The 57671-nt window shown below is 72.1% G+C and carries 51 protein-coding genes and 1 pseudogene (2 of these 52 running past the window's edge); 25 read left to right on the top strand and 27 right to left on the bottom strand.

The features are described from left to right. Together OG702_RS03840 and OG702_RS03835 are read right to left on the bottom strand one after the other, a co-directional pair. Positions 1-610 carry the 5' portion of an MFS transporter gene (locus tag OG702_RS03840; protein ID WP_327287457.1) on the bottom strand. It extends 902 nt beyond the left edge of the window, so 610 of the gene's 1512 nt are visible here — the first part of the coding sequence; the start codon lies at positions 608-610; its stop codon lies beyond the left edge, outside the window. Between the two features lie 152 nt (positions 611-762). Beyond that, the gene (locus OG702_RS03835) at positions 763-2253 is read right to left on the bottom strand and encodes an arabinofuranosidase catalytic domain-containing protein (protein WP_327287456.1); all 1491 of its coding nucleotides are present in this window, start codon (positions 2251-2253) and stop codon (positions 763-765) included. 466 nt (positions 2254-2719) lie between these two features. Here OG702_RS03835 and OG702_RS03830 point away from each other — a divergent pair, with 466 nt between their 5' ends. The 3 genes from OG702_RS03830 (at position 2720) to OG702_RS03820 (ending at position 6463) form a co-directional block, all read left to right on the top strand. Further along, a complete protein-coding gene (locus tag OG702_RS03830) occupies positions 2720-4018 on the top strand; it encodes a serine hydrolase domain-containing protein (RefSeq protein WP_327287455.1) in 1299 nt (432 codons plus the stop codon). 114 nt (positions 4019-4132) lie between these two features. Continuing rightward, complete coding sequence (locus OG702_RS03825) at positions 4133-5026, top strand: helix-turn-helix domain-containing GNAT family N-acetyltransferase (RefSeq protein WP_327287454.1); 894 nt, start codon at positions 4133-4135, stop codon at positions 5024-5026. 147 nt (positions 5027-5173) lie between these two features. Beyond that, complete coding sequence (locus OG702_RS03820) at positions 5174-6463, top strand: APC family permease (RefSeq protein WP_442814687.1); 1290 nt, start codon at positions 5174-5176, stop codon at positions 6461-6463. 8 nt (positions 6464-6471) lie between these two features. Here OG702_RS03820 and OG702_RS03815 read toward each other — a convergent pair whose 3' ends face one another. From OG702_RS03815 to OG702_RS03800, 4 genes are all read right to left on the bottom strand, one after another. Next, the gene (locus tag OG702_RS03815; RefSeq protein WP_327287452.1) at positions 6472-6786 is read right to left on the bottom strand and encodes a PadR family transcriptional regulator; all 315 of its coding nucleotides are present in this window, start codon (positions 6784-6786) and stop codon (positions 6472-6474) included. A 271-nt stretch (positions 6787-7057) separates the two neighbouring features. Then, positions 7058-7435 (bottom strand): hypothetical protein, encoded by a 378-nt coding sequence (locus tag OG702_RS03810; protein WP_327287451.1) that lies wholly within the window; start codon positions 7433-7435, stop codon positions 7058-7060. Between the two features lie 93 nt (positions 7436-7528). Beyond that, positions 7529-8359, bottom strand: a complete 831-nt coding sequence (locus OG702_RS03805) for a serine/threonine-protein kinase (protein WP_327287450.1) — start codon at positions 8357-8359, stop codon at positions 7529-7531. Positions 8360-8575: 216 nt separating this feature from the next. Continuing rightward, positions 8576-9415: a YhjD/YihY/BrkB family envelope integrity protein gene (locus tag OG702_RS03800; protein ID WP_327287449.1), complete on the bottom strand. Its 840-nt coding sequence runs from the start codon at positions 9413-9415 to the stop codon at positions 8576-8578. Between the two features lie 202 nt (positions 9416-9617). Between OG702_RS03800 and OG702_RS03795 the strand changes: the two genes are divergently transcribed. Continuing rightward, on the top strand, positions 9618-10259 hold the full coding sequence (locus tag OG702_RS03795; RefSeq protein ID WP_327287448.1) for a cysteine hydrolase: 642 nt from the start codon (positions 9618-9620) through the stop codon (positions 10257-10259). Positions 10260-10301: 42 nt separating this feature from the next. On the opposite strand, the gene OG702_RS03790 is transcribed toward OG702_RS03795, so the two are convergent. Continuing rightward, positions 10302-11342 (bottom strand): MBL fold metallo-hydrolase, encoded by a 1041-nt coding sequence (locus tag OG702_RS03790; RefSeq protein WP_327287447.1) that lies wholly within the window; start codon positions 11340-11342, stop codon positions 10302-10304. Between the two features lie 464 nt (positions 11343-11806). Between OG702_RS03790 and OG702_RS03785 the strand changes: the two genes are divergently transcribed. Continuing rightward, a complete protein-coding gene (locus OG702_RS03785) occupies positions 11807-12025 on the top strand; it encodes a hypothetical protein (RefSeq protein WP_327287446.1) in 219 nt (72 codons plus the stop codon). Positions 12026-12131: 106 nt separating this feature from the next. On the opposite strand, the gene OG702_RS03780 is transcribed toward OG702_RS03785, so the two are convergent. The 3 genes from OG702_RS03780 to OG702_RS03770 form a co-directional block, all read right to left on the bottom strand. Next, positions 12132-12545 carry a hypothetical protein gene (locus tag OG702_RS03780; RefSeq protein ID WP_327287445.1) on the bottom strand — a complete coding sequence of 138 codons (414 nt, stop codon included), beginning with the start codon at positions 12543-12545 and terminating at the stop codon, positions 12132-12134. Positions 12546-12709: 164 nt separating this feature from the next. Beyond that, positions 12710-13516, bottom strand: coding sequence for an ABC transporter permease (locus OG702_RS03775; protein ID WP_327287444.1), 807 nt, complete (start codon positions 13514-13516; stop codon positions 12710-12712). After that, the gene (locus tag OG702_RS03770) at positions 13506-14432 is read right to left on the bottom strand and encodes an ABC transporter ATP-binding protein (RefSeq protein ID WP_327287443.1); all 927 of its coding nucleotides are present in this window, start codon (positions 14430-14432) and stop codon (positions 13506-13508) included. Before OG702_RS03770 ends, OG702_RS03775 begins: the two co-directional genes overlap by 11 nt. Before the next feature lie 87 nt (positions 14433-14519). Here OG702_RS03770 and OG702_RS03765 point away from each other — a divergent pair, with 87 nt between their 5' ends. Next, positions 14520-15155 carry a TetR/AcrR family transcriptional regulator gene (locus tag OG702_RS03765; protein ID WP_327287442.1) on the top strand — a complete coding sequence of 212 codons (636 nt, stop codon included), beginning with the start codon at positions 14520-14522 and terminating at the stop codon, positions 15153-15155. Positions 15156-15297: 142 nt separating this feature from the next. On the opposite strand, the gene OG702_RS03760 is transcribed toward OG702_RS03765, so the two are convergent. Beyond that, positions 15298-16491: an ROK family protein gene (locus tag OG702_RS03760; RefSeq protein ID WP_327287441.1), complete on the bottom strand. Its 1194-nt coding sequence runs from the start codon at positions 16489-16491 to the stop codon at positions 15298-15300. A gap of 133 nt (positions 16492-16624) precedes the next feature. Here OG702_RS03760 and OG702_RS03755 point away from each other — a divergent pair, with 133 nt between their 5' ends. Both OG702_RS03755 and OG702_RS03750 read left to right on the top strand, forming a co-directional pair. Continuing rightward, positions 16625-18163: an APC family permease gene (locus OG702_RS03755; protein WP_327287440.1), complete on the top strand. Its 1539-nt coding sequence runs from the start codon at positions 16625-16627 to the stop codon at positions 18161-18163. 5 nt (positions 18164-18168) lie between these two features. Further along, a pseudogene (locus OG702_RS03750) lies at positions 18169-18374 on the top strand (ABC transporter permease); the annotation flags it as partial. 77 nt (positions 18375-18451) lie between these two features. Here OG702_RS03750 and OG702_RS03745 read toward each other — a convergent pair. Then, complete coding sequence (locus tag OG702_RS03745; protein ID WP_327287439.1) at positions 18452-19048, bottom strand: hypothetical protein; 597 nt, start codon at positions 19046-19048, stop codon at positions 18452-18454. Between the two features lie 101 nt (positions 19049-19149). Then, positions 19150-23433, bottom strand: coding sequence for a golvesin C-terminal-like domain-containing protein (locus OG702_RS03740; RefSeq protein WP_327287438.1), 4284 nt, complete (start codon positions 23431-23433; stop codon positions 19150-19152). Between the two features lie 455 nt (positions 23434-23888). Here OG702_RS03740 and OG702_RS03735 point away from each other — a divergent pair, with 455 nt between their 5' ends. Next, the gene (locus tag OG702_RS03735) at positions 23889-24089 is read left to right on the top strand and encodes a hypothetical protein (RefSeq protein WP_327287437.1); all 201 of its coding nucleotides are present in this window, start codon (positions 23889-23891) and stop codon (positions 24087-24089) included. Here OG702_RS03735 and OG702_RS03730 read toward each other — a convergent pair. After that, positions 24083-24436: a VOC family protein gene (locus OG702_RS03730; RefSeq protein ID WP_327287436.1), complete on the bottom strand. Its 354-nt coding sequence runs from the start codon at positions 24434-24436 to the stop codon at positions 24083-24085. The genes OG702_RS03735 and OG702_RS03730 overlap by 7 nt on opposite strands. Continuing rightward, positions 24433-25986, bottom strand: coding sequence for a carboxylesterase/lipase family protein (locus OG702_RS03725; RefSeq protein ID WP_327287435.1), 1554 nt, complete (start codon positions 25984-25986; stop codon positions 24433-24435). Before OG702_RS03725 ends, OG702_RS03730 begins: the two co-directional genes overlap by 4 nt. Positions 25987-26250: 264 nt before the next feature. On the opposite strand from OG702_RS03725, the gene OG702_RS03720 reads away from it, so the two are divergent. The 8 genes from OG702_RS03720 (at position 26251) to OG702_RS03685 (ending at position 36507) form a co-directional block, all read left to right on the top strand. Further along, positions 26251-27192: an ABC transporter ATP-binding protein gene (locus OG702_RS03720; RefSeq protein ID WP_327287434.1), complete on the top strand. Its 942-nt coding sequence runs from the start codon at positions 26251-26253 to the stop codon at positions 27190-27192. Beyond that, the gene (locus tag OG702_RS03715; RefSeq protein ID WP_327287433.1) at positions 27189-28562 is read left to right on the top strand and encodes an ABC transporter permease; all 1374 of its coding nucleotides are present in this window, start codon (positions 27189-27191) and stop codon (positions 28560-28562) included. Before OG702_RS03720 ends, OG702_RS03715 begins: the two co-directional genes overlap by 4 nt. A gap of 4 nt (positions 28563-28566) precedes the next feature. After that, complete coding sequence (locus OG702_RS03710; RefSeq protein ID WP_327287432.1) at positions 28567-31320, top strand: bifunctional YncE family protein/alkaline phosphatase family protein; 2754 nt, start codon at positions 28567-28569, stop codon at positions 31318-31320. A gap of 168 nt (positions 31321-31488) precedes the next feature. Further along, positions 31489-32013 carry a PadR family transcriptional regulator gene (locus tag OG702_RS03705; protein ID WP_327287431.1) on the top strand — a complete coding sequence of 175 codons (525 nt, stop codon included), beginning with the start codon at positions 31489-31491 and terminating at the stop codon, positions 32011-32013. Next, positions 32010-32708 (top strand): ABC transporter ATP-binding protein, encoded by a 699-nt coding sequence (locus OG702_RS03700; protein WP_327287430.1) that lies wholly within the window; start codon positions 32010-32012, stop codon positions 32706-32708. Before OG702_RS03705 ends, OG702_RS03700 begins: the two co-directional genes overlap by 4 nt. Beyond that, complete coding sequence (locus OG702_RS03695; RefSeq protein ID WP_327287429.1) at positions 32705-35026, top strand: ABC transporter permease; 2322 nt, start codon at positions 32705-32707, stop codon at positions 35024-35026. Before OG702_RS03700 ends, OG702_RS03695 begins: the two co-directional genes overlap by 4 nt. Positions 35027-35185: 159 nt before the next feature. Beyond that, entirely contained in the window at positions 35186-35578 is a 393-nt protein-coding gene (locus OG702_RS03690; RefSeq protein ID WP_327287428.1) for a BlaI/MecI/CopY family transcriptional regulator, read from the top strand. Continuing rightward, entirely contained in the window at positions 35575-36507 is a 933-nt protein-coding gene (locus OG702_RS03685) for a M56 family metallopeptidase (RefSeq protein ID WP_327287427.1), read from the top strand. The genes OG702_RS03690 and OG702_RS03685 overlap by 4 nt, the downstream gene beginning before the upstream one ends. A 181-nt stretch (positions 36508-36688) precedes the next feature. On the opposite strand, the gene OG702_RS03680 is transcribed toward OG702_RS03685, so the two are convergent. Beyond that, positions 36689-38836, bottom strand: coding sequence for a SpoIIE family protein phosphatase (locus OG702_RS03680; RefSeq protein WP_327287426.1), 2148 nt, complete (start codon positions 38834-38836; stop codon positions 36689-36691). 368 nt (positions 38837-39204) lie between these two features. On the opposite strand from OG702_RS03680, the gene OG702_RS03675 reads away from it, so the two are divergent. The 3 genes from OG702_RS03675 to OG702_RS03665 all read left to right on the top strand — a co-directional run bounded on the left by OG702_RS03675 (position 39205) and on the right by OG702_RS03665 (position 42008). Next, the gene (locus OG702_RS03675) at positions 39205-40173 is read left to right on the top strand and encodes an SDR family NAD(P)-dependent oxidoreductase (RefSeq protein WP_327287425.1); all 969 of its coding nucleotides are present in this window, start codon (positions 39205-39207) and stop codon (positions 40171-40173) included. 23 nt (positions 40174-40196) lie between these two features. Then, the gene (locus tag OG702_RS03670) at positions 40197-41225 is read left to right on the top strand and encodes a terpene synthase family protein (protein WP_327287424.1); all 1029 of its coding nucleotides are present in this window, start codon (positions 40197-40199) and stop codon (positions 41223-41225) included. 87 nt (positions 41226-41312) lie between these two features. Beyond that, entirely contained in the window at positions 41313-42008 is a 696-nt protein-coding gene (locus tag OG702_RS03665; protein WP_327287423.1) for a type 1 glutamine amidotransferase domain-containing protein, read from the top strand. Positions 42009-42098: 90 nt separating this feature from the next. On the opposite strand, the gene OG702_RS03660 is transcribed toward OG702_RS03665, so the two are convergent. Both OG702_RS03660 and OG702_RS03655 read right to left on the bottom strand, forming a co-directional pair. After that, positions 42099-44114, bottom strand: a complete 2016-nt coding sequence (locus OG702_RS03660) for a SpoIIE family protein phosphatase (RefSeq protein WP_327287422.1) — start codon at positions 44112-44114, stop codon at positions 42099-42101. Positions 44115-44205: 91 nt separating this feature from the next. Then, the gene (locus OG702_RS03655) at positions 44206-45774 is read right to left on the bottom strand and encodes a flavin monoamine oxidase family protein (protein ID WP_327293071.1); all 1569 of its coding nucleotides are present in this window, start codon (positions 45772-45774) and stop codon (positions 44206-44208) included. Between the two features lie 266 nt (positions 45775-46040). Here OG702_RS03655 and OG702_RS03650 point away from each other — a divergent pair, with 266 nt between their 5' ends. Further along, positions 46041-47669 (top strand): MFS transporter, encoded by a 1629-nt coding sequence (locus tag OG702_RS03650; RefSeq protein ID WP_327287421.1) that lies wholly within the window; start codon positions 46041-46043, stop codon positions 47667-47669. Positions 47670-47774: 105 nt separating this feature from the next. On the opposite strand, the gene OG702_RS03645 is transcribed toward OG702_RS03650, so the two are convergent. Further along, positions 47775-48689 carry an NADP-dependent oxidoreductase gene (locus tag OG702_RS03645; RefSeq protein WP_327287420.1) on the bottom strand — a complete coding sequence of 305 codons (915 nt, stop codon included), beginning with the start codon at positions 48687-48689 and terminating at the stop codon, positions 47775-47777. Between the two features lie 172 nt (positions 48690-48861). On the opposite strand from OG702_RS03645, the gene OG702_RS03640 reads away from it, so the two are divergent. Then, on the top strand, positions 48862-50184 hold the full coding sequence (locus tag OG702_RS03640; protein ID WP_327287419.1) for a helix-turn-helix transcriptional regulator: 1323 nt from the start codon (positions 48862-48864) through the stop codon (positions 50182-50184). An 88-nt stretch (positions 50185-50272) separates the two neighbouring features. Here the strand turns inward: OG702_RS03640 and OG702_RS03635 are convergent, their stop codons facing one another. After that, positions 50273-50704, bottom strand: coding sequence for an SRPBCC domain-containing protein (locus OG702_RS03635; RefSeq protein WP_327287418.1), 432 nt, complete (start codon positions 50702-50704; stop codon positions 50273-50275). A gap of 172 nt (positions 50705-50876) precedes the next feature. On the opposite strand from OG702_RS03635, the gene OG702_RS03630 reads away from it, so the two are divergent. Continuing rightward, positions 50877-51236 carry an ArsR/SmtB family transcription factor gene (locus OG702_RS03630; protein ID WP_327287417.1) on the top strand — a complete coding sequence of 120 codons (360 nt, stop codon included), beginning with the start codon at positions 50877-50879 and terminating at the stop codon, positions 51234-51236. Positions 51237-51344: 108 nt separating this feature from the next. On the opposite strand, the gene OG702_RS03625 is transcribed toward OG702_RS03630, so the two are convergent. Next, positions 51345-51473, bottom strand: a complete 129-nt coding sequence (locus OG702_RS03625; RefSeq protein WP_327287416.1) for a hypothetical protein — start codon at positions 51471-51473, stop codon at positions 51345-51347. Positions 51474-51694: 221 nt separating this feature from the next. Here OG702_RS03625 and OG702_RS03620 point away from each other — a divergent pair, with 221 nt between their 5' ends. Further along, positions 51695-52249, top strand: coding sequence for an SMI1/KNR4 family protein (locus OG702_RS03620; RefSeq protein WP_327287415.1), 555 nt, complete (start codon positions 51695-51697; stop codon positions 52247-52249). Positions 52250-52306: 57 nt separating this feature from the next. Beyond that, positions 52307-52699: a hypothetical protein gene (locus OG702_RS03615; protein ID WP_327287414.1), complete on the top strand. Its 393-nt coding sequence runs from the start codon at positions 52307-52309 to the stop codon at positions 52697-52699. A gap of 47 nt (positions 52700-52746) precedes the next feature. Here the strand turns inward: OG702_RS03615 and OG702_RS03610 are convergent, their stop codons facing one another. The 6 genes from OG702_RS03610 to OG702_RS03585 form a co-directional block, all read right to left on the bottom strand. Continuing rightward, positions 52747-53172: a hypothetical protein gene (locus tag OG702_RS03610; RefSeq protein WP_327287413.1), complete on the bottom strand. Its 426-nt coding sequence runs from the start codon at positions 53170-53172 to the stop codon at positions 52747-52749. After that, positions 53156-54106 carry a LysR family transcriptional regulator gene (locus tag OG702_RS03605; protein ID WP_327287412.1) on the bottom strand — a complete coding sequence of 317 codons (951 nt, stop codon included), beginning with the start codon at positions 54104-54106 and terminating at the stop codon, positions 53156-53158. The genes OG702_RS03610 and OG702_RS03605 overlap by 17 nt, the downstream gene beginning before the upstream one ends. Positions 54107-54271: 165 nt before the next feature. Beyond that, a complete protein-coding gene (locus tag OG702_RS03600; RefSeq protein ID WP_327287411.1) occupies positions 54272-55105 on the bottom strand; it encodes an MBL fold metallo-hydrolase in 834 nt (277 codons plus the stop codon). Between the two features lie 179 nt (positions 55106-55284). Beyond that, the gene (locus tag OG702_RS03595) at positions 55285-56133 is read right to left on the bottom strand and encodes an HpcH/HpaI aldolase/citrate lyase family protein (protein ID WP_327287410.1); all 849 of its coding nucleotides are present in this window, start codon (positions 56131-56133) and stop codon (positions 55285-55287) included. After that, complete coding sequence (locus OG702_RS03590; protein WP_327287409.1) at positions 56130-56945, bottom strand: mesaconyl-C4 CoA hydratase; 816 nt, start codon at positions 56943-56945, stop codon at positions 56130-56132. The genes OG702_RS03595 and OG702_RS03590 overlap by 4 nt, the downstream gene beginning before the upstream one ends. Further along, on the bottom strand, positions 56942-57671 hold the 3' portion of the coding sequence (locus OG702_RS03585; RefSeq protein WP_327287408.1) for an aldehyde dehydrogenase. 785 nt of this gene lie beyond the right edge of the window; the window shows 730 of its 1515 coding nt (coding positions 786-1515); its start codon lies beyond the right edge, outside the window; the stop codon is at positions 56942-56944. Before OG702_RS03585 ends, OG702_RS03590 begins: the two co-directional genes overlap by 4 nt.

Genomic DNA, 57671 nt, shown 5'->3' with positions numbered 1-57671 from the left:
CCCCCGGGGCGTCCAGCGGCCGCTTCTCCCGTGCGCCGACCCCGGGGACGACCAGCGCGGCGGCCAGCAGGGCGAGGCCGCTGATGGTCGCTCCGAACCAGAAGCCCGCGTGGATGCCCAGCGACTCGGTGATCAGCCCGGTGAGCGGGTAGCCGAGGCCGACGCCGGCCACGGTGGTGATGGAGAGCAGCGCCACCGCCGGGCGTGACCGATCGGCCGGCAGCACGTCGCGTGCGGTGGCGATGGCCAGCGGGATGAGCCCGAGGCCCACCCCCTGGAGCCCGCGCCCGGCGACCAGGTAACCGAATCCGAGCGGCAGCGCCGCCAGCACGCTGCCGGCCAGCACCACCGCGATCGCCCCCAGCACCACCCTGCGCCGGTGCGGCCCGTCGCCCAGCCGTCCCAGCACGGGCGTGGCGACCGATCCGACCAGCAGCGTGATCGTGAGCGACCACTGCGCGTCGGCCAGCGAGACGTGGTCCACGTCGGCGATGGTCGGCACCAGCGGAGCCCCGAGGCTGCTGATCACGGCCACCACTGTGCCGAGGAACACCAGCACCGGAACCAACGCACGCTGCCGCAGGTCAGGCCCTACGCGTCCGGCGGTCATCCACACTCTCCCAGCTTGTCATCGCATGATGTCTTCACACGATGACATAGCTGCGCCGGCAGATGCAAAAAGGACGCCAGGGCTGCGAAAGGCGGCTGTCCCCGCCCGTCACCAGGGCAGGGACAGCCGCCGTGTCCGTCGCGGTGGAGGCCTCAGCCGGCCTGGAGGGCGACGTGGCCGAGGTCGAACTCCTCCCAGGGGCCGATCGCGGTGCGGTTGGCGATCAGCGCCGCGGCGCCCGCGTTCTCGGCCGTGACGATGTGCTGGTTGTTGTAGGCGCGGAAGCTGACGCTGCCGTCGGGGTTGTGGATGAGGTAGAACGTCTCCCACGGCCCGGGCGCACCGCGGTTGGCGACCAGCGGCGAGTTCCCGTTGCTCTCGGCGGTGATCCAGTTGTTGTTGGAGCGCGCCTTCAGGTTCACGGTGCCGTTGTTGTTGGCGACCATGGTGAAGGTCTCGTTCGTGCCGACCGAGGTGGCGTCGGCGATGAGCGAGGTGGTGCTGTTCGCCGCGTCCACGTACTTGCCGTTGGCGTGGGCCTTGAGGCTGATCACGGACACGGTGGGCGGCGGGAACGAGGTGGTGTTGTTGCTGTAGCCGGCCGCGGTGATGTTGGCCTGCACGGAGTTCTCGGTCGCGTCGCTCGGGAAGCCCTTCGTGACGGCGCCCTCGAAGAACTCACCCGTGCCCTCCGGGCTGTTGTCACCGCCGGTGCCCAGTTCGACCGAGGGCTGCACCTTCATCGGGTTGTAGCCGTTGGGCAGGGCGCCGGAGTACGCCTGCGTCAGCCCGCCGGACTGCCCGTTGCCGTATTTCAGCGTGAAGTTCGTCGTGCCGTTGTTCTTCTCCCACGCGGACAGGAAAGAACCGGTCTCGCTGGGGATGTTCGACGGGTTGGGGCCGGCCGCGCTGAAGTACATGCCGTTCTCGAGGTCGCCGCCGACCCACGGGCCCGATCCGGTGCAGCCGCCGGTCCAGCAGGCCGAGCCGTAGTAGATCGCGTTCATGGTCGCGTTGCCGTCGTCGGAGTCGTTGGTCTCGGCCGAGCCGAAGTCGAAGCAGCAGCTTCCGCTGGTGATGTTCGACGACGTGAGCATGTAGATGCCCTCGGGCTGCGAGCCGGTGGGCACGTTCTTGGCGGCGTTGTTGCGGTATCCGGTACCGATGTTGTCGACCAGCACGCCGTAGGCGTCGTGGCCGCCGACGGTGATCGGCAGGGCCATCGCGTCGGCGCCGACGTCCGAGCCGTTCGGGCCGGGACCGGACAGGCTGCCCGAGCAGCCGGAGCAGGAACTGCCCGGCGAGATCGGCAGGTTGTTGGCGTTTGACGTCTGGTCGTACAGCTGGGTGATGGTGCACGTCGTGCCGGAGCAGAAGGAGACCTGCGGCGCCGCGTTGGCCACCCCGCCCGCCGACGCGAGGCCGACGTTCAAGGTCTTGCTGTCCGAGACGCGCTGGACCTGGTAAAGCGGGCCGTTGTACGAGGTGAACATCGCCCGGGTGGTGCTGTACGCCGCCTCGCACGGCGTGCCACCGGACGCGTAGACGTCGCAGGGCCCCGACGAAGCCGCCCTGGCCGGCGTCGCCGTCGTGCCGAAGACCGGCACCGCGATCGCCACCGCGAGCAGGAACGCGAGGAGCAACCGCGTCCGGCGTCGGAGTGTGGGTATGACCAGCACAAATGCCTCCGGAAATGTGATGGTGCCATTCCGCCCGTGGCGTTGAGCCGGATCACGGCCCCGCTCATCGTCGGGCGCGGTCGGAGATCGCCGGTTGTGCTCGACTCGCTGCAAATGGCGGCGTCCCTGTGGCGCAGCACACATATTCAGCCGGTGCTAGGCGTAAGTCAAAACGCGGCCCCGCGACAATGGCTATTTTGAAAGGTCTTTGCGGTAAAGGCGGCCCTGTTCTGCGGGGCCTTATGTACAAAGTGAGCGAAACAGGCGGTGAGGCCGGTCGGCCGGGGAGCCGTCGCCGCGGCCGCCCGGACCGGCCCGGCCGCCACGGGGGCGTAACAAAGTCGCGTCCCCGGGACGTCTTTACCTGTAGTGATCATCGGCCGCCGGCGCGGCCGTCCCGATCGTCCCGGCAAAGAACTGGAGTTCCGTCTTGTCCACCCGATCCCTTGGTTCCACCCGCCCTTCCCGCAGCAGGCGCCGCCTTCGTGCCGCCTCGGCCGCCGTCGCGTCTGCGGCCGCCGCCTCGGTACTGCTCGCCGCGGGTCCGGCGGGCGCCGCACCCGCGGCCTCCGGTCCGGCGCCCGACTACCCCGGTCTACGACAGGCGTTGGCCGGTGTCGTCGCGGCAGGCTCGCCCGGCGCCTTCGCGCTCGTGAGCGACCGGGGCGGCGCCGGCGGGACGGTCAGCACGGGTACCGGCGACCTGGCCACCCAGGCGCCGGTGGATCCCCGGGGACGTTTCCGGGTCGGCAGCATCACCAAGAACTTCACCGCCGTGCTCACCCTGCAACTCGTCGCCCGCCACCAGGTCGACCTCGACGCGCCCGCCACCGCGTACCTGCCCGGGGGAGTGCTGCCGGCCGGGTCGCCGATCACCGTGCGGCAACTGCTCGACCACACCAGCGGCCTGTACGACTACAGCAACGACCTGCCCGGCATCCTGGTCGGCGACACCGTCACCGGCTACCAGCAGTTCCGCTACCGGACCTACGCCCCCGCCGATCTGGTCGCCGGAGCGCTGACGCACGGCTCGCAGTTCACGCCCGGCAGCCAGTACGAGTACTCCAACACGAATTTCGTGGTGCTCGGCCTGCTCGTCGAGCACCTCACCGGGGAGCCGTTCGCGAAGGTCCTCACCGACCGGATCCTGCGGCCCGCGGGTCTGACCGCCACCGGGTTCGTCGTGCCCCGCACCGACATCCCCGGCCCGCACGCCGTCGGCTACCTCACCGAGGACGACCGCTCCAAGCCGCTGTTCGACGCCACCGAGCAGACCGCCTCGTGGATCTGGACGGCCGGCGCGGCCATCTCCACCACCGCCGACCTCAACCGGTACTGGCGCGCCCTCACCTCCGGCGCGCTGCTGCCCGCCGCGCAGCTCGCGGAGATGGAGACCACGCAGCCGGCGGACACCACCGGCACCTCCTTCTACGGCCTCGGCATACGCCAGTACACCCTGTCCTGCGGCACCCAGGTGTACGGCCACGACGGGATCCTCCAGGGCTACCAGACGTACTCCTACACAACGAAGGACGGCTCCCGGCAGCTCACCGTCTCGGCCGACGCGTCCAACAACTCCGACGTCTTCGCCGCCGAACGCACCGCCCTCGACCCGGTCTTCTGCGGCGCCCCCGCGTCTCCCGCCGCCACCCGCAAGTCCGCCACGGCCGCCACCCACGTCGCCCAGGAGGAGACCACCGGCCTCGCCCCCGCTCCCCTGCGCCACTGACCCGACCGCCCACGACGCGGGCCCCCACCGTTCTCACGGTGGGGGCCCGCCGGCATCGCGGCGCAGGGGGTCCGCCGCTCGCCTCGCACGAGGTTATCTGACTAGAGTCAGAGAATGGATGCGACGGAGATCGAACAAGTACGGCGGTTCAACCGCACGGTCACCGAGCGCGCGGGCGTGCTGCACGATCACTACCTGGGCTGCGGCCGGCGGATCGGCGAGGCCCGGCTGCTCTGGGAGATCGGCGAGCGGGGCCAGGACGTGCGACGCCTGCGGGAGCGTCTCGGGCTCGATTCCGGCTACACCAGCCGGCTGCTGCGCTCCCTGGAGACCGAGGGCCTGCTGACGGTGGAGCCGCAGCCCGAGGACAGGCGCGTGCGGATCGCGCGGCTCACCGCCGAGGGCCGGGCGGCGCGCGCCGTGCTCGACGCCCGCAGCGACGAGCTCGCCGGTTCCCTCCTCAAGCCGCTCAACCCCGCACAGCGAGCGCGGCTGGTCGCGGCGATGGCCGAGGTCGAGCGGTTGCTGACCGCCGCCTCCGTCACGCTGGACGTCGTCGACCCCGACCATCCGCAGGCCCAGCACTGCCTGTCGTCCTACTTCGCCGAGATGCAGGAGCGTTTCGAGAGCGGGTTCGACCCTGCCCGCAGCCTGCTGCCCGACGCCGGTGAACTCCGGCCGCCACGCGGCCTGTTCCTGGTCGCCCGGCTGCACGGCGAGCCCGTCGGCTGTGCCGGTCTGAAGCTGCCGCCCGGGGCGCCGGCGGAGATCAAGCGCATGTGGGTCGCCCCCCGTGCCCGCAGGCTCGGACTCGGCCGCCGCTTCCTGGCCGAGCTGGAGGAGCGGGCGGCCCGGCACGGCTGTGACACCTTGCGCCTGGACACCAACAAGGCGCTCGACGCGGCGATCAGCCTCTACCACTCCTTCGGCTTCCAGGAGGTCGCCGCCTTCAACGACGAGCCGTACGCCCACCACTGGTTCGAGAAGCGGCTCACCGCACCGGAGTGACGGGGGCTACCAGCCTTCGCGCGCTGCGTGCCACCGCCGGCCACAGGCAGCACGGCTCCCCGGCGTCCGGGAAGGACCCGTCTTATATCGTGCACCGATATCGGCTTCCGTAGAGCCGGAACCGCGATCGAGGAGTGAGCGATGGGTATGCCCGCGACGCCGGCCGAGGCGGGCGGCACTCCGGCACCGGCCGCCGGGGCCGGCGAGCTGAAGCGGCACCTGGGCGTTTTCGACGCCGTGGTGATCGGGCTCGGCTCGATGGTGGGCGCGGGCGTCTTCGTCGCGCTCGCGCCGGCCGCGGCGGCGGGCGGGTCAGGACTGCTGCTGGGCCTCGGGCTCGCCGCGGTGGTGGCCTACTGCAACGCCACCTCCTCCGCCCGGCTGGCCGCGCGCTACCCGCGGTCCGGCGGGACCTACGTCTACGGGCGGGAGCGGCTCGGCGAGTTCTGGGGGTTCCTGGCCGGCTGGGGCTTCGTGGTCGGCAAGACCGCCTCGTGCGCGGCGATGGCCCTCACCGTCGGTTCCTACGTGTGGCCCGGGCAGGCACATGCCGTCGCGGTCGCCGCCGTGGTGGCACTGTCCGCGGTGAATTACCTGGGCGTCCAGAAGTCGGCCTGGCTGACCAGGGGAGTCGTGGCGGTCGTGCTGGCGGTTCTCGCCGCCGTGGTGGTCGCGTGCGTGAGCGGCGGCACCGCCGGGTCCGCCCACCTCCGGATCGCCTCCGACGTCGGCTTCGGCGGGGTACTGCAGGCCGCCGGGCTGCTGTTCTTCGCCTTCGCCGGCTACGCGCGCATCGCCACCCTCGGCGAGGAGGTCCGTGACCCGCAGCGGACCATCCCCCGGGCGATCCCGCTGGCACTGGGCATCACACTGGTCGTGTACGCGGCCGTCGCCGTCGCCGTCCTGCTGGTGCTCGGCCCGGAACGGCTCGCCCACGCCTCCGCACCGCTCGCCGAAGCCGTACGCGCCGCCGGCGTGCCGGGACTCGGCCCCGTCGTGCGGGCCGGCGCGGCCGTCGCTGCGCTGGGGTCACTGCTCGCCCTGATACTCGGAGTCTCGCGCACCACCCTGGCGATGGCCAGGGACCGGCACCTGCCCCATGCCCTGGCTGCCGTCCACCCCCGCTTCCAGGTGCCGCACCGCGCCGAGTCGGCGGTCGGGGCCGTCGTCGCGGTCCTGGCGGCCACCACGGACGTCCGCGGTGCCATCGGCTTCTCCTCCTTCGGGGTACTGGCCTACTACGCCGTCGCCAATGCCTCGGCCTTGACCCTCAGCCCCGCCGAGGGGCGGCCCGCGCCGATCGTGCCGGTCGTCGGCTCGGCCGGCTGCCTCGTCCTGGCCTTCGCGCTGCCACCGGCATCGGTCCTGGTGGGAGCCGCGGTGATCGCGGCCGGCGCGGGCTCCTACGGCGTACGCAAAGCCACCGGACACGCCTGACAGGCCGGTCACGGCCGGGGGTGGTCGGTGCCGGGCAGCACCTCGCGGGCCAGTTCGGCCAGCGCCCGGCGGTCCTCCTCCAGCGCCGCCCTGCCCGCCTCGGTCGCCCGGTACACCCGACGGCCGCGGCCGTCGACGATCCGCTGCTCGGAGGTCAGCAGCCCGTCGGACTCCAGCCGGTGCAGCGTGGGATAGAGGGTGCCGGGGCTGATCCGGTAGCCGTGGCCGGCCAGTTCCCGGGTCATCCACGCGCCGTGGATCTCCTCCTGCGCCGCGTGATGCAGGATGTGCAGTCGCACCGCGGCCCGCTGGAACTCCCCCACCCGTCCACCGCCTCCGCTCTCGCCGTACCGGTGACGCATCCGATATCGGGCCTCGATACTACGGGCGCGGCAACGAGCCTCCTGCCCGCCCGCGAAGGGCCCGGCCGTCACGCGACGGCCGCCGCGGTCGGGGCGACCGGATCATGCCCGCCGGCCGCGATGCGCCCGAGGGGCAGCGCAATTGGCCACGGCTTTGGCACCTACCTGCCGCTTCGGTCCGGGGGCTGGCGCCTCGTTCCCTGCCTCGGGGCGCGGTGAACCGCGTCCCTCCTCAGCCCTTCCCCTCGGGCTTGCCTTTCGCCAGACCCTTGCCCTTGCCCTTGCCCTTGCCCGGGCCCGGGTCCTTGCCGGGGCCGTGGCCGTGGTCGGGAGCCGGCGGGGCCTGGGGGCCGTGACCCGGTCCGCCCGGTCGCGCGACGGCCGCTGCCCGCGTGGGGCCCCGCGACGGGTCGACGGGAGACGTGGTCCGGCGGGGCGTACGGGTCGCGGTCACCGGCCGCGGGCTGCTGGGCGTCGTCGCCGGCGACGTGGCCGTCGCGGGCCGGTCGTCGGCCGTATCCGGGGCGTGATGGCCGCCCGCCGTCACCAGCAGAACGATGCCCGCCGCCATCAGCGCGGCGGCAGTCGTGGCCGCCAGGGCGAGCGGCACGCGTCGCCGCCGTATCCAGCGGCGTTGTGGCGATCCGGCGGCGGCCGCTGCCCCTGGTGCCACGAGCACCGGCACGGTGGCAGGCGGGCGCACCTACGTGTCGGGGGCCGAGCGGAAGAGTGCGGCGCACTCGTCCGCACCGGGTCGTGACGCCGGGTCGGAGCGTGTCATCGCCTCCAGGATCGGCCGCAGGGGCTCGGGCACATCCCCCCCGGTCTCCGGGGACCTCAGCACTCTGGCGTATGCGGCCTCCGGCAGCGTGCCCTGGAACTCCCGCGCGCCCTTGAGGCATTCGAGCAGGACGAGCCCCAGCGAGTAGACGTCGGAGGCCGGTGCTGAACCCTTGCCGAGGATCTGCTCGGGGGCCATGTAGGCCACGGTGCCCACGAGCGTGCCCGGTTCGGCGCGGGTGGCTTCGTCGATCGGGCGTGACACTCCGAAATCGGCGAGAAAGGGCTCCCCGTCCGCGTTCAGCAGGACGTTGGTCGGCTTCATGTCGCGGTGCACCACGCCGGCGGCGTGCACGTGCGCCAGTGCCGACGACAGGCGGCGGCCGAGCCGTACGACGTCGCCGTACGGCAGTGGACCGGCCGCGATCCGCTCGCGCAGGGTGGAGCCGTCGATGTGGTCGACCACCAGATACGCGCCCTGTGCGTCGCGGCCGGCGTCGTAGACGGTCACCAGATTCCGATGGCGCAGCCGGGCCAGCAGGACGGCCTCCTCGCAGAAGCGGTCCTCGACCACCGCGCTGGTACCCGGACGGAACCGCTTCACGGCCACCGTGCGGCCCAGACGCAGATCCGTCGCCAGGAAGACGTCCGCGGTACCTCCCTGTCCCAGATATCCCTCCACCTGGTAGCGACCGGCCAGGACCTCGGCGCCCGGCTCGCCCGCAGGCAGCTCCCCCCGCGAGGAATCCGGCATGGGGCAGCTCCTTCGGGCAGGTGATACACGACGGGGACCGCGTACCCGGCGGACCGCGGCGCACGCCCGGCCGGCGTACAGCACCTACCGGAGCCGGCCCGCGCGAGGTCGCGGACGGACCGCCGCGCGCGAGCCCGGTTCGACGGGGTCGCCGTGCCTCCTGACCGCCCTGGGCCCGCCGAGCGGGCCGTGCAGCCGCACCGGGCGCGGCCGCACTCATGTCCCGCCCGCCCGGCCTTCCGCCGTGTGGCGCTGATGCAGCACCCGTCCGAGGATCGCGCCGCCGTAGACGACGAAGCCGACGCCGGTGAGCCAGGACTGGACGACCAGGATCGTGCCCACCGGCCCGTAGGTCACGGCGTTCGAGGCGATCAGCGGGGAGAAGACGAGGCCGGAGAAGATCCGCAGACCGATCAGGCCCAGCGTCGTGGCCACCGCCCCCGGCAGCAGGGCCCGCCAGCTCACGCGTCCGACGAGCAGGAACCGCTGGGACCACCAGAAGAAGAACAGCGAGACGACCACGGTGAGCACCACCCCGAGGGCCTGCTCGCCGACGCTCGTGCCGTGAGCGAGCGCCGTGACGGCGACGAGCAGGAAGCCGACGAAGAGCGCGAGCCAGATGATGTGGCGCCACAGCGAGTGCCAGTGGGCGGCCTTCAGCTCCCACGCCTTCTCGTACCCCGTCTGCAGCGCCGTGCCGAAGGTGAGACCGAACGCGGCGAGCACGGCGATCCCGAACGCCGTGGTCCGGCGCAACGCCTGCGCCGGACTGACGACCACCTCGGCGATGCGTGTCCGGGACGAGGGGGACAGGCCCAGGACTCGCCCCAGGAACTTCCCCGCTCCCAGACCGCTGTGCGGGTCGACGGCGCCGACGAGGGTCAGGAGGGGCAGCAGCGTGAGCAGGCTGAGGGCGGCGAAGCTCAGCGCCCGGGCCATCAGCTCCATCTCGACGCCCCGGCGCACCACCAGCGCGGCGGAGGACGAGTCCCAGCGCCTCTTCCACCGGCGCCATCGGCGTCCTCGCCCGGATGTGGCTTCGTCCTCGTGGCTCACCCCCTCTTCCTATCCTCTCGGCCGTATCAGCTCCCCCTGACGACACGAGGACCCGAGCGCGCAATTCACCGGCGCCGTCCTTCCCGCGATCCTGCGTCAGTGCAGGTCACGCCTGAGATGACGGTGACTGCCGCCCGTCGGATCCGGCTCGATCCGCGCGTAGGCGTGATCGTGACAGCGGAAGCGCGGTAGCGTCGCGCCCGTGGATGAGCGAAACGGCCTTGGCGTCCCGCGTTCTCTTCAGGAGGCGTGCGATCCGCGGCGACTGGCCCTGCTGGTGTACGACATGCAGGTCGGCGTCATGGACCAGATCAGCGAGCGTGACCGGGTCATCAGCACGGCGGCGGCCGTGGTCGACGCCGCCCGGGCCGCCGGGGTCCGTACGTTCTTCCTGCGCCACATCACCCTCCCCGTCGAGCTGATGGGTGTCTCCCAGCTGCGCATGTGGCGTGGCTGGCAGCGGACCGACACTTCGGCCGGGGTGGTCTCGCCCTTCCCGCCGGACGCGGCGCAGACGCAGATCGTCCCCGAGCTGCGGCCGACGGAGCGCGACGCGGTGCTGGACAAGATCACCATGTCGGCGTTCGAGGGCACATGGCTCGACATCGCCCTGCGGGACTGCGGCATCACGACCGTGGCCGTCGTCGGGGCCGCCATGGAGATCGGCATCGAACCCACCGTCCGTCACGCGGCGGACCTGGGCTACATCCCGGTGGTGGTCACCGATGCCTGCGGGGCCGGCAACGTCGAGGCCGCCGAGCGATCACTGGCGGCACTGCGCTTCGCCGGTGACTCCCTGCTGGCGACGAGCGAGGAGTTCCGCGCCGTACTCGCCGCCCGCTGATTCCCGGCCGCCCTCCGGCCAGCACAGGAGCGGCCGGGCCGGTCACAAGGAGACGACCGTGCCGACGGTGTTGGGGACGAACGCCTCGGGGAAGCGGCGCGACATCGCGTGCTGCGCCCGCCAGCCGGTGCAGTGCGCGGGCATGAGCATCGACGGGGTCATCTCCGACAGGTCCGCCATCACGCGCGGGATCAGCGGCTCGAACAGCGGCCCGCCGAGATGGAACCCGCCGATGACGGCGTGGATCGGCCGGTCCTGCGTGAGGCGCCGCGCGTAGCGGCAGATGTTCACCACGCCGGAGTGCCCACAGCCGGTGACGACCATCAGCCCCTTGTCCTTGATGTCGACGATCATCGCCTGGTCGTCGAGGACCAGCGGATCGGCTTCCCACGCCCCGTCCAGCAGGGCCTGTTGCGGCGGGAAGCCCGGTTCGTAACCGGTGGTCCGCGGCACCTCGCCGGTGATCAGGACGGAGCCGTCGAAGAGGAAGCTGGGCTGCTGCTCCTCGATCACCGTGAATCCGGCCTCTTCCAGGGCGCGCCGGCTCGTCGTCGGGATCTCCACCGGCTCGCTGCCGGGCACCGTGAGCCGGCGGCGGCGCCAGAAGTGGGGGTGGATCAGCACCGGCAGGTTGACCCGCCCGCCCAGTACCCGGATCAGACCGTCCAGGCCCGTCGTGTGGTCGAAGTGGCCGTGGCTGCACACGATCGCCTCGATGGAGGTCGGATCGACCTTGAGTCGGCGGAGGTTCTCCACGACACCGTCCGGGCTCGTGCCGGTGTCGAAGAGGAACCGGTGCTCGCGACCGGCCTTGACCACGGTGATCAGGGCGGAGTATCCGTGTTCCGCCCGCAGCGGGTCGGGACCCCGTCCGTCGACCATGGTCGCGACCGGAACGCTGCCCCCGGTGCCGGGGCGCGGCCGCCGGGCGGGCCCCTGGTCGGGCATGAGCACGTCGGTGATGTTGTCCATCACCGACGTGACCGTCACCGAGTCGACCGGGACCAGCGGTACGGGCATGCGCGGCTCGAAGTCGTGCAGCACCCCTTCGGCGTGGTCAGCGGGAACACCACCGATACACATTCATCCAGTCTCACCCGGGATCCCCGCACCCGCAATCGCAGCCTGCGAGCCGGAGCGACCTGCCGCTTCGCTTCGATCCGCATTTCCCGACCGGAACTTTTGAGTTCGTTGACGCTATGATATCCGTATGGTTCAGCGTCGAACTGACACGCACTCGGATAGGCCGCTCATTCTCGGCAGGGAAAGCGTAATTCCACATTCCACGGAGGATTCCCGGTGAGGACCATGCCCGCCTTCTGTGAGGTCGGCGCGGTACCGCGATCCTGTGCGCCTCCAGCCTCGCCACAGCCGGCACCGCGTCAGCATCCCAGGAGTCCGGGGCAAGTTGCGAGCCGATCTGGGACCTCTGCCTGACGCTCTTCTACAGCAGTTCCCAGCTGGGTTCCCACACCTCCCTCTTCGGCAGCGACAACGACTTCGCGAACAACAAGTTCCTGAGCGCGGGTGCGGGTAAAGGGCAGGTCGTGAAGAACAACGCGGCCTCTGCCAACGTCTGGGCCCGGACGCCGACCGGCGGCCAGGAATTCGAGGTCATCTATTACAACAGCAACTACAAGGGCAGCTGCGACGCGATCAGTGCCAACTGGTACGCCGACAGGCTGGCCCACACCTACAACGAGAACGCCTCGTTCCAGGGCGCGGGAAATCCCAACGTCTGGGCAGGCTGCTACATCTTCAGCTGAGCTGCGGCCGACGGACCCGGGGGCGGTGCGGACCCTCGGGCCGGACGGGACGGCGCCTCCCGGCACGTTCCCTTGCCGCGCTCTTCCGGCTGCCGCGCTCCGCGGATCAGCCGAGTGCTTCGTCGAAGCTGCCCGCGTGCAGGTCGGCCAGTGCCGCCGTGCGGGTCTTCGGGCACGACTGCTGTGACGCGCTGTCGAGGTCCGCGGCCGTGCGCGGCTTCTGGCCAGGGTGCTCGCCGATCCAGTTCGCCAGCTCGACCGCCAGGTCGGCCTCGGCGCCCGCCGCGGAACCATCGCTCTTGAGCCTGGGCTCCAGCTTCCCCAGGAAGGCGCAGAACTGCGGCCCGTCCACCGGGTTCTTGCCGTCGGACGCACCGGTGTCCGCGGTCGTCGCCGCAACGGTCGCGGCGGTCGTCGCGGCAGGTGCGGACGAGGGAGCCTGATCCGAGGCGGACTTGCTCGGACCGCACCCGCAGACGGTGAGCAGCAACAGCAGAGCGACCGATGCCGTGCGCTTCATGATTCCCCCTCGGCCCACACCGCCACGGCGTTGGCGGCGTTCGCCGGCGAACACTATCGACCCGGTCCCGCCCTGTCCGCCCCTCGCGCCGTGCCTACGCCCCGCGGACCCGGCCCCCTCCGCCATCAGGCGTACGAGCGCCCGCGCCCCAGCAAGCGCACCGCTCAGGACACGTGCCCGCGGCCCCAGCCGCGGCGGACCCGCCGGACAGCCAGCGCCCCGCCCAGCAGGGCCACCGCGAGGAGGACCGCGACGCCGCGGAGCGTACCGGCCGTGTCACCCGCCGAGGCGTGCTGCATCGTGGTGGCCGCCCAGTAGCCGGGGGACGCGGGGGCGACGGTCCTGATCCACCCTGGCAGGACGGCCAGCGGCACCATGGCGCCGCCGACGGTGGTCAGGCAGAAGCCGCCGATGTCGAAGGTCGCGGTCAACTGGCCGAAGCTGCGGGCGGTGACGCCGACGGCACTCCCCATGCCGAGCAGCGCCAGACCCCAGGCGGCGCAGGCCAGACCGAGCAGGCCGGGGGAGTCGACGCTCACCCCGCAGACGGCGACGCCGACAGTGAGGACGACGGCCTGCTGCACGGCGAGCACACCGGCGATCGGCACCGCCTTGCCGACGAGGAGTTCGAGCGGACGCACCGGCGCCACGCGCAGCCGGTCCCAGGTGTGCCAGGCCCGTTCCGAGAGTATCGAGCCGCCCACGATCGACAGCGCCAGCAGCGAGAAGGTCACCAGCGCGCCGACGGCCGCCTGCCCCGCGCCCGCCGGGCCCTCGGCGGCCACGTAGAGGGGGCGCAGGGCGAGCATCACCAGGACGGGCATCAGGATCCGCCCGATGAGCGGACCGGGATCGCGCAGCAGCAGACGGGTGTTGTGGCGGACCAGTATCCCGGTCCGCAGCAGCCGGGGCCCCCGGCCGACAGGGGCGCCGGGGCCGGGCTCGCGGCGGGGCGGCAGGTCATGCGGCACGGCCGGCCTCCTCGGTGGCGGCGCCGGACGTGGCGAGGGTGGCGTAGAGGGCGTCCAGGTCCGGGCGGCGCACGTCCACGGCCGTGGGGGCGCAGCCGCAGGCCAGCAGCACGGCGAGGTCGGCCGACGGGTCTCGGGTGACGATGCGCAGGCGGTCCCCGGCGTCCAGCCGGGTACGGGCAGCCAGCGGCGCGGGCAGGTCCGGGCGCGGCAGGGCCGGGTCGAGGGTCATGTGGATCTCGCCGGGCAGGTCCGCGGTGAGCTCGGCGCGGGACCCTCTGGCCACCACCCGGCCGGCCCGCGCCACCGCCAACGTGGCGTCGAGGTCGACCAGTTCGGGCAGGTAGTGGGTGGTGTAGACGACGGCGGCGCCGGCCGCGGCGCGAGCCCGGACGGCGGACAGCAGGGCGGTGCGGGTCTGCGGGTCGGCGCCGGCGGTGGGTTCGTCGAGCAGCAGCACCGGCGGATCGCCGACCAGTGCGGTGGCGGCCTGGGTACGCCTGCGCTGGCCGCCGGACAGCACGCCGCACCGGCGGTCGAGCACGTCGGTGAGCATCAGGTCCGCGGCGGTCCTGGCGACCGCGCGGGCCGCCGCCGACCGGCGCAGGCCGGCCAGGCCGGCGAACAGCCGCAGGTGCTCACGAACGGTCACCTCCGGGTAGAGGGCCAGCTCCTGCGGTGCCACGCCGAGCAGGGCGCGGGCCTCGCGCGGCCTGTCCAGCGCGTCGACCCCGCACACCCTGGCGCTTCCCGCGTCGGCCCGCACCAGGCCGGTGACGATCTCGACGAACGTCGTCTTGCCCGCCCCGTTGTGCCCGATCAGCCCGACGACCTCGCCCGGCCGCACCTCCAGGCTGAAACCGTCCAGCGCTGCCCGCGCGCCGTAGCTCTTGCGCAACTCGTGAACCGCCAGCATCGCCCACCACCCCGTCCCCGGATCCCCGGCCCGCAGGCCGGCCCGGGTGTAAATGATCTACATCGTATAGATCTACAGTGTAGAGGCATGACGGGAAAACGGGAAGAGATCCTGGACGCCGCGGTGGCCCTGGCCGACGAGCGCGGCCTGGCAGGGGTGTCGATGCGGGCGGTCGCCACGGCGGTGGGCGTCACCCCGATGGCCCTCTACCCGCACGTCGGGGACAAGGCGGGGCTGCTCGACGCGATGCTGGGCCGGCTGCTGTCCACCGTGAGGCAGGGGGCGCCGGAGATGGCGGACGCGGCGGACTGGCGGACGCGGATGCGGGCCTTCGCCACCGCCGCGCGCGGCCTGGCCGCAGGCCACCCGTGGGCGGCCTCGCTGCTCTTCTCCCGCCCCGCGGTGGCGCCCGACGCGGTCGCCCTGGTTGACCTGTTCTACCGCGCCCTGCTCGACGCGGGGGTGCCGCGGGCCCATGTCCCGCGGCTGGAGCGGCTGGTGAGCACGTATGTGCTCGGCTGGATCGCCTCGGAGGCGGGCGGCCGCTTCGGCCCTGGCACCCTCGACCCCCGGGGCCGCCGCGGCCGGCACCCGCAGCGGGACCTGCCCGGCCACAGCGCGGTCGCCGCCTGGCTGGACCCACCGGTCGACTGGGACGCCGAGTTCGAGGCCGACCTCGACGACCTGGTGCGCCTGGTGGAGTCCGCGGCCGCCCGCGGATGACCCTCGCGGGCCGGCCTGACGGTGCTTCAGCGCAGGCGCTCCCGGGCGACCGGGTGGAGCCGTTCGGCCGGTTCGGCGTCCGGGGCGGATCCGGCGACGCCGGTCCCGGCCGCGACCGGCGCTGGTGCGGGCCGGCGGGTCCTCACAGGCGCTGGGCGAAGACCACGTCCCGAGCGGTGGCCCGGGCGGTGGCGACGGCGCCGAGGAGGACCGCGTCCTCGCCCAGCGCGCTGGCCACGACCCGGGGCCGCAGCGGGGTGAGCCGGCGCAGGGTGTCGCGGACCGTGTCGAGCAGCAGGTCGGCGCTGTGGCCGACGCCGCCGCCGAGTACGACGAGATCGGGGTCCAGGACGGCGGCGACCGCGGCCACGGTGTGCGCGAGCCGCTCGCCCTCCTGGCGGACCGCGGCGACCGCGGCGGGGGAGCCGGAACGTGCCGCGTCGAAGACGGACTTGGCGGTGAGCGTGCCGGTCATGCCGAGCGCGCGGGCGGCGCGGACCACCGCGTCGGCCGAGACGGTGTCCTCCAGGGTGCCCGGTTCGCGGCCGGGCCAGGGCAGGAAGCCGATCTCCCCGGCGGCGCCGTTCGCCCCGGTGAAGGGCCGGCCGTCGGCGACGATGCCCATGCCGAGGCCGGTGCCGATCATCACGTAGACGAAGAGCCTGCTGCCGGCGCCGACGCCGAAGGAGTGCTCGCCGAGGGCGGCGAGGTTCGCGTCGTTGTGGACGGCGAGCGGCATGCCCAACTCGTCGCGCATCCGGTCGAAGAGCCCGGCGCGGCCCCAGCCCGGCAGGTGCAGGGCGTAGCGGACCCGGCGTGCGGCCGCGTCGTAGACACCGGGGGTGCCGACGACCGCGTGCACGACCTTCGCCGCGGGCACCGCGGACTCGGCGACCACCCGGTGCGCGGTGGCGACCACCAGATCGGCCATCGCCGCCGACGTGCGGGCCCGGTTGCGGACGTCGCCGCGGGCGACCACCGAGCCGTCGAGGTCGGCCAGCGCCACCCGCAGCCAGGCCCGGCCGATGTCGATGCCGACCGCGTAACCGGCCGACGGGTCGGGGGAGTAGAGGACGGCGGACCTGCCGCGCTCGGGGACGTGGTGGCCGGCCTCGCGGACCAGCCCGGCCGCTTCCAGGGCGGCCAGCGCGCTGGAGACGGTGGGCTTGGACAGCCCGGTGGTGCGGGCGAGCTGGGCGCGGGAGGCGGGGGCGGCGCGCAACTGCTCAAGCAGCAGGCGCTCGTTGGAACTGCGCAGCCGCTGCTGGTTCCAGGGCCGGGCGCCGCTCTCGTGCCCGTCCCAGGGCCGCCCGCCCGCGCCGTCGCTGCTGGTCATGAAGGGCATTGTCACCCATCGTCCGGACAGCCGGGCGCAGGTCGGTGCGGCGCACCCTCTTGACGCTATTAGTAAAGGAACTTAACTTGAGCGCCGCATCGTGCCCGCGATCCCACCGGTCCAGGGAGCCTTCATGTGCGCTCACCCGTCAGCCAGCCCGTCCGGGCGAACGTCCGGCGGTCCGCCGCCACCCGGCGGTTTCGTCCGCCGTATCGGCCCGTTCCAGGCCACCGCGATCAACATGAGTCAGATGTGCGGCATCGGCCCCTTCGTCACCATCCCCTTGATGGTGGGGGCCTTCGGCGGGCCGCAGGCGGTGATCGGCTTCGTGGCCGGCGCCCTGCTGGCCCTCGCCGACGGCCTGGTGTGGGCGGAGCTGGGCGCGTCCATGCCGGGTTCGGGCGGCAGTTACGTCTACCTGCGGCAAGCGTTCCAGTACCGCAGCGGAAAGCTCATGCCGTTCCTCTTCGTGTGGACGGCCATGCTCTTCATCCCGCTGATCATGTCCACCGGTGTGGTCGGCTTCGTGCAGTACCTCGGCTACCTCGCCCCGCACATGGGCAGCACCACCGGCGACCTGGTGGGCCTCGCGGTGATCGCGGTGGTGGTCGCGCTGCTGTGGCGCGGCATCGAGCACATCGCCAAGATCACCGCGGTGATGTGGGTGGTGATGATCGTGTCGGTCCTGCTGGTGATCGTCGCCGCGGCGAGCAACTTCTCCGGCCACCTGGCCTTCACCTACCCCGCGCATGCCTTCGCGCTGACCACCGGTCACTTCTGGACCGGCTTCGCCGGCGGTCTGACCATCGGTATCTACGACTACCTCGGCTACAACACCACCGCCTACATGGGCGCGGAGATCAAGAACCCCGGCAGGGTGCTGCCGCGCTCCATCATCTACTCGATCCTCGGCATCATGGCGATCTACGTGATGCTCCAGATCGGCACCCTCGGCGTCGTCGACTGGCACCGGATGCTCGACCCGCACGACATCGCGTCCACCTCAGTCGCCTCCGCGGTGCTGGAGAAGACCTGGGGCAAGGGCGCCGCGGACACCGTGACGGTGCTCATCCTGATCACCGCGTTCGCCTCGGTCTTCACCGGCCTGCTGGGCGGGTCCCGCGTGCCGTACGACGCCGCGCGCGAGCGCGTCTTCTTCCGGCCGTACGGGCGGCTCCATGCCAGCCACCGCTTCCCGGTATGGGGGCTGGCCACCATGGGCGTGGTCACCGCGGGCGGCTTCCTGATCGGCCGGCACACCGACCTGCAGACCCTGATCCAGTTGCTCACCACGGTGATGGTGATCGTCCAGGCGCTCGCCCAGATCCTCGCCGTCGGCGTTTTGCGCCGCCGCCAGCCCGGGCTGCGCCGCCCGTACCGGATGTGGCTCTACCCGGCGCCGGCGATCATCGCGCTGGTCGGCTGGATCGTCATCTACGGCTACGCCGACAAGAACTCACCCGGCCGCCACCCCATCGAGTGGTCGCTGGCCTGGGTGGCCCTCGGGGCCGTGGCCTTCGCGCTGTGGTCCCGCTACGAGAAGGTCTGGCCCTTCGGGCCCAAGGAGATCTCGGAGGAGTACCTGTCGGGCGCCGACCCCGACGCCGACCCCGACCCCGACGCCGACCCCGACACGGACAGCGACGCCGGTGCCACGCCGGTCGGCGCCTGACGCACGTCGCGCACCGGGCGCCGCTGGCGCTGCGCCCGGACAACCCGCGGATCCTCAAGGCTGTTCCGCCGCCGACCCGCACTCGCTGCGCGACGCGGTCGGCACCGACCTGTCGGGACTCTTCCTGGTCCTGGCGGCGATCTGCCTGATCGTGGGGGCGGTCGGCATCGCCAACACCACACTCGTGGCGGTGATCGAGCGTACCGGCGAGACAACCCGGCGCTGCGGGCGGCACGGACCGAGCCGCTGGACGCGCCGCGGCGCTGACGCACGTGGCGACGTGATGGCTCACCCCTGACGGGGTCGGGGGTCCGGGGTCACCGCGAGCGCCACGTCGAGAAGGGACACGCCGACGAGCGCCGCCCCGGCCAGCCGCAACGCGGTCCAGGAGACGGCGGAGTCGGCGGTCGTCAGCAACGTGGCGACGATGCCGTAGCCGATGGCCGGCGCCGTCGTCATCAGCGCCCCCCACCAGTGGCCGCGCCGGAGGGCGGAGACACCGCGCACGGCGAGCCATGACGTCAGGGAGGACGGGACGACGGCCATGAAGCCGGCAAGCGTGAGAGCCGGCGATCGTGCGGCGATCGCCATCACCGACGCCACGGGCACCAGCAGGGTGAACGCGGCGAGAGCGGCCGACAGGTAAGCCGCGCCGGACAGCGCGGAGTTCGAGGAGCGGATGCGCCGGTTCTCGGCGAACGCCCACGCGGACGGCGCTGCGACGAGGAGCGCGCAGGCGGCCGAAGTCGCCACGCCGGACGTCGAGTCGAAGAAACCGAATACCAGCGAACACAGCGCACCGGCGGTGGGAAGGGTGGCGAGGACCGGCACTCGGACCGAACCGCCTCTAATCGCGACGCCGGTGTCGCGGTCCTGATTCTTCATGTGGTGCCTGCAAAGCTGCGCAAGGGGTCTCGCCGATTCTCCGAAGTGTTTCCCCGAATGGGGGACCGCACAGTGAACGGTCCCCCATTCGGATTCGTATCCTACCGCTGAGCTCTGGAGACCGGCGGCGGGGGCATCATGTCGCAGTAGCCGGACCCGCCAGGTCGGGTATCGGTCGAACTGTCGAGGCTGATGTCCCAGGGATTTCCGCCGTTACCGCGGCCCACCGACTGGCATCCGCCGTAGCCGCCCGTGGAGAAATTGTCGAAGTCCCCCCGCTGGACGGGACCCGACGCGGCGGCTCCGCTCTCGTTCACCATGTGCCCGTCGAGATACAGGTACAGGTCGGGCATGTGGCTCTGGTAGACCAGGCCGTACTCCGGGTCGTCGTCCGTGTCCGGAGCGGTCTGGATCTGGTTGACGGTTCCACCGACACAGAACGCGATGGCCGCGTTCTGCCAGATCGGCGGGGCCATGTTGAAGAGCGATCCGTTGGTGAGGCCGCTGCGGAAGAACGTGCTGAAGATGTCCCCGGCGGTGTCGGCCACCTCCCGCGGCACCTTCCCCGCCGAGGACAGGTCCTTGAGCTTGTTGACCCAGGCGTTGAGGTGGGCGTCGGTGGTGGACTGCCCGTTGAGCATGCGGTAGCCGATGCTGCCGCCGCTGACGATCTTGGTGTCGACGCACCTCCCGCTGCTGTCGGTCGCCGCGTCATTCTGCTTGGGAATGTAGGCCTTGCCCGGGGTGATCCCTGTCGACAGCGGATTCGGCACGCTTTCCGTGGACCCGTAGACGTTGGGGTCCGTCGCGGTGAAGGAGAGATCCGGCAGCGTGACTCCGAGACTTCCGTAGTCGGAGACCGTTGCCTGGATGAAGTTCTTCACGAACGGCGCGATATCGGTGTCCCCGGTGCGCGGTGTGTAGGTGACGTTCGGCGTGCCGGTGACGATCTTTCCGTCCGGCCCGGTGACCCACTGGGCGTCGATATGGGTCTTGATCTTGTACGAATGGTCGTCGGTGAAGGAGTGGAAGGGGTCGATCGTCTGCGGCGGGGCGGGGTTCGAGAATCCCAGCCAGTCCGCGATGCTGCTGGTCCCTGCTCTGTCGACGGCGTCGGCCCACGCGGTGGCCGCGCTGCGGAGCGCCGGGCCGATGCACTGGGTGGTGTTACCGCCCACGCAGGTGGGGAAGCTGGTCAGACCCTGCATCGGCGTTCCCCCGTAGGAGCCGCCTTCGGTCCGCGAGTGCGCCCAGTCGTACAGCGTCTGGCGACTCCGCATCGGGGTGTTCAGGAAGCTCGGTGCGGAGGTGTCCAGATTCTGGGTCGACGCGAAGATCGAGGCCGCGTCGAACGTGTGGTGCTCCCACGTTCCGGCGATGGGGGTGAAGGCGAGCGCGTCGTAGGCGACCGTCGTGTCGCCCGACGTGCTGTCGTTGGTGACGTTGGTGAGGGTGACCTTGGCATTGGAGCCGAGGTAGTAGTAGCCGACCGTGACCCAGTCGTTCGTCGCCTTGCTCTGATCGACTGTCCGCGTGTAGACCGTGCCGTCCGGCGAGGTGATCTGGTAGGTGGCCGACTTGGTCTTGCTGCCCAGATAGGGCATGAAGGCCCGGATCTGGTACACGTGTGCCGGCAGGCTGTTCGGGGTCCACGTGCCGTTGGTCAGCAGCAGGTTGCCCCAGTTGTTCGGCTGCCGGCCGTGCGAGAACCAGTAGTGCCCGCCGAAGCCGCCGCCGATCTGGTGAAGGTCCTCCTTGGCCTCGTAGGCGTTGTTCGCGTCCTTGGGGAAGGACCACGAGAAGGTGCCACCGCTGTTCCAGCCACGCGTCGCACATCGGGTGGACGCCACCGAGTTCGGCACGTCATCCACGATCACGGTTCCGCTGGGCAGCGCCGAGGCGTCGCAGGGCCCGGGATGCGGGTTGGCGCTGCCGGGTTCGCTGCGGACGGTCTTGTAGGTCAGGTACTCGTTGCCGCACTGGTTGTACTTTCCGTTTCCTGGGTCGGTCGCCGTGCAGTTCTTCCAGGTCACCGACGCGGTGTACCAGTGCTGGGTGTAGCAGGCGACGTCGTGGCAGACCGGCGGCGTGGCCGAGTTGCAGGCATTGTTGCTGTTGCAGAAGGTGGAGAGCGGCGGTTCGATCGACGTGGCCTGGTTGTCCAGAGTCGTCCACCAGGCCGCCGAGTAGCCGTGCGTGTTGCCGCTGTTCTGCACGCCGTTGTCGTCGTACGAGCGTCCGGTGTCGAGCGGGTAGCCGCCCCAGCCCATCACCTTCTCCTCGTAGGGCCACTTCTGCGGCGAGGCCGCGTCGGCGTAGTGGTTGTTGTAGAGGAAGGGGGAGCGGTCAGCCGGGTAGTTCGGGTTGGCGGGGTTGTTTCCCCAGCCGAGACCCCACGGGCCGCCTGCGACCGGCGTGTTGTAGCCCTCGTTGTAGTTCCACGCGGCGGCGAACCAGTTCTCCGGACGGGCCGGATCGTCGTTGTTGAGCTTGATGGACGCCCCGGACACGTGGAGTTCGTTCCACTTCTGCTCCAGGATCCGCTCGGCGTAGGCGATGTTGGTGGCGTAGTCCAGAGCGACCGCCCGCTGCTGGGTGGCCGGCAGTACGGTCTCGCCGTCCTTGGGGTGACCGGCGATGCGCATGCCGTCGGTGGCCTGGCCGATGCCGTAGCCGCAGTCGGCCTTCGTCCAGTCGATCTTCCAGATGAGGTTCGGGTCGTAGCCCGTGGTCCCGGGGTAGATGTTGACGCCGTAGAAGTTGCCGACGAGCGGGTTGCCGTACTCGCCCGGTTCGGCGTGCGAGGACGCCTGCCACAGGTTGGACTCCTGCGCCAGGATCCCGAGGAGCACCTGTGCAGGGACCCGGCCACCGGTCGTCAGTCCGGGCGGCGGGAACATCCCCTGCGGGGTCCAGGCGGGCAGCCCCGAGTGCCGCCAGTCCGCCGGCCGGCTGATGTTCGCCGAGGTCAGCAGGCCCCTGATCGCCATATCGGCGGCCCACTCGACCTGGTTCGGGGTGGGTTGGTAGACCTGGGTGCCGACGTCGTTGCGCGGGACCGAGCAGTACCGGTCCTGGTCGACCGGGTCCGTCGAGAGGTCCGCCGCGGCCGCCGCCGTCCGCGTGGACTTCGGTCGGGCGTCCTGGGCGGCGGCCGCGCCGCCCACCACGTAGGGGAGGATCGGCGACGGCTTGCCGCCGTCGGCTCCGGCAGCCTGCCCGGCCACCGTGAAGGACAGCTTCTTCTTCGTCCTGGTGGCGACCGCCTCGATGGCGACCGGGTCGGGCGCGCCGGTGGTGACCTGAGCCAGCGGGGACGCGACCTTCGCGGCGAGGTGTTGTGATGTGGCCTGTGTCAGGGCCAGTTCGCCCCGGGTGGAGACGCCGGCGTCCGCCGGCACGGCAAGTCGGCTGATCTCGCCGGGCAGTGCGGAGACCGCCGTGGAGCTTCCGGTCAGGTACACGTGACCGTGTACGCCCTGGGCCAGGCCCATGGCGCCGAGATCGCCGCGGGCGAGCGTGGTGACCTTGCTGCCGGCCAGCCGCTTCACTTCCGCCTGCTTGCCCGAACTCCCCGACGTCTCCAGGTAGTCGACGCCGCCCGAGGCGTCGGCATGGAGGCGGAAGGCGGTGGTCCTGGTGGTGGTGACCAGTCGGCTCGCTCCGGAGCTCGCGATGCGCAGGATGCGCGGACCCGAGGCGGTGACGATGTCGTCGCCCACCGGCACCGCCGAGGTGGCCTGCCCATTGACGGTCGCCGTGCGGACGACCTTCGCCGTACGGGCATCGACGGTCTGCAGCTGTGTCTGCGCGCTGTCGCCGTCATCCGCCGCCTGCGTGACGACGACGGTGTCGTCCGCGCCGCACCCCGGATCGAAGTAGGCCAGGCTGGCGTTGAGCGAGAGCTTGCTGACCTTTCCGGTGTCCAGGTTCACCACCGCGGTGAACGCCCCGCGGTCGAAGAGCTCTTGGGTGTTGGTGAAGGTGCGGGGTGCGTAGACCGCCACCGCGTACTTCCCCGAACCGGTGACGCAGGCGTTGCCGATCCACTGGTCTGTCGTCAGGCCCGGTTCCGAGAGGGTGGCAGCCGTCCGCCAGGTGTAACCGCTACGGGCGTCGGCGACCAGGACGTGGAAGCCGGTCTGGTCGCCGGTCGTGGTCCACGCACGGTCGGTCGACTTCGCCCAGTCCTTGCCCAGGGCCTCGGCCCTGTCACCCGCCGGTACGCCGGCCGGGTCCGGCCTCGCGGCCGTCGGGGCCTTGGCCGCGGACTGCGGCGTGGAGTCGGGGGTGGTGGCACCCGCGGACATGGGCACCAGTGCGGCCAGGAGTAAGCCGGCAGCCGAGGCCGCCAGCGTGATCCCAGCTTTTCGATGCAATTGCACGAATATTCCCTCTCCTTGGATCTCCCGCGCCGGACGGCAGCGGGTCCGCCCTGCTCATGCCGATGTCGCAGCGCACATGAGAGGGTCGCTACTTTCCTCCGAGCGCGCGCGGCGGGCCGCATCCGGCGGCAATGCGTCGCGTCACGTATTCGGAGTGATCGCGTCCAGCTCGCGGTACGGTGAATTCCGCTTGTGTGCGGCAACGATCTTTCCCCGGCTCGCACATAATTCCGTCAACGCTGGACGTGACTCTTCGCATTCACCCCCCGCTACGATTGAAATGTGAATGCCGAAATACTTTGGCATTCAAATGATTCGAGAACAAGGGCACGATCGAGGCAAAGTGCGCATCCAGTGAATTTCATGTGTGTCATGGATCACAAGGCAATCGCGTTTATGGCGCACGCGAGGAAAGTCGAAGAATATGATCTTTTCTGGCCGTTCCCCTCGGGGGAGTGGCTACGGCTGGGACTGCTCTGGCCCGGCTCGGCACCGACCACGACGCGGTCCTGCTGCGGCGCTACCTGGAGCAGGCCCTTCTCCTGCCGCGTCCCTCGGCGGAGGAACCGGTGGACTTCGCCGCGGCAGGAGGCCTCTGCCCACGGCGTGAGCACGACGGACACCGTCGCCCGGCCGGGCGCGGGTCGGCTCAGTAGAACTGGACCAGGCAGAATTCGTGTCCTTCGGGATCGGTCATCACGACGACGACGCCTTCGTCGTAGTCGTGCCGTTCGCCGCTGAACTGTCCACCGAGGGCGGTGACCTGGGCGATGCCCTGGGCGATGTCGTCCACCGCGACGTCGAGGTGCAGGCGCACCTTGGCCTGCTTCGGCTCGCTGACGGGCTGGAAGGTGAGGCGCGGCTGCGCGTCGCCCGGACGGCCGAGGTAGACCCAGCCAGGGCGGGACGGCAGGGCCGGGCGGTCCAGTAGCACGCTCCAGAATCCCGCCACCCGCTCCACGTCGACGCAGTCGACGGTCACTCCGATCCAGCGGTTCGTCACGTCGTCGGCTCTCCTGTCCGGTCGATCAGCGGCAGCGCGGGGAAAGTATGTCTCCGCCAGATCAGGCGGGCGGACTCCTCCGGGTACGGGACGACCCCCGTCCGGCTGCTGAAGCGCTGGACGAGGCGCCGCTCGGTGTCGTACGCGGGCCAGCCGGGGTCGCCGCGTCCGGCGAAGGACACCCATGCGGCGCGCATCCGGGCGGACAGCGCCTCCGCTTCCGGAGAGGGCGCGCCGCCGATGAGCGCGGCGGGCTGCCCGCGGTCCAGGTTGCCGAAGACGAGCGGCACGTCGAGGCCGTGGCAGGCCCCCAAAGCACCGCCCATGCCCGGGGCCGGCCAGGCGAGCTCGTAGACATGCGCGCGGGCGCCGGCAGCCGTCTGCGCCTCGGCGAGGTGGAGCGAGGGCATCCGGAACAGCCAGTCGGAGTGCACCAGATCGTAGAGCTCGTCCGGACTTGCCGCCGGGAAGGCATCGCGGTAGCGGCGGGCGCCGTCCGGGCCGGGTGCGAAGACGCGCAGGGCGTCGGCGGCCTGCTTGTCGGTCACCTCGCCGAGCAGACCGCTGACGGCGGTGAACAGCCGCTGCTCGTCGCGAGTATGGCCGACGAGAAGCTCGACACCGCGGCAGGCCCCGCCAGCGAGGGCACGCCAGGGTGTGTCGGTCAGAACCTCCCCGTCGACGACGGGCGAGAAGGGGATCGCCCGGTGCGCGGGCAGGCCCCACCGTCGCACCCGCTGGTCCATGGCGGCGCCCACCGCGTCGGCGGCGGAGGACAGCCGGTCAGGGGCGACGCCGGACAGGTCGGCCACCGTGGGCCGCAGTCCGAGCTCGGCGGCGCAGGCCGCAGCGATGTCCGCGGCGAGCTCCGGCGAGAAGAACGTGCCCGGCATGCTCTGCACGACGGCCCGGCGAAACAGACCTGCCGCGCGGCTCATCGCCAGCAGGGCGGCGATCGACCCCCCGCCCGCCGACTGGCCGAAGACCGTGACCCGGTCGGGGTCGCCGCCGAAAGCCCGGGCGTTGTCGCGGACCCACTCCAGAGCCGCGACCTGGTCGAGCAGACCCCTGTTGGCGGGCGCCCCCTCGATCTGCGCGAAGCCCTCGATCCCCACGCGGTAGTTGAAGGTCACGACCACCACGCCACCTTCTCGCGCGAGCCGGCCGCCGTCGTACTCCGGCAGGCCCGACATCCCGATCACGTAGGCGCCGCCCTGGATCCACACCATCACCGGCAGTCCCGCTGCCGGGTCGGGCTCCGGCGACCACACGTTGGCGGTCAGCCAGCCGTCGCCCACGTGCTGCGACCGCGCCGCCATGCCGAAGTGGCCGCCCTGCGGGGGCGGCGGACCGTACGCGAGGGCGTCCCGCACCCCGCTCCAGGCCGGTATGGCTCGCGGCGCGGCAAAGCGCAGCGTGCCGACCGGGGGTTCGGCGAACGGGATCCCGCGGAAGACCGCCACACCCGCCTCCCGGCTGCCGCGCAGCCACCCGGCCGCCGAGCGGACTTCGGGCCGGGACCCGGACGGCCCGGACTCGGCAGCGGTCACGTCACCACGTCCTCTCACGTCAAGCAGGAGGGGGGCAGCCACCGCGCCCCGGGCCTACAGGATCATCCGTTCCGCTCGGATGCCGCCAATGGTTTACGGCCTGATCGGCCTGCGGCGGCAGTGCGCCACGCGGGGGCCGGTCGCGAGAGGGCCCCGCCGCCACCAGCGGCGGTTGTCTGCTGTTCGGCGAACGTTCAACTCACCTTCCACACCTGCCTCATACGTGCTCCCTACAGTCTTTGTAGGTCTTGGAAGAAGGGTTCTATGGATACTCGCCTCGCGGTCAGGGCTCGCGGAATCACCAGATACTTCGGCGATGTCGTCGCGCTGGACGGCATCGATCTCGACCTGGCGCGAGGTCAGATCCATGGTCTGGCCGGACCGAACGGCGCGGGCAAGACGACGCTGCTCGGGCTGCTGCTCGGGCTGGCCGTGGCCGACAGCGGTGAGCTGGAGATCCTCGGCACGCCGGTCGGCCGGGCGCTCGCCGCCCCCGACGGTGTCGCCGGCTTCGTGGACGGGCCGGGCCTGTACCCCTCGCTGACCGCCCGGCAGAATCTGGCCGCGCTCGCCGCGCTGCGCGGCGACGGACCGGCGACCTCGGCGATCGCCGACGCCCTGGCCGAGGTGGGCCTGACCGATGTCGCCGACGACCGGCTGCGCGGCTTCTCGCTCGGCATGCGCCAGCGGCTCGGCCTGGCCGCCGCCCTGCTCGCCGCGCCACGGCTGCTCGTGCTCGACGAGCCGTCCAACGGCCTGGACCCGGCGGGCAAGAAGCACGTGCACGGTGTCCTGACCCGGCTCGCCGCCGAAGGCACCAGCGTGGTCCTCTCCAGCCACCGCATGGACGACCTGGAAGCGCTGTGCTCCGAGGTCACCATCCTGGCCGGCGGCCGGGTCGTCTTCTCGGGCCCGCTGGGCAAGCTGGCCGCCGAGAACCGTGAACTCGACTACCGCATCCTCACGTCCGACCCGCGGGCCGCGCACCGGCTGGCCGCGGCCGCCGACGGGGTCCGCGTCGTCGAGGAGGCCGTGGAGTGGCGCGGCGCCGAGGCACTCGTCGTCCGGGCCCTGACGCCCGCCCTGGACGCGCTGGTGTCCGGCCTGGTGCGCGACGGCATCGCGGTACGCGAACTCGCCCCGGTCGTCTCGCCGTTGGAGGCCGCCTTCGTCGCCCTGACCGAACAGCAGGAGACCGCCCGATGACTGCCACCGAAACCGCGCCCCTGGCCGGCAACAGCGTTGCCCCGCGGGCCCACCCCGTCTCGGTCGCCCGCTGCTACCGCTTCGAGCTGGTCAAGCTGATGTCGCAATGGCGGATCCGGCTGCTGGTCCTGGCCTGCTGGATCGCGCCGGCGCTCTTCGTGGCCGCGGTCAGCCAGCAGAGCACGCTGCCCACCGACACCCTCTTCGGCCGGTGGATGCACGCCACCGGCTGGGCGGGGCCGCTGGTGGTGCTCGGATTCTCCGGCACGTGGGCGCTGCCGCTGCTGACCTCGGTGGTCGCCGGCGACGTCTTCGCCGCCGAGGACCGGCTCGGCACGTGGCGCCACCTGCTGGTGGCGGTCCGCTCGCCGCGGCGGATCTTCGCGGCGAAGGGTCTCGCGAGCCTCACCGTGATCCTGTCGATGCTGGTGGGCCTGGCTGCCTCCGGCGCGGTCGGCGGGCTGCTCGCGGTCGGCAACCGGCCGCTGGTCGGACTCGACGGCCACCTGCTGTCGTCCTCGCACGCCGCCGCCGAGGTGTTCCTCGCCTGGGCGTGCGTCATCGCCCCGACGCTGGCGCTGGCCGGGATCGGACTGATCGGCTCGGTCGCGCTCGGACGCTCACCGATGGGCCTGCTGCTCCCCGTGCTGGCCGCGCTGGTGATGCAGCTCGCCCAGATGCTGCCGCTGCCCGTCGCGGTCCGCATGGCACTGCCCGGCTACGCCTTCATCGCCTGGAACGGTCTGTTCACCGGCCCGCAGCAGGCCGGGCCGCTGCTGATCGGCATCGCGGTCAGCCTGGTGTGGGCCCTGGTGGCGACGGCGATCGCGTATCTGCTGTTCCTGCGGCGCGACTTCACCAACCTGACCCAGGACACCTCGGGCCGCCGCGCGGTCACGGCCGGATTCCTGCCGCTGGCCGTGCTGGCCGGCGCCACCGTCGCGGTGGTCGGGCTGGCGACCCCGTCGATGGGGTCAGGCATCGACCAGCCGAAGGTCCAGCGGTCGCTCGCCACGGCGTTCGCGCACCTGTACCGGATGCAGACCGACGAACTGAACCGCCCCGCCGTCGCCGAGGAGCAGCTCCGGGTGTCCGCCGCGTGCGACAAGGGCGGCGACCGGACCGCGGACGAGGGAGCGGGCAACGACTGGCGCTGCGTCGTCACCTGGCACCTCCCCGGCGTGCAGGCCGCGGGGACGGCCGTCTACCAGCTCGACATCACCGCGGACGGGCGGTACGTCGCCGACGGTGACGGACCGAAGGAAGTCAACGGCTACTTCCTGGTGCACACCTCCCATGGCGACGCACCCAATCCGCTGTGGCAGTTCGACGGGAACGTCGAGCTGCTCCACACCTCCCCGAAGGGATAACGCAATGCAGGTAACACGGCAGCGCCGGAGCAGCGAGAAGGCGCAGATCAGCCTTCTCGGCCGACGCGTCGGCCGCCGGAGCGCACTGGTCACGGCATGTATCACGGTCGCCCTCGGCGTCACAGGCACCGCCGTCGCCTCGACGCAGCAGTTCGGCACCCAGCAGGTCGGCCAGGTCACCCCCAAGGGCCAGGTCGTCTCAGACGACCAGTACATCGACCCGTACGGCAGCCGCACGGTCATCAACGACGGCAAGATCATGTCCTCCACTGTCAGCCCGGACGGCAGCACGCTCGCGGCCGCGGTCACCGACGGTGACGCCGCGCTGGTCATCATGGACCTCAAGACCGGCCAGGTGAAGCAGAAGATCGGCACGAACGCGGCTGACACCCTGCGCATCAAGAGCGCCGCCGTCGGGCAGGAGGGCCCGACCTACTCGCCCGACGGCACACAGCTCTGGCTGGGGCAGACCGACGGCTACACCAAGTTCACCGTCGCCGCGGACGGCACGCTCACCAGCCCGGTGACCGTCCCGATCCCGGCTGACGGCGCCAAGCACGCCCTGGTGGCCGGCGCGGTGTTCTCGGCCGACGGCGCCACTGTCTACGCGGCGGTCAACGGCCAGAACCGGGTGGTCGCCATCAACACGTCGACCGGGACGGTCCAGCAGAGCTGGACCGTGGGCAACGCCCCGCGCGGCATCGTCAGGGTCGGCGACAAGCTCTACGTCAGCAACGAGGGCGGGCGTCCCGCCAGGCCCGGCGAGACCACCATCAACTCCTACAACACCCAGGTGCCGGCTGACCCGGTGACCGGCGCCACCACCACCGGCACGGTCAGCGTCATCAACCTGGCCAAGCCGGCGGCCGCCCCGACGAGCATCGACGTCGGCCTGCATCCCACCGCCCTGTACGTCACCAAGGGCGCGGTGTTCGTCACCAACACCGCCACCAACGACGTGTCGGTGATCAAGACCGCGAACGACAAGGTCGTGCAGACCATCGCCACCCGGCCGTGGCCCGAGGCGACGGTGGGCTACGAGCCGAACGCGGTGACCCTCACCGACGACGGTCACCTGCTGGTGACCCTCGGCCGCGCCAACGCGGTCGCGGTCTACCGCTACACGACACCCCAGGAGCCGGTCAGTTACGTCGGCCTGCTGCCGACCGACTACTTCCCGGCCGAGATCACCACGGTCGGCAAGCAGGTGGTCGTCTCCAACACCCGGGGTGTCGACGCCCGCCGCCCGGCCACCGGCGCCGGGCACGGCACCCACGACACGACCTCCAGCCTGCAGCAGTTCACCCTGCCCAGCGACAGGACGGTCAAGTCCGAGACGGACAAGGTCTTCAAGCAGAACGGCTGGACCGACGGCTCGGTCAAGGAGGCCAAGGGCAAGAGCAAGGCGAAGCCGGTGCCGGTGCCGGTACGGCTCGGCGACCCGTCGACGATCAAGCACGTCTTCCTGATCGTCAAGGAGAACCGCACCTACGACCAGGTACTCGGCGACCTCCCGCAGGGCAACGGCGACCCCACGCTCACGCAGTTCGGCGAGAACGTCACGCCGAACCAGCACGCGCTGGCCGAGCAGTTCGGCCTGTACGACAACACCTACGACATCGGCACCAACTCCGCCGAGGGCCACAACTGGCTGATGCAGGCCGACAATCCGGAGTACACCGAATCCTCGGCCGGCGAGTACCTGCGCAGTTACGACACCGAGGACGACGCCCTGGGCCACCAGAAGAGCGGCTTCCTGTGGACCGGTGCGCAGGCCGCGGGCAAGACCGTGCGGGACTTCGGTGAGTTCCAGCAGTTCCTCACCAAGCCCGCGGACGCGAGCTGGCAGAACCTGTACTGCGACGCGAAGAACATGGAGGCGACCGGCCAGGGCACGGCCTACCCACTGGACTCCTCCTCGCCGATCCCGTCGCTCAACGACGTGTCGGTGCCCGGCTTCCCGAAGTTCGACACCAGCGTCCCGGACGTCTACCGGGAGCAGATCTGGAAGCAGGACTTCGAGAAGAACGGGCCGGCGAACCTGAACATGTTCTGGCTCTCCAGCGATCACACCGGCGGTCCGGCGAGCCCAACCGCGCAGGTCGCGGACAACGACCTCGCGGTCGGCAAGATGGTCGACGAGATCTCGCACAGCTCGTACTGGAAGGACTCCGCGATCTTCGTCGTCGAGGACGACTCCCAGGCGGGTCTTGACCACGTCGACGGCCACCGTGCGCCGATCCAGATCATCAGCCCCTACGCCCAGCGCGGCGCGGTCGACGACCACTACTACTCGCAGATCACCATGATCCGCACCATCGAGCAGATCCTCGGTATCCAGCCGATGAACCAGAAGGACAGCGCGGCCACCCCGATGGCCGGGGCGTTCACCAAGAAGGCCGACCTCAAGCCCTTCAACGCGCTGGCCAACCGGACCTCGCTGACCGACGGCGTGTCCGCCCCGCCCTCCTGCGGCCTGGACACCCCCGCACCGCAGGACCCGGCCGCGGCGGCTGTACCCGCGACGAAGGTGCCGGCGGCCGCCGCGGACGTCGCGGCGAAGTGGACCACCTGGAAGTCGCAGCAGCGACTCACCGGGCCCACCGCCGTCCCCGACTACGCCAACCCCGCGCAGATGAACCACCTGACCTGGTATCAGACGCACAACTGGGCCGTGCCCTACCCCGGCGAGACCAGGATCTACGCGCCGAACGACGTGCCCGGCGCCTACATCCCGTCGTCGGAGAACGACGACTGACCAGCCCGACCGCAGCAGGGGCCCCTGGCCGGCGTCACCGCCGGCCAGGGGCCCCTGCTGCGTGCTGCGGCAACGCGTGCCCGCGACGGCACCTGCGGACCGGGGGCCAACCGGCTTGCGGGCCGGAGCTGTTGACGTCGAGTAGATACTGAGTGTAGATACTGAGTTATGACTGTTCCTCTGGCGCTCCTCGGCCTCCTCGAGCGGGAATCGAGCCATGGCTACGACCTCAAGCGCGACTACGACGCCTACTTCAGCCGCGGCAAGCCGCTGCCCGCCGGGCAGGTCTACTCGACCCTGGCGCGCCTCGCCCGCGACGGGAAGGTCGAGGTCGGCGGGACCGAGCCAGGCGCGGGGCCGGACCGCAAGCGCTACGTGATCACCGAGCTGGGGGTCACCCAGGTCGAGGCCTGGCTGACCGAGCCGGTCGCCGGTGAACCGCACCTGCAGGCAGTGCTGTTCACCAAGGTCGTGCTGGCGGTGCTGCTGGACCGGGACCCCCGTGTGTACCTGGACATCCAGCGCAGCTCCCACATGGAGCGGATGCGCGAGCTGACCGAAGTACGCAGGAGCGGGGGCACGATCGACTCGCTGCTCGCCGATCACGGCGTCTTCCACCTGGAGGCCGACCTGCGGTGGATGGACCTGACCGTGGCGCGGCTCGCCGCCCTGACGACGGAGGTGCGGGGATGAGCCCCGAGGACGGCTTCCTGGTGGAGGCGCGAGGCGCCGTGCTGTCGTTCGGGCAGACTCCCGCGCTCCAGGGCGCGACCCTCTGCGTGCGCGCCGGGGAGATCCTCGCGGTCACCGGGCCCAGCGGCTCCGGCAAGTCCACGCTGCTGCACTGCCTCGCGGGGATCCTCGTGCCGGACGAGGGCGAGATCTGGTTCGACGGCAGCCGCCTGGACACCCGGGGCGAGCCCGAACGCAGCGCGCTGCGCCGGGACCGCTTCGGCTTCGTCTTCCAGTTCGGCCAGCTCGTCCCCGAGCTGACCGCCGAGGAGAACGTCGCCCTCCCGCTGCTGCTGGCCAAGTCCCGCAGGGCGAGCGCGATGGCCGAGGCGCGGTCGTGGTTCGGGCGGCTCGGCCTGGACGGCCTGGAAGGACGCAGGTCCGGTGAACTGTCCGGCGGGCAGGCACAGCGGGTCGCCCTGGCCCGCGCGCTGGCCTCCCGCCCCAGGGTGCTCTTCGCCGACGAGCCGACCGGGTCGTTGGACTCGCTGACCGGCGAGCACGTGATGGACCTGCTGGTCGAGTCCGTCCGTGCCGAAGGCACCACCGTCGTCCTGGTCACCCACGAGCCGCGGGTGGCCGCCTACGCGAAACGCGAAGCCGTCGTCCGCGACGGCAGGGTGACACCGCTCTACGTCGAACGGCTGACCTCGTGATCCGCCTCGGCCTGCGCCTCACCGTGACCGGTGGCCGGGAGGCCGCCGCCCGCCTGGCCGTCATCGCCGCGGCCACCGCTCTCGGCGTCGGCCTGCTGTTGAGCATCCTGGCGGCCGTCAACGCCACCGCGACGCAGAACGCCCGCACCGCCTGGCTGAACACCGGCACCGGCACGAGTTCGGGCCCGGTGGGCGGCCCGTCCGCCGCGACGGCGCACCAGGACCCGCTGTGGTGGCTGCTCCGGGCGGACCGCTTCGAGGGCAGGACCATCGGCCGCGTCGACGTCGCCGCGACCGGCCCGAACTCCCCGGTGCCGCCGGGACTCTCCCGCCTCCCCGGCCCCGGCGAGTTCTACGCCTCGCCCGCCATGGGCAGGATCCTCCGCGCCACGCCGGCCGCCGAACTCGCCGACCGCTACCCGGGCCACCAGGTCGGGACCGTCGGCTCCGCGGCCCTGCCCGGGCCCGACTCGCCGGTCATCGTCATCGGCCACACTCCCGGCGAGTTGGCGAAGAACCCCGACGCCGCCCGGGTCACCTCGATCACCACCGTCACCCCCAGCGGGTGCAACGGCAGCAACTGCACCGTCAGGGCGGGCATCGACAACAGGGGCACCAAGCTCATCCTGTCGATCGCGGGCACCGCCCTGATCTTCCCGGTGCTCATCCTCATCGGCACCGCCACCCGGCTGGCGGCCGCCCGCCGCGAGCAGCGCTTCGCCGCGATGCGGCTGGTGGGCGCCACGCCCCGGCAGATCACCCTGCTCTCGACCGTCGAGTCGGCGGTCGCCGCCGTCATCGGCACCGCGGCCGGCTTCGCGCTCTTCTCCGCGCTCCGTGCGCAGTTGGCGGCGGTGAACCTCACGCGTACGCGGTTCTTCACCGCCGATCTCACCCTCAGGCCCGCGGACATCCTGCTCGTCGCCCTGGGCGTGCCGGTCGTGGCCGCGATCGCCGCCCGGGTCGCGCTGCGCCGGGTCCAGATCTCCCCGCTCGGCGTCAGCCGGCGCCTCACACCGCGACCGCCACGGGCCTACCGGGTGATCCCCCTGGTCGCCGGCATCGCCGAACTCTCCTACGTCATCGGCCGGGTGCCGGAGAGCACGAACGGCCAGATCTGGGCCTTCGTCCCCGGCATGCTGCTGGTCCTGTCCGGGCTCGTCGTCGCCGGCCCCTGGCTGACCATGGCCGGAGCCCGGGCCCTGGCCCGGGTCACCAGCCGTCCCGCGCTGCTCGTGGCCGGTCGGCGGCTGGCCGACGATCCGAAGGCCGGCTTCCGCGCGGTCAGCGGCCTCGTCCTGGCCCTGTGCGTCACCAGCGCGGCGGTCGGGATCATCGGGGCGCTGAACGCCGAGCGCGACATCCCGAAGGGCCCGCGAGCGGTGGCCGGCGTCGTGGTCGCCGACTACGTCCGCGGGGTCGACCGGTCCTCCGGCAGGTGGATCGGCAGCGTGCCGCCGATCCCGGCGGCCGCGCTCGCCGAACTGCGTTCCGTGGCGGGCGTCGACGCGGTGCTGTCGATCCACACGAACCCGCTGGACACCAAGGACCCGGTCGGGACCATGGGCGGCCCGCCACCGCCACCCGGGGCCCCGCCGCTGCCGCCGGCGGGTCTGGCCGTGTGCGCGGAGCTGGCCGGCATGCCGGCGCACAGCGCGTGCGCACCGGGGGCGACATCCGCGTCGGTCCCCGAGGACTACGGCTTCTTCGGTGCCTATGACCAGACACCCTGGCCGGCCTCATGGCCTGCCGCCGCCATCTCCGCGCAGCGGCTCGAACGCCTGCCGGTCCAGCACATCGTCGTGGCCACCGACGGGTCGGCGTCGGCGGTCGAGCGGGCCCGCACCATCCTCGCGAACTCCTACCCCGACCAGGACGTCCCGTGGACCCTCCGCGAGGACCACGCCGACCGGAACGCCGAACTGGCCGGATACCAGCAGCTGTCCGACGTGGTCGTCCTGGTCACGTTCCCGATCGCCGGCTGCAGCCTCGCGGTGAGCGTGGCGGGGAGCCTGCGCGACCGCAAACGTCCCTTCAGCCTGCTGCGGTTGGCGGGCACCCAGCTCGGAGTGCTGCGCAGGGTGGTGCTGCTGGAGAGCGCGGTGCCGCTCCTGGTGGTCTCGGCGGTGGCCGTCGGGACGGGCTTCCTGGCCGCCCAGCTCTTCGTGCAGGCGCAGTTCGGCTACTCGATCCGGGCGCCCGGCCTCCCGTACTACCTGATCGTGCTCGCCGGGCTCGCGGCTTCGCTGGGGCTCATCGCCTCCACGATGCCGCTGCTCGGACGGATCACCGGGCCGGAGACGGCGCGCAACGAGTAGCGGCGCACAGGCCGTCGGCCCGCCGGAGCCACGCCCGGCGGACCGACGGCCTGCGTGCTTGCGGCCCGTGCCGATCAGCACGGAGGGGTCTGACACACTCCTCGGAGGAGCGCGCCGCGCCTGGTGGGACGCGGCGGCGGCGGACAGCGGAAGGGTGCGATGAGTGCGAGGCAGGGCCGGTCGCCCGGTGGCCTGGAACGTGAGGTGATCGCCTGTCTCGCGGCGTCGGGCGCCCCGATGACCGCGTCGCAGGTGCAGGCCGAACTGGGCGGCGGTCTGGCCTACAACACCGTGCTGACCGCGTTGTCCCGGCTGTACGCCAAGCAGGCACTCCAGCGCTCCCCCCAGGGGCGGGCCTTCGCCTACCGGCTGGCCGGCGAGGGGGCCGCCGACGCCGAGGCGAGCGTCACCGCCCACCGGATGCACATGCTGCTGAAGGCCGGCGCGGACCGTACGAGCGTGCTGGCCCGCTTCGTCGGCGCCCTGGACCAGGAGACCGAGAGCGTGCTGCGGGCGCTACTGGAGGAGCCGGAGTCCGGAGACCGGCCGTGACGGCCACCGGGACGCACTGGCCCGTCCTCGTCCTGGCCGCCGTGCCGTTCGTCCTCGGTGCGTCGAGCGCCCGGCACGCCCATCGTGCCGGCGCCCGGCTGGCACCTTCCGCCGCGGCGGTGCTGCTGACCTGCCTCGCCCTGTCGGTGTCGCTGAGCACCGGACTGCTGCTCTGCCTGGCGGCGGTGATAGCGCTGGCCGAGGCGCCCGGCCTGTCCGGCCTGTCCCACTGGTCGCCGAGCGCGCTGCGCGCCCTCGTCCCGGTGCCTCCCGCGGTGGGCGCTGCCGGCGGCGTGGTCGCGGCGCTGCTGCTGGCCTCGGCGGCCGTCCACCTGGTGCGGGTCGTCCGCGGCGCCCGCCGGGCGTCGGCGGCCGCCGCGTCACTGCCGCGGCTCAGCGGCGGTATGAGCATCGTCCATGACGACGCCGCCATCGCCCACACCGTGCCGGGCCGCCACCGCCGCATCGTGGTGTCCACCGGCATGCTGAAAGCGCTGTCGGCGGCCCAGCGGCGTGCGCTGCTGGCGCACGAGGCCTCGCATCTGCGGCACCACCACCATCGGTATGTCCAGTTGGGGCGGCTGGCGGCGGCCGCCAACCCGTTGCTGCGGCCGGTTTCCCGCGCCATCGACCTGGCGGTCGAGCGGTGGGCCGACGAGAGCGCGGCGGCCGAGGTGGGCGACCGCGGGACCGTCGCCCGCGCGCTGGCGGCGGCCGCGCTGGCGTCCGCGGCGGCCCGTCCGGCGCCGGCCGGAAGCCTGGGCGGCGCGCGGACCGACGTCGGCCGCAGGGTCGACTTCCTGCTGCGGCCCCCTGCCCGGCAGCGGATCGCCTGGGCGCTCGTCGCCGCCGGGATCGTGGTGTGCTGGGCGGCCACCCTGGTCGCCATCGACGACATCCACGGGCTGATGGAAATGGCGGAGGGCTAGCCGCCCGCACCCTCCGCCCGGCGGGCGGCCTTCCCGCCGTCCGCCCGGGTGACGACGCCGCGGCCCGCACACGGTGGCCGGTGCGCCGCCGAGAAGGTGCCCGACCACGACTGGCGCGGCGAACCCGGCCGCCGTGCCGGCCTCGTGCCTGCCCGGCCGCCTTCTCCCGGCGCCGACCGGTCTACCGGCACGGCCCCACCGCGGCCGCGGCGGTGCCGCACGCCACCAGCAGCAGGGCGATGTCGTCGCTGCTGCGCGCCACCACCGTCTCCTGGGAGCGCTTGACGACCAGGTCGGCGAGCGTCTCCAGCGACCCCTCCTCGGCCTCGGTGAGCCGGTCGGCCAGCTGGCCGATCGACAGCGACAGGTCGATGCCCGGCCGCTCCACCAGCCCGTCGGTGTAGAGGGCCAGCACCGCACCGGGCGGCAGCGGCACCTCGATGCTCTCGAAGCGGACGTCCTCCTGCACTCCGAGCAGCATCCCCGGGGGCAGGTCGAGCACCTCCGTCCGGCCGGAGGGGTGGCGGAGCAGGGGTGGGGGGTGGCCGGCGGAGGCCAGCACGACGCGGTGCGCCGCCACGTCGACGTGGACGCAGAGGCAGCTGCAGAACAGCGGACTGTTCAGCTCAAGCAGCAGCTGGTTGGCGTGGGTGAGGACCTCCTCGGGCGGCACCCCCGTCCTGGCGTGGCTGTGCACGGCGGTACGGATCTGGCCCATCAGGGCGGCCGCCTGGATGCTGTGCCCCTGCACGTCGCCGATCACCGCCACGGCGGTCTGCGAGCCGAGCTCGATCAGGTCGTAGAAGTCGCCGCCCACCTCCAGGGCGTGCGTGGCCGGGAGGTATCGCGCGGCGACCTCCAGGCCGGGGATCTCGGGCAGGTGGCGCGGCAGCAGCCCGTCCTGGAGGCCGCGGGCCACCCGCGCGTTGGCGTCGTAGAGGCGGGCGCGCTCCAGTGCCTGGGCGATCATCCCGGCCAGCGAGGTGAGTTCGGCCCGCTCGTCCGTCGCGAAGGGCCGCGGGCTGTCGTAGCCGAGCACCAGGCAGCCGAAGGAGTCGCCGGAGACGGTCAGCGGCAGGAACGCGAAGGCGCCCATCTGCCGGTAGTGCTCGTGCTGCGGGTACGCGCGTGTCAGCCCGGCGGTGGTGGGGTGGAAACTCGCGACACCGGTCTCGATGGTCCGGATGCCCTCGGTCTGCGCGGCCAGCGGCAGGCCGTTGAAGTGCTCCGGCATCTCCGGCGGGAAACCGCACGAGCCCACCACCCGCAGCCGCCCCTCGTCGGCGACCATGAGGGCCAGTCCCGCGGCGTTCAGCACCGGCCGCATCTGCGCCATGACCGAGTCGGCCACGTCGCTGACGCCCGCGGCCTCGGTGAGCGCGGACGCCAGGTGCAGGAGCTGGAAGAGCGCGCCTGCCCGGGCGGGAGTGGTCGGGGGCGCCTCCGCGAGCCGGCCCTGCCCGCCGTCGGGGGCCTCGGTCGGCGTGATGCGTACGCTGATGCCGGTGGCGTCCGGGTAGAGGGCGAACGACAGCCAGCCGCGGTCCGGCCGGCGGGCGGTGAAGCCGGTGGTCCGGCGGCTGAAGATCGCGGAGACGAAAGCGTTCTCGTAGGCCGGATCGTCCAGCCAGGGCAGCGCGTCCCAGAGCTCTGCGCCCTGCAGTTCGGCGCGGTCGCGGCCGAGCAGTGCGGCGGCACGGTCGGTGAGGAAGGTCATCCTGCCGCGCAGGTCGAGCGCGAGCAGGCCCTCGGTGAAGCGCCCGACGAACGCGGAGAGGGGATCGGCGCCCCGGGGGAGCGGCGTCTCCAGGATCAGTGGCTGGTCCCTCGGGCGCACCGGTTCCTCGGCGGCGGCGGCGTCCCGCAACACCTCGGCCATCCGCTCGGCTGCGGCACCGATCCGCGCCTCCTCGCTCGCCGACAGGCCCTCCGGGCGGCCGCCGGGCCACATCAGGACCAGTGCGCCCCAGCAGGTCCCGCCGGCCACCAGGGGAACGGCATAGAAGGCGACGGAGTAAGGGAAGGCGAGCGCGGCCCGCGGGAATCGGCGGGCCAGGTCCAGCTGGTCGGACAGCCATACCGGCTCTCGCGTCCGTACCGCCTCGGGCACCGCCGCGGGCGCCGCCAGCGCCTGCCGGACCCACGGCAGCGCGAGCCTGACGGGCGCCCCGACGGCCGTGGTCAGCTGCAGCACCTGCTGCTCGGGGACCAGGAGATACGTGGCCCCGATGTGCGCACCCGCGTCCCGAAAGGCGCGGTCGAGCAACTGGTCGAGACGTGTGGCGGCCTCCTCCGCTGCGGCGCTGCCCTCGTTCCCGCGCACGTCCACCTGCCTCACGGTTCGCTCGACCGATTTGCCCAATATCGTCCCATGATAATGATCTGCGATCCCAACCGGCCGCCGCTGCCCGACCGCGCCGCCCAGGACGGCGTGGGCTTCGCTCTGCCAGACACGGCCCATGCGCACCGGCGCGTTCCGGAGCGTTCGGGGCGATGCGTGCGTGCCCGCATGCGTCCGCTCGATGCCCGCGTACCCTGTCCGGCGCGGTGGCGGCCGGGCAGGATGAGCGATACGGGGGACGTCCGGTGCCGCGCAACACCGGCGGCCCGGGCGGCCGTTGACAGCTGTCCGGGTCAGCGGCGCGCACGCCTCCCCCCGATCTGGCGGCGCACAGCCGCTGAGAGGTGGTGGGAGCGGTGGATCCGCTGCGTTTCGACGGCCGGGTGGCAGTGGTGACGGGGGCCGGCCGGGGCCTCGGCCGGGAGTACGCGCTGCTGCTGGCGGCGCGCGGCGCCAGGGTGGTCGTCAACGACGTCGGGACCGGGATCGACGGCCGCGGCGCCTCGCCGTCGCCCGCGCACGCGGTGGCCGAGGAGATACGGGCGGGCGGTGGCGAGGCCGTCGCGGATGTTCACGACGTCACCGGCGCGGCTGCCGCGCGGGAGCTGGCCGCGGTGGCGCTGGAGCGCTGGGGGCGGCTGGACGTCCTGGTCAACAACGCGGGGATCTCGGTCCTGCGGCCGTTGCAGGAGCTCTCCGACGAGGAGTGCCGGCGCGTGCTCGACACCCACCTGGGCGGCACCTTGAACATGCTGCGCGCGGTGTGGCCGCACATGGCCGCGGCGGGATACGGGCGGATCGTCAACACGTGTTCCGAGGCGCTGTTCGGCGACACCGGGCTCAGCGTCTACGCGGCGGGCAAAGGGGCGGTGCTCGGCCTGACCACCTCGCTGGCGGCCGAAGGCGCCTCGCTCGGCATCACGGTGAACGCGGTCGTGCCCGTCGCAGCCACCCGGATGTCCCTGGAGGCCGTCGAGGGCGACGACCAGCTGGCCGCGACCCTCACCTCGCTCTTCCCCGCCCGGCACGTCGCGCCCGTGGTGGCGTTCCTGGCCCACGAGGGCGTGCCCTGCACGGGGGAGCTCCTGCACGCCGCCGGCCGCAGGACCGGGCGGATCTTCCTGGCCGCCACCGAAGGCGCGCTGTCGGCGGGCGACCCGACACCGGAGTCGGTCCACGAGCACTTCCCGCGTATCCGGAGCACCGAGGGGTTCAGGACCCCGCAGAGCGTGAGCGCCTCCATGGCCTACTCGATGGCCCGGCTGGGGGTCGGCGGCACCGAGCCGCTCGCCCTCGACCTGTCCACCCCGGCCTCCCCCGCGTAAGGAACCGACCACGGGAGGATCCGGTGCCGCAGGACATCCACTTCGACCTGCCCCCTGCCGCGGGGGCCAGCCCCGACCTCGACGGCGCCCGCCGGCGCAATCTGCAGTGGGTGCGCCGGACGGGCCTGGTGGACGGCGACCGTTCCCTCGCCTGGTACGCGTCCTGGGACATGCCACGCCTGGCCGCTCTCGGCTACCCGTACGCCCGCGGGGCCGCCCTGGACCTGTGCGCGGACGCGATGGCCTTCTTCTTCATCTTCGACGACCAGTTCGACGGTCCCCTCGGGCGGGATCCCGCCAGGGCCGCCCGCGCGTGCCAGGACCTGATCGACATCGTCCACGGCATCCCGCCGCGATCCGGCGCCGATCCCTGCTCGCGCGCGTTCGCCGACATCTGGGCCCGCAGCACCCGCGACACCCACCCCGCCTGGACCGCACGGACCGCGCACGAGTGGGAGTACTACTTCGCCGCCCAGGCCCACGAGGCGATAGGCCGCCTCCGTGCCACCCCCGCCGACATGCAGAGCTACCTCCAGGTCCGGCGCGGCACCGCGGGCACCGACCTGCCCCTCTCCCTCGGTGAGCACGCCGCCGGTATCACCGTCCCCGCCGTCGCCTTCCACAGCCCCCAACTGCGCATCATGCGCCGGGCCGCCATCGACGTCACCCTGATGTGCAACGACGTGTACTCCCTGGAGAAGGAAGAAGCACGCGGCGACATGGACAACATCGTCCTGGTCATCGAACACACCCGTCGCTGCACCCGCGACGAAGCCGTCGCCGCCGCCCGCCAGCAGGTGCACCGGCGCGTGCGGCGGTTCCTGGAGCTCGCCGGCCAGGTCCCGGACATGTGCGCCCGGCTCGACCTGTCCGACCGGCAGCGGAGCACGGTCGACAGTTACACCCGCCTCATGGCCGCCTGGATGAGCGGCTACCACGCATGGCAGACCGAGACCCTGCGCTACCGCACCGCCCCGCAGGTCGTCCCGCCCTCCGGCCCCGGCTACTTCGACGAGGTGCTGCACACCGGCCCGGACGCCCGGCCGACCTAGACCTTGCTGGGCGCGCGCGACGGTGCGGTGTCGATTTAGGCTGGTTGGGTGATATGTCCTGCATGCGGATGAGGAGGCGAAGGGTCGATGTCGAAGATCCTTTTCATCGTCAGCGGAGCGACCTACTGGGTTCTCAAGGACGGTTCCCGGTATGCGACCGGCTACTGGGCCGAGGAATTCGCCAACCCCTACAAGCTGCTCACGGACGCCGGCCACGAGGTGGTCGTCGCGACTCCAGGCGGCGTGACCCCGAACGTCGACATGATGAGCCTGCGCCCGTCCATGGCGGGCGGTGAGCAGGGAGCGCTCGACCTGGAAGCCGTCATACGGGACGCGGAGGTGATGCGCCGGCCGCTCAAGCTGTCCGACGTGCGCCTTGAGGACTACGACGCGGTCTACCTGCCCGGCGGGCACGGCCCCATGTCGGATCTGGCGTACGACGCCGACGCGGGCCGGCTGCTGACTGCACAGCTCGAATCGGGCAACCCGCTCGCAATCGTGTGCCACGCGCCGGCGTCGTTGCTGGCCACCCGGATCCACGGTGTGTCGCCCTTCAAGGGCTACAAGGTCACCGGCTTCACCAACGAGGAGGAGGAGGGCGTCGGGCTTGCCTCGCGGGCGCCCTGGCTGCTGGAGGACGAGCTGAAGGAGAAGGTCGGCGTCGACTACAGCCGCGGGCCGATATGGGAGCCGTACATGGTGGAGGACCGCAACCTCGTCACCGGGCAGAACCCGCACTCCGCCGCGATCCTGGGGGAGCGGCTGCTGAAGATCCTGGCCTGAGAACTCCACCGGCCCCGGAAGGGAGGGCGGCCGGACGTCCCCGGCCGGGCGCTGCTCATGGAACAGCGCCCAACGGCGCCCGTCGGCGGCTCAGCGTGCGAGCGGGAGCGTACGGGCGAGGAGCAGGGCGACGTCGTCCTCGGACCGGCCGCCGGCCAGCATGGTGTCGACGACCGCCGTGCAGAGGTCCTCCAGCCGCGCCGCCGGACGGGCGAGCGCGCCGCGCAGCCGTTCCAGTCCCTGGTCGATGTCGGCTTCGCGGGTCTCGACCAGGCCGTCGGTGTACAGCGCGATCAGGCTTCCCTCCGCCAGCTGGGTCTCCGCGGAGCGGAAGTCGCCGAGTCCGACGCCGATCGGTGCCCCGGGCGGCAGCCCGACGAATTCGACGGTCCCGTCGGGGGTGACGATGGCCGGCGGCGGGTGCCCCGCGCTGGCCATGGTGGCGGAGCGGGTCGCGGGGTCGTAGACCACGTAGACGCAGGTCGCCCCCACGCTGGGTGAGGTCAGCTCCTCCTCGGGCCGGTCCCGGGCCAGACCGACGACGAGCTCGTCCAGCCGGGCGAGCACCTCGGCCGGGGGCAGTTCCAGGTTGGTCAGGGTGTTCAGCACCATGCGGAGCCGGCCCATGGTCGCCGCCGCGTTGATGCCGTGGCCGACGACATCGCCGACGACCAGGGCGACCCGGTCGTGGGACATCGGGATCACGTCGAACCAATCGCCGCCGACACCCCCGTACTTGTCGGCGGGCAGATAGCGCGAGGCCACCTCGACCGCGTCGCCGCTGCGCAGGATGTGCGGCAGCAGGTCGCGCTGCAGGGCGAGCGCCGCGGTGTGCTCGCGGCTGTAGCGGCGGGCGTTGTCCAGGCTCAGCGAGGCGCGGGCCGCCAGCCCCTCGGCGAGAAAGAGGTCGACCCTGCTGAAGGACACCGGGTTGCGGGAGCGGACGAAGGTGATGATGCCCAGCACGTGCCCGCGGGCCTGGAGCGGCACGACCATCAGCGAGTGCATCCCGAACTTCCTGACGACTCTGGCCCGGTTCGGGTCGTTGTCGCGCCAGGTCCCCGGAGAGGTGTCGAGCACCGGCTCGAAGTGGGACTGCAGGGTGTCCCGCACCTCGGTGTAAGGAGACGAGGGGGGAACGAAGACCGGCATCCCGCGCTGCCAGAGGGCCTCGGGGACGTCGGGGTGGACCGAGGCCATCCCGCCACGGTAGAAGGCGGGGATGCTCGCGTCCGTGGACTCCAGGCGTTCCAGCGGCTCCTGGTCGGGCATGACGGAGTCGGCGAGTTCGACCGTGACGAAGTCCGCGAGCGTCGGCACCACCGTGTCCGCCAGCTCCTGCGCGGTGATCATGACGTCCAGGGTGGTCCCGATCCGGGTCCCGGCCTCGATGAGGAGCCCGAACCGCTGGTGGGACCAGCTCTCGCGGATGTCCTCGACCATCAGGCACAGGCCCTTTGCCCGGCCCTCCGGGTCATCGACGCGGAAGAGGGACAGCGACAGCGACGGGTCGGGGTTGTCGTCCGACCTGGGCAGCATCCACATCAGGTCCACCGACGGCGCCCCGCGTTCCAGGAGGCGCCGCATCGCGGCCTCAAGGCCGTCCCCGCGCCCCGCCGGCAACAACTCCGTGAGCCGGGACCCCACGCGCGGACCGCCGGGAATGAAGTCCATGCCGACGATCGCCTCGTTGTGCCAGGTGCAGCGCAGGTCGAGTCCCCACACCGCCACACCCATCGGCGCGTGCCCGAACAGCGTCCGCAGCGCCTCCGTGTCCAGGCCGGAGCGCGGAAGCGGGCCGGTCGCGGCGGCCTCCCACACGCACCAGTCCCCGCCGGCCTCACCGACGGAGAAGGGGGTCACCCGGAGATCCACGGTCTGCCGGCGGCCGCCTGGCTGCGTGAGCTGTACCGGCCCTGACCACGGCCCTGACCCGCTCGGCGGACCCGCCGGCCCGTCCTCGCCCCCGGCCGCCAGCAGCCCGCCGGAGGGACGGCCCACCGCCTCGGCAGCCGGGCGGTCCCACAGGCGCTCTGCGGCCTGCGTCCAGCGCACCACGGTGCCGGCATCGCTGATCACAGCCACCAGTTCGAACGGGCTGTTCACCGTCTGCTCCCCCAGGATCGCACAGGGTCGTCGACTGCATCGCGGAAGACCTGCCTGAACAGGGAACTCCTCTCCCCGCCAGGCTCGCACACTATGGGGCGCCCCGCAGGGACGCCGCCGCTCCCGCGCTGCCCGCGCCACCGAGGACTCGCTGGTGGAGGGCGGTGACGGCCTTGCGCGCCGAGGCGAAGGCCCCGTGCTGCCAGGCATCCATGTAGCTCAGCCAGTCGCCCGCGAAGTACACCCGCCCGGTCGGCTCGGTGAGCGGTCTGTAGCGGGCCGCGTCGGGGCTTTCCAGCGAGGTGTGCCAGGCCGCCTCCTGGTGGGGGAACTGCCGCCAGTGGACGGAGAAGGACGAGGCAAGCTCGGTGCGGTATTTGGCACCGTAGATCTTCACACCTGCGGCGACGGCGCGCTGCTCGCGTCGACCGGGGCTGAGCCGGGCGTACTCGTCGGCGCCGGCGTCCAGGGTGTAGTAGCCCATGAGGACGCCGCGTTCGCCGTGGTAACCGTGCGAGGGGTGCCAGATCTGGTTGACGTCCAGGTCGGTCTCCGTGATGCCGCCGTAGACGCGGTGGTCGCTCTCCCACCAGCGCGAGACGTACTCCAGGCCGATCTTGCCGGCGGAGAAGGGGTTGAAGCTGCCGAGCGCGGACTGCACCGCGGCGCCGAGGTTGTGCCGCACCCCGGCGAGGAGGTTCGGCGGCATGGCGGCCACGCAGTAGTCGGACTCCACGCGGTGGGTGCGGCCGTCCCGCGTGTAGGTGACGGTGACCCCGCCGGCCCCGTCGGTGATCCCGGTGACGACACACCCGGTACGGATCCTGCCGGCGCCGACGGCCCGGGTGAGCGCCTCGGGTATCGCGTCCATGCCGCCCACCGGCTGGAACATCGGCATCGCCTGGTCGAACTCGGACTCGAAGGAGAAGTAGCGGCCGACACCGGTGGCGAGGATCTCCGACGCGGAGGGCAGGTCCCCGTAGGGCACCCCGGGGGTGCCCGGCGCGCCAGGGTAGACGGAGAAGCCGCGGCGGGAGCTGCCGGAGTAGTCGTACCCCGAGCCGAGGGCGCCGTAGTCCGCGAGGAACTCGACCAGGCGCTCGCGGTCGTCGGCGGTCAACTCCTGGTCCAGGGCGCCGCTGTCGGTGGCCTTGGCCAGGACCTCGCTGACGTAGCCGAGCATGTCGGCCTTGGCCGTGCGGTAGCGCATCGCCTCGGTCATGCCCGCGGACTCGTTGTAGATGTAGGCGTCCGCGTTGGTGTTGGTGAACACCTCGACGGGCACGCCGAGTTCGCGGCAGTAGTCCATGCTGATCATCCACTGGGCCATCCGCGCGGGGCCGGCGTTCATGTACTGGCCGGGGGCGAAGCGGGCGGTCTGGCGGAAGCCGAGCAGGTCGGTGACGGTGTCGCCGCCGCGAACGGTGAAGTTCCGGCCGCCGGTCGGGTCACCGGCCTCCAGGACCGTGCACCGATAGCCCGCCTTGCCGAGTTCGTACGCGGCGGTCAGTCCGGCCACCCCGCCGCCGAGCACGACGACGTCGGCCGCCGTCCTGCCGGTGAGGGTGAAGTCGCCCGGCCAGGGCGCCCGGTACTCCCGGTCCCGGGCCGCCGCCGCGGCGGTGGGCGCCAGGCCCAGCGCCCCCATGGTCGCGAACATGGTGCCCGCACCCGCGGTCGCCCCGACGGAACGGAGGAAATCGCGGCGGTTGAGCGGTGTCATCCCGGTGCCCCTCTCGGTCGGTGCCGGGACCTTACAGCGCCGGGCCGACGGCCGACCCCGTCGTGCGCAGGGCGCCTGGCGCGCAGGGCGCGGCGTCGAGATCCACCCGGCTGGCCGCACGGCGGAGGAACGAACGGAGCCGTCCGGAGGAGATAGTCGCTGGGACGGGGAGAACCGTCAGGCCGAGGAGGAGCGGAGTGAGCATGCCTGGGACCGAACCCGACGTGCCCGAACCCGGCGGGGCGCACCGGGCCGGCCCGACCGGCCCCTCCGCGCCGGGGCGCCGCGGTCGTCCGCCGGCGGGCCGCCGCACCCCGCCCGCGCCGAACAAGTGGTGGACGCTGACCGCGGTGTGCCTGGGGACCTTCATGCTCCTGCTGGACATCACCATCGTGAACGTGGCGCTGCCCGACATCCAGCGCTCGCTGCACGCCAGCTTCTCCGACCTGCAGTGGGTCGTCGACGCCTACTCCCTGACGCTGGCCGCGCTGCTGCTGACCGCGGGCAGCCTCGCCGACATGTACGGCCGCAGAAGGCTCTACGTGATCGGCCTGACCGTCTTCAGCCTCGCCTCGCTGCTGTGCGGGCTCGCCCACGACTCGCTGATGCTGCAACTGTCCCGGGGGCTGCAGGGGATCGGCGGCGCCATCATGTTCTCGGTGTCGCTCGCCCTGCTGGCGGACGCCTTCCGCGGCAAGGACCGCGGTATCGCCTTCGGGGTCTGGGGCACCATCACCGGCTTGGCGGTGGCGGTCGGACCGCTGCTCGGCGGTGTGCTCACGACGGGCCTGTCCTGGGAGTGGATCTTCTACGTCAACCTGCCCGTCGGCGCGCTCGCCGTCGCGATCACCCTGCGAAAGGTCGCCGACTCCCAGCTTCCCGCCGCCCGCCGCCCCGACTGGCCCGGCTTCGTCCTCTTCACCCTCGCCCTGTCCAGCCTGGTCTACGCGCTGATCCAGTCGAGCCACGAAACCTTCTCCGACCCCACCGTCATCGGCTGCCTGGCCGGTGCGGTCGTGCTGATGGCCGCCTTCGTGGCGGTCGAACTGCGCAGCCGCCAGGCGATGTTCGACCTGTCCCTGTTCCGGAAGCCGACCTTCACCGGCGGCCTGGTCGCCGCCTTCGCCCTCAGCGCCTCACTCCTCTCGCTGCTCCTCTACCTCGTGCTCTACCTCCAGGACGTGCTCGGGTTCAGCGCCCTGGGCGCGGGGGTGCGGCTGCTGCTCATCTCCGCCGGCCTGCTGGTGATGTCGGCGGTGTCCGGACGGCTCTCCTCGCGGATGCCGGTGCGGTTCCTGATCGGGCCCGGCCTGCTCCTTGTCGGCGGCGGGCTGCTGTGGATGCGCGGTCTCAGCGCCACTAGCGAGTGGACCCACCTGATCCCCGGCCTGATCATGTCCGGCGCCGGTCTGGGCCTGGTCAACCCGCCGCTGGCGTCGACGGCCGTCGGTGTCGTCCAGCCGGAGCACGCCGGCATGGCCTCCGGCATCAACTCGACATTCCGGCAGATCGGGATCGCCACCGGCATCGCCCTGCTCGGCACGCTGTTCTCCAGCAAGGTCAAGGCCTACGTGACCGACCACATCGGCGCCGTCCCCCAGGTCAGCGGGCTCGGCCCGCGGATCTCCACCGCCGTCGAGTCCGGCACCGTCACCCAGACCCTCGACTCGCTCCCGGCCGAGGTCCGCGCCCCGCTCAGGAGACTCACCGCCGCGGCCTTCACCTCGGGCCTCAACGAGCTCTTCCTGGTCGGTGCGATCATCGCGCTCGTCGCGAGCGTGGTGTCCTTCGCGACGATCCGCACCAAGGACTTCGCCCAGCCGCCCCCCTGACCGTCCCGCGTCGCCCGTGGACCCGGAGCGGAACTCCAGGCCGGCCCCCTCGGGGGCTTCCGGCCACCCGGACCTTGTGGCGCTGCTCTCGGCGGGTGCGGGTCCTCAGGGCACCAGAACCAGCTTGCCGCGGGCGTGGCCGCCTTCGCTCCTGTCCTGGGCCTTCGCTGCCTCGGCCAGCGGGAGCACCTCGTCGATGCGCACCCGCAGCGTGCCGTCCGCGAGGCCGCGCAGTTGCTCGCCGACGACGTCGGCGACCTCGCCCGGCGTGGTGCTCGCGCCGAGGGAGAGGGCCACGCCGAGCCCCTGCGCCGCCACGTCGGCGACGGTGACGATCCGGCCGGTGCCGCCCCGCAGCTCGATCGAGTCGGGCAGCGCCCCGAAGCCCGCGGCGTCGAAGACCGCGTCCACCCCGGCGGGTGCGGCCTGCCGCACCCGCTCGACCAGACCCTCGGCATAGGTCACCGGGACGGCTCCCAGCTCCCGCAGGTAGGCGTGGTTGGCGGCGGAGGCCGTGCCGACCACGGTCACGCCGCGCGCCACGGCCAGCTGTACGGCGAGCGTGCCCACCGCGCCCGCGGCGCCGTGGATCAGCAGGGTCTCGCCCTTCTCGACATCCAGCTCGCGCAGCACCCGATCCGCGGTCTCGCCTGCCACCGGGAGCGCGACGGCCTGCTCCCAGCTGAGTCCCGCGGGCTTGAGGACGACGTTGTCGGCGATGGCGTACTGGGCGTAGGAACCGCCCTTGACCCAGCCCACCACCTCGTCCCCGACGGCGAAGGCGGTGACGCCCGCACCGACCTCGTCGACCACCCCGGCGGCCTCGACACCCGGCACGGACGGCAGCACGGTGGGCACGAAGGCCTCGAACCAGCCGCGACGCACCTTGAACTCCATGGGGTTGACGCCGATCGCCCGTATCGCGACGCGCACCTCGCCGGGGCCCGGATGGGGCTCCTCGACCGCCGTGAACCGCAGCACCTCGGGCCCGCCGAACTCCTCGAAAACTATCGCCTGCATGGTCAGCCTCCAGCGGGAAACACAGACATCGGACCGGCCCGAGACGGTGCCGGTCACCTTCCGTGCTCCCATGGTCGGCCGTGCGTGCGGCGATCCCGCCGGTCTTTCGGACGGTTCGCACCCCTCCGAAGGGCGGGGCCCGCCGGGCGACGCCGGTCGTAGTCTTGACCGCGTGGACTACGCCGGATTCGCACAGCCGTCGTCAGCGCTGGTCACAGCCGCGCACATCATGAACGCCCCGCCGTCACAGATGGCCGCCCATATCTCCGCGGCCCTGGCCGACGAGGTGCCGCACCGGGCGGTCGCCCTCCTGGCGACCCAGTGCGCGTCGTCCCCCGTCGCCACCGAGGGTGACGCCGAACTGACCGGCACGCTCACCGCCGTGGTGCTGGGCGCGCTCGTCGCCCAGGTCACCCCTGGCCACCCCTGGCAGGGCACCGCGGACCTCGCTGGTGCCACGCGGCCGGTCCTGGTCGTGGCGAGCGATCTGACGCCCCGGGGGGCCGGCCTGGTCATGGTCCTCGACGCGGACACCCCGCTCGCGGCGGACGTCCTGCTGACCGTGCAGGCGCTGGTGGACCTTTTCACCACTCACCTGGAGCGGCTGGTCACGGATGCCGCGCCGAGCACCCTGGCGCAGTCCCGGGCGGTCGCACAGGCCAGGTCCCATGCCGTCGCCGAACTCGGCGAGGCCCACGCGACGGCGCTCTCCGGGATCCTCGGAGTCCTGCGCAGCCATCGGCTGGACAACGCCACCGCCCGCTCCACCGCCGTCGACCTGGCCGTCAACGCGCTCATCGGCCTGCGCAACGACTCCCAGCGGGGCACGTCACCGGTGTGGGAGGAGCCGGCCGGACAGGCCTTCGGCCACCTCGCCGAGTCGCTGAAGACGCTGCTCGGCCACAGCGCCGTGCGGCTGGAACTGGATCCGCCCGCGAACGACCGGCCGCTCACGTCGGCGACCGCGCACGCCGCCAGGGTCTCCGTGCGCGCCGCCGTCCTGGCGGCGCTGCGGCAGGGCGAGGTCCGGCGGATCAGGGTCGGCTGGGAGCTCGGGCTCACCGAGCTCGTCGCGACCGTGCGGGACGACGGCCCCGGTGTGCCGCACGACGACCTCCGGGCCGGCCAGATCGCCCAGCGGGTCGAGGCCCAGGGCGGCTCCTTCGCGCTGGACGCGGTGCCGGGCTGGGGGATGACCACCAAGCTGACGTTCCCGCTGGGACTGTCCGAGGCCGCCGCCAAGAGGATCCCCGGGCCCATGCCCGCCGCCTCGCCGGACCGGGCGCCCGGCGCCGACCCGCTGGCGGATCTGGGGACACGGGAAATCGAGGTGCTCGAGCATCTGGCGCTCGGCCACCGCAACAGGACGATCGCGCAGGAGCTGCACATCGGCGAGTCCACCGTGAAGTTCCACGTCGCGAACATCCTCGCCAAGCTCGGGGTCGGCTCGCGGGGCGAGGCGGCGGCGCTCTTCCACTCGGCCGCGTCGCGCTGAGGCCGGTGGCGGGGCCGTCAGAGGACGCCGCCGAGGGCTGCTCGGCCACTCATGACCGGGGGCGTCGTCGCCCGCCTGCCAGGACCCGTCAGGCCTGCGCCTCGTCGCGGAGGTGGGAGAGCTGCCCGGTCCAGCCGTCGGAGTTCGACGCGATGCCGTCGGCCTTGACGTCGTCGGCGGCCTCCAGCGCGGAGAAGCCGCTCTCGGTGACCGCGACGCGTACGCCCTGCCCGGTGTCGGTCACGGCGAACTCGACGAGCGTGGTGCGCCCCGGGGCCAGTTCCGCGCCCGGGAAGGTGCTGGCCCAGTGGAAGGCCGCGTAGGTCATCGGCCGCAACTCGACCAACTCGACCGGGAAACGGCCCCACTTCTCGGACTCCCGCACCGTCACACCGCCCGGCGTTCGGTCGCCCTGCACGGGCGTGTCGCTCGGCACCCACCAGCCGGGCTCGGTGACGAGCTCCCAGACGCGTTCGATCGGTGCCGCGATCACGATGCTGCGCTCAATACTGTCCTGCATGGCGGTCGGTCCTCACTGTCGATGTCTGCAACCCAAGAGTTGCACGTAAGGCCTTTATTCGCAACCAAGCGGTTGCGCGGGCGCTCGTATGCAACTTCCAGGTTGCACCTGGCGGGAGCAATGTGCAACCCTGTAGTTGCGTGCAATACGGCGACAGTGAAGGAGCCTCCGCGTGACGGACGAACCCCGCAGCCCGCACGGCGACGAGGCGGTCGACAGCGTTCTCGCCGCGCTGGCCGATCCGACGCGGCGACACCTGCTGGATCTGCTGGCAGAACGGGGTCACGCCACCGCGACGAGCCTCGCGGAGGGGCTGCCCATCTCGCGCCAGGCGGTCGTCAAACACCTCGCCGTCCTTGACGCCGCCGGCCTGGTCCTCGGCAGCCGGGTCGGCCGCGAAGTGCGGTACGCGCTGCGGACCGCGGCCCTGGACGCGACGGCGCAGTGGATGTCCGCTCTCGCGGCGGAATGGGACCGCCGCCTGGCCACCCTCAAACGCCTGGCCGAGGCGGCCGAAGACGATACGCGGTAGGCGCCGCGCACCAGGCGGGATCTGTCAGACACGGCCCAGCGGATCGCCGCCGTGCCGGGCAGGCCGACGAGGGCACGTGGCGGGCCGGCTCGGCCGTCCGCGTACGGGTCAGTGCTTGTCGCGCAGCAGCCTGACGATGGCCGCGAGCGCGAAGACGATCACCAGGACGGTCATCAGAGCCCACAGCGGGCTCTCGGTAGGCCACCCCTGGTAGGCCAACTCCATTCGATCCTGCATCTCGACCTCACGATGTCTCTGGGCGGAGCCGCGCCCCTTCACAGCGGATAACGCCAACTCCGCGCGGGTACCGGCGGATATGCCGCCTCGACGACCGTCTACCCGCGAACTCCACATCCAGCCAAGGCCGTTGTCCGGATCGCCGAACAGCGGACCGGGAGTGACGCTCAAGGCTGTGCCATGCTGGCCCCCGACCCGGCGCCGGAAGAAGGGCCGACCGGATGACCACACCGCTGGAGCGGCTGACCCGCCTGGTCCCGCCGCCCGGCAGGACGGCCCCGACCGACTGGGCCGACGCCGAGCGACGCCTCGGAAGCGCCCTGCCCGCCGACTACCGCGAACTCGTCGACACCTACGGGCCCCGCGAGTTCGCCGGCCACGTGCGGCTGCGCGCACCCGAGGGCGCGGGGAGCGGTCCGGGCCTGATCGCCCTGAACAGCGGCTACTTCGACGAACTCGAGGACGTCTGGGAGATGAACGGGGAGGCCCCGGAGGAGATCGAGGAGGGCGCCACCCTCGTCGTGTGGGCCCGCACGCAGGACGCCGACACCCTCAACTGGCTGGTCCGGCCGGGCGCCGAGCCCGAGGAATGGCCGGTCATGGTCCTCAACGGCGACGCCAACGAGTGGGAGACCTACCCCCTCAGCGCGACCGCCTTCCTCGCCGGCCTGCTCGGCGGGGAGATCGACTCCCCGATCCTCTCCTGCGAACTCACCCCGCCCGCCGGCGCCGCGGTACCCCCTCGCAGGCCGGACACCGGTGGGCTGCTACGTTGACTCGCTGGGCCGAGAGCGGCGGAGCAGCGTTGCGCATCTTTCCCCGGGAGGAAGCCGATGGCGGTCGGTGCGGTTGCCGTGATCGCGTACTGCGCCGTGGTGGGCACCACGCTCTTCCGCTTCGCCCGCCGGAGTTGGCGGGACGGGTACTCCTACGCCTACCGGATGCGGCTGACACCCCTGCCGGACGACCACAAGCTCGGCATCGAACGCGCCTTCGGCGTCGGTGGGGCCTTCCACTACCTGCTGGGCGTGATGATGATCGCGGTCCTGGTGACCCCGTGGGACGCGCAGTCCGTGGCCGATGCCCTGATCCTCGGTGTTCCGCTGCTGGGTGTCGTGCTGAGCGGCGCCCTGATGTTGACGATCATCTGGTTCAACCGCCCGCGCTTCCTGGTCCCCCGGCACATGCGTGAGCAGCCGGGAACGGTCCGGCTCCGCCGCGGCTGAGCACACCGCCTGCCTCCGGCCGGGGGTGGCGGTGGACGGTGCGCCGATCACCCCGCCAGCGTGGCGCCGAGCCTGCGGAGACCCTCCAGGACCCGCTCCAGGTCCTCGACGCCGTGCCGGCGCAGCCCGGTCCGGGCGAGGTACTCGTGCTCGGACGCGTCCCCCGCGCGCTCGCCGGCAACGATCACCTGCCGGGGCGCCAGCGGCCGATCGGGGGTGAGCCCGGCCGGTCCGTCGCCCAGCGGCGCACGCACGAGGACGTCGAGCGCCCGGACCCCGGCGGCCGTCTCGCCCGGGATCTCCAGCACCGGCACCGTCACCACCGCCTCGGCGTGGACGAGTTCGGCGGCGCGACGCGCACCGGCGGCCAGCCGGGGCGCCCTGCCCGACGCGGAACCCTGCCACTGCGGGACGCACAGCACGGTCGTCATCCCGGCACGCGCCGGCCGGCCCGCGTCATGATCGGTCGGCATGCTCAGCAGGCTCCTCGGAAGCGGACGGCAGCGGTTCGCATGGCGCGGTGTCACCCTCACGGGGCCGTGAGAGCACCCAGCCGCGGAAGCGGCCGGCCGCCGCGGGCAGCCGCCGGTCCAGGTGCCAGGACAGGCCGATGGTGCGGAAGGCGTCCTCATCGGCCAGCGGGAGGAGGACGACGCCGGAGACCGACGGTGCCGTCAGCCCGCCGGGAACGATGGCCACGCCGAGCCCGGAGCGCACCAGCGCCTTGATCGTCGCGATCTCGGCGCTTTCCAGCACCACGTCCATATGGACCCCGCGCGCGGCGAACAGCGCGTCGGTGGTCTGCCGGAGCCCGAACTCGCCTGGCATGGCGATGAAGTGCTCGTGGAGCACGTCCATCAGCTCCACCCGGGACCTGCCGACGAGCGGATGTTCCGGCCACGCCGCCAGTGCCAGGGGCTCGCGGCGCAGCGGCACCCAGTCGAGCAGCGGGTCCCGCGGCCGCGGGCTCGTCACCGCGAGGTGTGCCCGCCCGTCGGCGACCCGCGCGGCCACCTCGTCGGCCGAGTCCTGGTGGAGCGCGAACCGCGTCAGGGCGTCGACGTGGGCGTATTCCCCGAGCAGGCCCGGCACGAGCCACGTCCCGAACGAATGGAGGAAGGCCAGCTCGACGGTCCCGGTGCGCGGCCCCCGCATGGTGGCGATGTCGTCCTCGGCCTGCGCCAGCTCACGCAGCGCGGCTTCGACGCGGACGACCAGTGCGCGGCCGTACCGGTTGAGCCGCAGGCGGCGGTTCGGCCGGTCGAAGAGCTCGACGCCGTAGGTCTGTTCCAGCCGTCCGATGGTCCGCGACAGTGCCGGCTGCGAGATGTTGAGCACCGCCGCCGCGCGCGAGACGTTCTGCAGTTCCGCGACCACCAGGAAGGAGCGCAGTTCGTCCAGACTCACGTGACTCATTCGCCCACGCCGTTCCCACTCATCAGGAGTCGTGCCGTGGTGGTCGGGGAAACCCGCTGCGGGCCGGCGCCCTGCCACCGGATCCTCAGGCACGCGCCGGACCGCCGACACGTCGAATGCTCCGATCGTAGGGTCCGGCGCCGTGATCGGCAAAGGTTACCCGGGGAGCGGAGCCCAGAACCGCTGCCCCTGCCCGGTCATCACGCGTCCGAACGCCGATCCGCTGAAGTGGCAGGCGCCCACCGTCGTGCCGGTGGCCGCCAGCTTCGCGACTATGTCCTCCCGCCACCTGCGGGCCTGCACCGGGTCCACGTCGAACATGAAGCTCAGGTCGGGCTCCTGCAGTTGGGCCGGGGTGTGGAGGGTGTCGCCGAGGATCATGGCGCGCTCGGTCCCCGAGGAGATCACCAGGCACTGGTGGCCGGGGGTGTGGCCCGGTGCGTGGAGGATCTCGACGCCCGGCGCGATGATCTCGCCGTCCTTGGACTCCTCGAAGTTCGAGGTGAAGGGCAACTGCCCTGCCGGGGAGAAGGGTTCGTCGTCGCGGCCGATCCAGTGGGAGACCTCGCCCGGCCCGGCCAGGTGCCGGGCGTTGGCGAAGGTCAGGGCGTCCCCGGTGGCGGTCCAGCCGGTGTGGTCGGCGTGCATGTGCGTGTACACGACGGTGTCGATCTCGGCCGGAGTGAGGCCGGCCGCACCGAGGTTGGCGAGCAGCCGCCCGCTCTTGGCGGTCACGAAGCCCTCCACCTCCAGTACGGCGTCGCCGAATCCGAGGTCCACGAGGATCTTCCTGTCACCGGATTCGACGAGGAAACCGCCGATGCTGCAGACCCAGCGGCCGTCGCTGGTCTGGGCGGCATGGCGCGCCCAGCACTCCTGCGACGACCCGGGGAAGACATCGTAGGAGAAATGGCCGGCTCCGTCAGGAAGATAGGTGATCCGGATGTCTCCCACGGTGAGGGAATTCAAAAGTGCGGGGGTGGCGGGCATGCGGTGGCTCCTGGATGGTGATGACGGATTCGTGCGGGTGGAAAGGTGGATGACTATTCCTGCGTCACGGGACTTTCAGCATCCGCCATGGCGGGCACGATGAGAAGTGCGTGTTCCCGCCGCTGCCATGCGCGGGACGCATGGCGGATGGGATGCCAGGTCACGGGCCGGGAGGGCCTTCAGCGGTGGGGACCCGCTGCTCGCTCGACGATGCGCCGGGCGCGGTCGACGACCGGCCGGTCGAGCATCTGCCCGTCCTTCCCGACGGCGCCGTTGGCCGCCCGGCCGGCCGCGTCGAGGACTCCGCGCGCCCAGCGCACCTGGACGTCCGTCGGCCGGAACGCCTCGGCCACCGGGCCCACCTGCGCCGGATGGATGAGCAGTTTCCCGCCGAAGCCCAGCGCCCGCGCCCGGCGGGCGTCCGAGGCCGCCGCTCCGGGTGCCAGGCTCGTGGTGACGGAGTCGAGGGGTGGGGGTTTCCGCGCGGCGCGCGAGGCCACGACCAAGGCCTCCCTGGCCAGCAGGAGCGCCTCGTCGGTCTCGTCGGCGTCGATGTCGAGAGCGAAGTCGACCGCACCGAAGGCGAGCCGGGCGACGGCCTCGCACCGCGCGAGGGCAGCCGCGTGCAGGACGCCCCCCGCCGATTCCACGAGCCCGATCAACTGGACGTAGGACGCGACCCTGACGGCCAGTGCGCGCAGGTCCGAGACCTTCTCCGCCTTGGGGACGACGATTCCCCGCAGGCCCGCCAGGCCGCCGATCGCGGAGACGTCCCGGTCGTACCAGGGTGACCCCGGCGCGTTGACCCGCACCCACGACTCGTGGCCGTCCCTGAGCCAGCGGACCGCCGCCCGGCGTGCCCCGTCCTTCGCGTCCGGTGAGACGGCGTCCTCCAGGTCGATGATCACCTGGTCGGCCTGTGCCGCGGCGGCCTTGGCGAACCGCTCGGGCCGGTCGCCGGGCACGAACAGCCAGGTCGAGGAGGCGGCCGCGTCCCTCGTCGCCGCCCCGCCTGATCGGGCGTTCACCCGGCGTCCAGGCAGGTCAGGCGACTTGACGCGGTGGTCCGCCCATGGCGGTCACGTACCCGGGCCGTGGTGACGCCGTCCTGCTCGGCGGCGTCGACGACCAGGCCCTGGCCGAGGATGAGCGGGGCGACCAGCCGGTAGGCGAAGTGCGTGCCGATCGGGTCGCCCGCACGGCGCAGGGCCTCGCGGCTCATCAGCAGTGCCTGCAACGGGCCGTGCACGACCAGGCCGGGGTAGTCCTCCTGGTCCCGGCAGTAGTCCACGTCGTAGTGGATCCGATGGCTGTTGTAGGTCAGCGCGGAGAATCGGAACAGGTAGGCCTCGTCGACCTCGACACGCGTTCCGGTGACCGGGGTCGCCGGGGCTTCGGTGACGTCGGCGGTCGTGGCGAGCCGGGTGGCGACCCGGTAGATGATGTCGACCTCGTCGGTGACCGCGACCTCTCCGCGCTGGCGGACCGTGCGGCGGGTGGTGACGACGGTCATCCGGCCGGACCGTCCCTCCCGCTCCCGCTCCTGGACGACGTCGATCCTCGACTCGGCCTCCTCGCCCAGCAGCAGCGGGCGGTGCGAGGTGGTACGCCCACCGGCGTACATCCGGCGCAGCCCGTCGCGCGGTGGACGCGGGATACCGTGCCGGTCGTGCCCTTCCGGTCCGAGGTCGGACTGCGCCGGGCGCTCCAGGAAGTACAGCCAGTGCCACAGGGGCGGCAGCGGCCACCCCGGCTCGATGTCGCCGGCCGGCAGGTCGAGCAGCCGGGCGAGGGCGACGGCCGGCCCGGGGACGAGGAATTCGGTGGTCTCCATCGTCATCCCATCACGAACGGGTCCCGGGTGCGGCCACTGAGCTGGACCCAGACCGCACGGTTCTCCAGGTACTCGTCCATCGCGGCGACGCCGTTCTCCCGGCCGATGCCGCTGTCGGCGAAGCCGCCGAACGGCACGCTCGGCGCCACCACCCGGTAGTCGTTGATCCAGACGTTCCCGGCCCGGACCCGTCCGGCGACCCGGTGCGCCCGGTGCACGTCCCTGGTCCAGACGCCGCCCGCGAGCCCGAACGGGGTGTCGTTGGCCAGGCGCACCGCCTCGGCCTCGTCGCTGAAGGCGTGGACGCTGAGCACCGGCCCGAAAACCTCCTCGCGCGACACCGTCGCGTCCGGGTCCACGCCGGTCAGGACGGTGGGCCGCACGAAGTAACCGCCGAGTTCACCGTCCGCGCCCCCGCCGCAGGCGACGTCCGCGCCCTCGTCGACGGCGCTGCGCAGATAGCCGAGGATCTTGTCGTACTGCGGCTTGTTGGCGACCGGGCCCATCTCGGTCGCCGGGTCGTGCGGGTCGCCGAGCCGCATCGCCGACGCACGCTCGCTGACCAGCCGGACGAGCTCGTCGTGGACGTCCTCATGCACGATCAGACGGGACCCGGCCATGCACGTCTGGCCGGTGGCCGCGAACACGCCGGACAGCACGCCGTTCGCGGCGGCCCGCAGGTCGGCGTCGGGGAAGACGATCTGCGCGGACTTGCCACCGAGCTCCAGCGTC

Origin of the sequence: Streptomyces sp. NBC_01198, from assembly GCF_036010485.1 — a bacterium.
In the GTDB taxonomy this organism is placed as follows: Bacteria; Actinomycetota; Actinomycetes; order Streptomycetales; family Streptomycetaceae; genus Actinacidiphila.
The sequence above is the reverse complement of the archived record's forward strand: the minus strand, read 5'-3'. Positions and strand labels throughout refer to the sequence as shown.

What these genes read in the sequence shown, in the direction of transcription:
- OG702_RS03820 (WP_442814687.1), top strand. Translation starts at nt 5,174, where the DNA reads ATGCCCGCGACGCCGGCCGAGGCGGGCGGCACTCCGGCACCGGCCGCC.
- OG702_RS03650 (WP_327287421.1), top strand. Translation starts at nt 46,041, where the DNA reads ATGCCTGGGACCGAACCCGACGTGCCCGAACCCGGCGGGGCGCACCGG.
- OG702_RS03690 (WP_327287428.1), top strand. Translation starts at nt 35,186, where the DNA reads ATGAGTGCGAGGCAGGGCCGGTCGCCCGGTGGCCTGGAACGTGAGGTG.
- OG702_RS03780 (WP_327287445.1), bottom strand. Translation starts at nt 12,545, where the DNA reads ATGAAGCGCACGGCATCGGTCGCTCTGCTGTTGCTGCTCACCGTCTGC.
- OG702_RS03610 (WP_327287413.1), bottom strand. Translation starts at nt 53,172, where the DNA reads ATGCCGACCGATCATGACGCGGGCCGGCCGGCGCGTGCCGGGATGACG.
- OG702_RS03665 (WP_327287423.1), top strand. Translation starts at nt 41,313, where the DNA reads ATGTCGAAGATCCTTTTCATCGTCAGCGGAGCGACCTACTGGGTTCTC.
- OG702_RS03710 (WP_327287432.1), top strand. Translation starts at nt 28,567, where the DNA reads ATGCAGGTAACACGGCAGCGCCGGAGCAGCGAGAAGGCGCAGATCAGC.
- OG702_RS03590 (WP_327287409.1), bottom strand. Translation starts at nt 56,945, where the DNA reads ATGACGATGGAGACCACCGAATTCCTCGTCCCCGGGCCGGCCGTCGCC.
- OG702_RS03805 (WP_327287450.1), bottom strand. Translation starts at nt 8,359, where the DNA reads ATGCCGGATTCCTCGCGGGGGGAGCTGCCTGCGGGCGAGCCGGGCGCC.
- OG702_RS03700 (WP_327287430.1), top strand. Translation starts at nt 32,010, where the DNA reads ATGAGCCCCGAGGACGGCTTCCTGGTGGAGGCGCGAGGCGCCGTGCTG.
- OG702_RS03715 (WP_327287433.1), top strand. Translation starts at nt 27,189, where the DNA reads ATGACTGCCACCGAAACCGCGCCCCTGGCCGGCAACAGCGTTGCCCCG.
- OG702_RS03615 (WP_327287414.1), top strand. Translation starts at nt 52,307, where the DNA reads ATGGCGGTCGGTGCGGTTGCCGTGATCGCGTACTGCGCCGTGGTGGGC.
- OG702_RS03770 (WP_327287443.1), bottom strand. Translation starts at nt 14,432, where the DNA reads ATGCTGGCGGTTCACGAGTTGCGCAAGAGCTACGGCGCGCGGGCAGCG.
- OG702_RS03655 (WP_327293071.1), bottom strand. Translation starts at nt 45,774, where the DNA reads ATGTTCGCGACCATGGGGGCGCTGGGCCTGGCGCCCACCGCCGCGGCG.
- OG702_RS03705 (WP_327287431.1), top strand. Translation starts at nt 31,489, where the DNA reads ATGACTGTTCCTCTGGCGCTCCTCGGCCTCCTCGAGCGGGAATCGAGC.
- OG702_RS03765 (WP_327287442.1), top strand. Translation starts at nt 14,520, where the DNA reads ATGACGGGAAAACGGGAAGAGATCCTGGACGCCGCGGTGGCCCTGGCC.
- OG702_RS03745 (WP_327287439.1), bottom strand. Translation starts at nt 19,048, where the DNA reads ATGAAGAATCAGGACCGCGACACCGGCGTCGCGATTAGAGGCGGTTCG.
- OG702_RS03825 (WP_327287454.1), top strand. Translation starts at nt 4,133, where the DNA reads ATGGATGCGACGGAGATCGAACAAGTACGGCGGTTCAACCGCACGGTC.
- OG702_RS03760 (WP_327287441.1), bottom strand. Translation starts at nt 16,491, where the DNA reads ATGACCAGCAGCGACGGCGCGGGCGGGCGGCCCTGGGACGGGCACGAG.
- OG702_RS03600 (WP_327287411.1), bottom strand. Translation starts at nt 55,105, where the DNA reads ATGCCCGCCACCCCCGCACTTTTGAATTCCCTCACCGTGGGAGACATC.
- OG702_RS03645 (WP_327287420.1), bottom strand. Translation starts at nt 48,689, where the DNA reads ATGCAGGCGATAGTTTTCGAGGAGTTCGGCGGGCCCGAGGTGCTGCGG.
- OG702_RS03625 (WP_327287416.1), bottom strand. Translation starts at nt 51,473, where the DNA reads ATGCAGGATCGAATGGAGTTGGCCTACCAGGGGTGGCCTACCGAGAGC.
- OG702_RS03635 (WP_327287418.1), bottom strand. Translation starts at nt 50,704, where the DNA reads ATGCAGGACAGTATTGAGCGCAGCATCGTGATCGCGGCACCGATCGAA.
- OG702_RS03620 (WP_327287415.1), top strand. Translation starts at nt 51,695, where the DNA reads ATGACCACACCGCTGGAGCGGCTGACCCGCCTGGTCCCGCCGCCCGGC.
- OG702_RS03790 (WP_327287447.1), bottom strand. Translation starts at nt 11,342, where the DNA reads ATGTGTATCGGTGGTGTTCCCGCTGACCACGCCGAAGGGGTGCTGCAC.
- OG702_RS03755 (WP_327287440.1), top strand. Translation starts at nt 16,625, where the DNA reads ATGTGCGCTCACCCGTCAGCCAGCCCGTCCGGGCGAACGTCCGGCGGT.
- OG702_RS03720 (WP_327287434.1), top strand. Translation starts at nt 26,251, where the DNA reads ATGGATACTCGCCTCGCGGTCAGGGCTCGCGGAATCACCAGATACTTC.